We start from the raw sequence: 56,880 nt of genomic DNA, 5'->3' as shown, positions 1-56,880 counted from the left end.
CCTGTTCTGCCACCTGCTGCGTGAGCTGCAACGGTGTCGTCGGGGGCAGTTTCTCCAGTTTCTTGCTGAGGTCTTTGAGAGAACGTTGCTGACGCGCCAGTTCCGCGGCCAGCACGGCCTTGCGCTCGGCGGCGGGCAGGGCCGGATACAGCCTGCCATTGCCAGCCTCGACACTGCCATCGGCCGTCATCGACAGCGACGCGTGCGGGGCGCGAAATTCCAGCGCCAGCTTGCCATCGGCTTGCACGATGACCAGCAGTTCCTCGGTGGCAGTGCCGGCCGGCAGCGGCAAGGTGCCCGTTTCCGGCTTGCCGGCCGGCAGCCAGCGGTACTCGATGTTGAGCTGTACCGGCTTCTGTGGGGCGGCTGGCAGGTAGAAACAGCAATTGGCGGCGCTGCTCATGTAAGGGTTCAGGGGATCGGTATCGACGGCGTTGGCAGGATTGCCGGCATCGCTGACGCCGACCTGGATGGAGCGGGCGCTGTAGTTCAAGGTGCTGACTGCTATCTTTGCCTCATCGGCCCCGGGCCGGTAGTCATGCTGGCCGCGCTCGCCCCGTTCGGCATGGTCTGCCAGCAGCGGACGGCGCTGCATGGACTTGATGCCGATGGCAAAGATATGGCTAAGGTAGCCGGTATCCGAGCGGCCGTCGCGCGAATAACTTCCGCCGGGCGTGTAGTAGAGGTAGCCGATGTCCTCTATCGCCAGGGCGCGCACCTTGCCGTCCTGAGGGAATAATGCTTCCGCCAGGTAGTCGTCCCTGGCGCCCATGACCTTGGCGGAGAGCACGCCGGCCCATGCCCGTTCGCCCGCGAAACGGGGAAAGACGTTGAATTCGCCATCGATGAAGGGTTTGATCTTCAGCACATCCTGTGTCATGCCCGTGACGGGATCGATGACGGAGTAAATCCCTGGGAAGGGGCCGTCGGCGGCGTGCGCAAGCGCGGGCATGGCGAAAATGAGACAGGCTGCCATCACGGCGGGTTTGTTGCTCATGCTGGATCCAATCGCATGGAGGGTGGCTGACGCTGGAATGCCACCAGGTCGGCGGGATAGAATGCGGCATCGCGATAGCTGCTGTCGTCGATATCGAGCAGGCAGGTGATGGCTGCCGCTTCCCATGACCAGTAGCCTGAAAATGACGTGTCGCGCGCGTGGCTGTCATGGTAGGGTTCGCGGCGGCTGGCGTCATACCATTTTGCCAGGTAGTCCCGCATCAATGCCGGACGCTCTTGTTTTTCTGCCGCAAATATCTTGAGCGTCTTGAAATAGGGTTGGCGGCGCGTGCATGTTGGCCATGCGGTGTCCCTGCCATCGACGGAAGAGGCCAGCAGGCGTTCGACCAGCCAAAAAAGTGTGTTCGTCCAGAGTCTGCATCCTTACTCCCGAAAATCCGTGTCATGGCAGGGCTGTTTGCCTTCGACATGTCCGACATCGCCCGCCGCATTCATATCTCTGCTGGTATAACGGTTTTCCTCGCGCAGTGCACGCCCATACGCAACGAGATCTGTCGGGTAGGCGAAATGATCGATACCGCTGTCATCGAGGTCAAACACAAAGGCCATTGCACCCGCTTCAAATGCCCAGTAACCGTAATAGGGAGCGTAGCCTTCGTCGCTAATGCGCAGATGGCCGTTGTACCAGCGTGGATGATCCTTCATGGCAGGGTACCACTGCTTCAAATATTTTTTGATGAGAGTTTTTGCCGCACCTTCATCGCTTTCATATACCGTCTGCAGCAACGTCTCGTAGGGCTGGCCCAGTATGCAGGTATCGAGGGGCATCTCATCGTCCACATACGCGCCAATCAGCTGTTCAAACAGGCCGTCCTGTCCTCGGTGACTGCGAAATATGCGAATGATGCGCATGACCGAGCGCTGATCGCGCAATAATATGGCGACACTTAGTAATTGCAGCGTATCTTCATAATCGGAAAGGTCGCCGAAATTTGGCGCTGCCCTGTATTTGTATGGGCCATACTCGGGGTATTGCGACAACATTTTCTTTTGTTGATGTTGATCGGCTTCGTTCCATTCCGAAAACCTGTCCACGATATCGGACAGCCGTGGCGCAAGTTCCTCGATTGGCACGCCAGCGGTGTAATCCAGCATCCAGATCCAGAAATTTTCCAGATATAGGAAATGGCAAGCCAAACTGGTGTCTCCAGCGCATTCAGCTGATTCCTTGTTTCTTAGCTGAACTTGTAGCAGCGCACGTGAATTCTCCAGGGTTTTTTCATATAACTGCCGACAAAGAAATTGTTGGCGGCGGCGATCATCGAATGGTGGATTTTTCATTTTATTCGCCGCGTTCTCGTTTTGCAGATGGTTTCATCTCCACGCTGCTGTGGCGGCTCTCTTTCCGTAGCTGGCGCGCATAATCGACCAGGTCTTTGGGGTAGACCAGATGGTCGATCTGGCTGTCGTCCAGGTCAAGTAAAAAAACCGTCGCACCCGCTTCAAATGCCCAGTAACCGTAATAGGGAGCGTATCCCTCGTCCCTGATTCTCAGATGCCCGTCGTACCAGCGGGGATGACCTTTCATGGCTGGATACCACTGTTTCAGGTATTTCTGGACCAGTTTGAGTGTCTCTCTCTCATTATTTTCATAGAAAACCTGAAGCAAAGTATCATAGGGCTTTTCGAGAATGCACGAATCGAGATCTTGCTTATCCTCGACATATGCGCCTATCAATTGCTCAAATAAGCCATCCTGGCCACGGTGACTGCGTAGCACATGGATGATGCGTAAGACCGAATGTTGATCGCGCAATAATATCGCAATGCTGAGTAGTTGTAGCGTGTTCTCGTAATTTGCAAGGGTGGAAAAGTCCGGCGCTCCGTTGTATTCGTACGGTCCATAATCCGGAAACTCAAGCGCCGCTTCCTGTTGACAGAATTGATCGATCTCATTCCATTCTTCAAACCTGTCCACGATGCCGGCGATACGCGGCGCCAGTGCATCGATCGGTTCACCCGCTGTGTAGTCCAGCATCCAGATCCAGAACGCTTCCAAATACAGAAACTGATGCGCCACAGAGTTTTCCAGCGTTGATTCCACTATCTTTTTATTTGCAAGTCGGACTTCAATTAATGCGAGCAGATTTCCCCGTGTTTTATGGTAAAGATCTTCGTAGAGAAATTTCTGCCGGCGCCGCACGTCGAACGGGGCGGTGATCATTGTTTCCCCGTCGTTTTTGCTGCTCGCTGGCGCAGTTCGGCGCTGGGCCAGTCGCTGTCGGCGTCGAAGCGCCGCATCCAGCGCAGCGAGTCGGCGTCGTTGAAGCGTTCGTTGGGGTCGCCATTCCATTGGGCGCCACTTAGCAGGCCCATATGATCATGACGTATCGGCTTGAGCAATTTGTTGAGTAATACCGGCAGTGCCGGGACAACCGGGTAAAGCGACGGCTCTTCGCCCAATTCAATCCATAGCCCCACGCTGAGTTCTTCTATTTTGATGCTTGGATGATGGAGGCTGAGCTTGACCTGCTCGCGGCTGATATCCAGTTTCTCGCGCCAGGTGTCCGACAGCAGAAAGCCCCACGTGGGGGGACGGATACCTACCGCCAATTCACCGTGCATGCCGAGATAATCATCGATATCAAGTCCGTAAAAATGGGTTGTCAGAGAACGTTCCCAGACTGAGACTTCCGATCGGGAGCCATACGCCAATGGCGTCGCCATGGCAAAGCCGCTGTATACCTGCGCAGCATCAAGGATTCCAGCCGTTTGAAGGACAAATTGTCTCCAGGCGTCTTTATTTTCGAGCCACTATGACCAACGATAGTAAAATTGAATCGACGAATAGGTTCTGTTTGATGGGACCGCGTCGTCGTTCATATAATCCCGAACTTTCCAAAAATATCCTGCCGTGGCAGGAGAGGAAATATGATTTTTCTGATCGGTAAAATTGAAGGCGAAATAGTCTTCTTTTTTTGTTTTTCGAGCAAATTCACGCAAATCTGGCAAACGCTTTGAGCCGTAAGGGTGAGTACGTTCCGAATCAGGGTGCGTGCCAATAAGATAGGGGTTTCCCGTCAGACGCTCAAATTGCTCATGTATATCCACCATTAGCAGTGACGTATCAAGATAATGCTTGCTGTCGTAGAGAAAATAAAAGCTGACGAAAGGGCTGACATTATGTGTGATATGGTCATTTCCATAAGATGAATTCGGCCACTCCTTGAGATCGGAAACAAATCCTTCGATATCGTCATTGCCAAGAAAACTGTCCCTTGTACTCACTATTGTTCTTCACTCCAGTACCAGATGGATTCGCCATGTACCGCATCGTCAAAAACAGGCATGATTTTGCCTTGCTCAAAATGGCTACGGCTGTGCAACTTTGCTGGGTTTTCCCAGAAGCCTGTTTGCGGGCAGGGCAGGCCGCCCTCGACGCGCCCCTTGCGTATCAGTGGCTCTGTTTCCTGACTGGTGTAGCGGCCTTCTTCCCATAATGTTCGCGCATAGTCGACCAGGTCTTTGGGATAGACCAGATGGTTGATCTGGCTGTCGTCCAGGTCGAGTATAAAGACGGTCGCCCCCGCTTCAAAGGCCCAGTAACCGTAATACGCGGCATAGCCTTCCTCGTTGATGTTGAGATGCTCATCGTACCAGCGCGGATGATTTTTCATGGCCGGATACCACTGTTTCAAATACTTCTGGAGCAGGGCTAAGGCAGCGTTGTCGTCTTCTTCATAGAATACTTGCAGCAGAGTGTTGTAGGGCTTGCTGATAATGCAGGTGTCCAGGTCTTGACTGTCCTCGACATATGCACCAATCAATTGCTCGAACAGCCCATCGTGGCCACGGTGGCTGCGCAGCACGTGGATGATGCGTCGCACCGACCGCTGATCGCGTAGCAGAATGGCGATGCTGAGCAGTTGAAGCATGTCTTCATAATCGGAAAGGATGGAAAACTGCGGCGCACCCTCGTATTCATATGGCCCATCTTCTGGAAAATCGAGCGCCAATTCTTGCTGATAGAGTTGATCCACCTCGTTCCATTCTTCAAATTTATCCACGATGTCTGCAATGCGCGGCGCCAGTGCATCAAGCGGTTCACCTGCCGTATAGTCGAGTATCCATATCCAGAACGCTTCCAAATACAAAAACTGGTAAATGACAGTTTGACTTTGTGTCGACTCAGCGATATTTTTGTTGAGAAGTTGTCCTTCAAATAATTCGAGTTGGTTTTTTCGCGTGTTATGGTAAATGTCTTCATGGAGAAATTTTTGCCGGCGCCGCGCATTGAATGAACTGGTACTCATTGTTTCCCTGTAAGCTAAACACCGTGGAACGTTAATATATATATCAGCGCTGACGAATTTCGAGGGAAGCATCTCCCATGCTGTCATGGAGGTTACTGTTCCGTACTCCAATACAAAATGGTTTCTCCATATCTAGAGTCATCGAAAACTGGCATTCTGTCACCTTGCTCAAAATGGCTACGGCTGTGTAACTTTGCTTGGGTTTCCCAGAAGCCGGTTTGCGGGCAGGGTTGGCCTCCCTCGACACGACCGGCCTTATTTATTAAGTCAGTATCCATACTGGTGTAACGGTGTTCCGCGCGTAACTTGCGGCCATAATTGACCAGGTCTTTGGGGTAGACAAGATGATCAATAGCGCTGTCGTCCAGGTCGAGAATAAAGACCGCCGCTCCGGCTTCAAATGCCCAATAGCCATAATAGCCGGCATAGCCCCCTTCGCTGATTCTAAGATGCTCGTCATGCCAGCGTGGATGATCCTTCATTACCGGATACCACTGTTGCAGATATTTCTTGAGCAAGGTGAGTGTGGCCGTTTCATCTTCTTCATAAAACACACGTAGCAAGGTGTCATAAGGGGCGCCAAGTACGCAGGTATCGCGCTCGACGTTGTCGACATAAGCACTGATCAATTGCTCGAACAGGCCATCTTGACCGCGATGGCTACGTAGTACGTGGATGATGCGTTGGACCGAACGCTGATCGCGCACCAAAATGGCAATGCTCAGCAGTTGCAGCGTGTCTTCGTAGTCGGAAAGTATCGAGAAATCGGGCGCCCCCGAATATGTATACTGACCATATTCAGGCAGCTTCTGCGTACACTCCTGCTGATACTTTTGATCCACTTCGTTCCACTCTTCAAATTTGTCCACAATATCGGCGATTCGAGGCGCCAGTTGATCGAGGGCTATGCCTGCCGTGTAGTCAAGCATCCATATCCAGAGCAATTCCAGATACAGAAAATGATGAACGGAGGAACTTTCGCCTATCGAATATGCATCCTTTCTGTTTTCCTCTCCTCCCCGGATCAAGGAAAGTTGATTTGTCCGTGTTTTTTGATAAAGTTCTTCATGGAGAAAATGCTGTCTACGTCGTTGATGAAAGGGTAAATCTTCCATGGTCACGTGCTTTTCTCTTGGGTAAATTGTATTCGTGTCAAAGAAGGTATGCGTATGCTCGAACCGCAATGCATGATTGCCTTTTCCAATCGAGCATCAGGTCGATGGTCTCGAACATCAGTACCGTCGCTGTTTCTTCATGCGTTCAGGAAGCGCCACACTGTCAAGCCGTAGGCGGAATCCAGATTGCTCATGATCTCGCCCTGTTCAAATCGCCGGGTTGCGGCGGAATGTCCAGCGCTTGCCATTGTCCGGCCTGCGGGCAGGCCTCGCTGGCGTAGGCGCGCAATTCCAAAGGCTCCTGTGCTGGCGCGGCGTCATCCGGGCCGCCGTCATCGCGGCGCTGACGCAGCTCGGCGCTGGGCCAGTCGCTGTCGGCATCGAAGCGCCGCATCCAGCGCAGCGAGTCGGCGTCGTTGAAGCGTTCGTTGGGATCGCCGTCCCATTGGCCAAAGCCCAGCAGGGCCATGTGGTCGTTGCGGATCGGCTTGAGCAGCTTGTTGAGCAGCGCCGGCAATTCCGGCACGCCGTCCTCTACCGGGTAGAGCGCCGGCTCCTCGCCTAGTTCGATCCATAGGCCGGAATCGAGCTCGTCGATCCGGATTTGCGGATGCTGCAGGCTGAGTTTTATCTGGTCGCGGCTCAGGTCCAATTTTTCACGCCACGTATCCGATAGCAAAAAGCCCCAGGTTGGCGGGCGGATGCCGTCTGCCAGCGAGCCGTTCATGGAAAAAGGATAATCAATGTCCAAACCAAAAAATCGCGGCGCCAGAGAGCGTTCCCACACGGTCACTTCTGAGCGGGTACCGAAGGCAAGCGGATTGGCCATCGAAAAGCCGCTGTAAACCTGATCAGGTTTTAGTTTTTCCATGGTTTTCAGAACAAACTGCCGCCACGCATTCTTGTTGTCCTTCCACCATGACCAGCGATAGTAGAATTGAATGGATGAGTAAACCTTGTTTGATGGTTCGGGATTGTCATTCATATAGTCCCGCATTTTCCAGAAATATCCAGCAGTAGAAGGAGACGAGTTATGTTTTTTCTGATCGGTAAAATTGAAGGCGAAATAGTCTGTTTTTCTTGTTTTTCGAGCAAATTCACGCAGATCTGGCAATCGCTTTGAGCCTTAAGGGTGAGGACGTTCCGAATCGGGATGTGTGCCGATAAGATAGGGATTCCCTGTCAGTCGTTCAAATTCCTCATGAATACCCACCATCAGCAGTGACGTATCAAGGTGGTGCTTAGTGTTGTAGAGGAAATAGAAAGTAGTAAATGGAGACACACCTAGATCTTGATTTCCATCGTCACAGGACATGTTTGGCCATTCCTTGAGGTCCGCAACCATTCCCTCTACATCTTCGGCAGTAAAAAAACGTTCCGTTGTGCTCATCTTTTCTCCTCTCACGTCGTTGTTTTTTATACCTTCAGAAAATGCCATACCGTCAAGCCACAGGCAGCATCCAGATTGCTCATGATCTCGCCCTGTTCCAATCTGCGGGTTGGCAGCCGAATGTCCAGTGCTTGCCGCTGACCGGCCTGCGTAGGCGCGCCATTCCAAAGGCTCATGCGCTGAGGCAGCCCGGCGCTGGGCCAGTCGCTGGCTGTGCCAGATGGAAAATGGGCTATTGTTCTTCACTCCAATGCCAGATGGTTTCACCGTATGCCGCATCATCAAAAACAGGCATGATTTGGCCCTGCTCAAAATGACTGCGGCTGTGTAATTTTGCTGGGGTTTCCCAGAAGCCTGTTTGAGGGCAGGACTGGCCGCCCTCGACGCGTCCCTTGCGTATTAGTGGTTCTGTTTCCTGACTGGTGTAGCGGCCTTCTTCCCATAACTGTCGTGCATAATCGACCAGGTCTTTGGGGGAGACGAGATGCTCGATCTGGCTGTCGTCCAGGTCGAGCATAAAGACGGTCGCAGCCGCTTCGAAGGTCACGTAGCCGTAAAAGGCGGCATAGCCTTCCTCGCTGATTTTGAGATGCTCATCGTACCAGCGCGGATGATTTTCATGGCCGGATACCGTTCCGTACTCCAATACCAAATTGTTTCCCCATAGTTGGAGTCATCGAAAACCGGCATCTTGCCGCCTCGGGATGTTTTTGAGCGCCTGGCGCCCCGCGGGCATATTCAATTTTCCAGATATCGCCAGACAGTCAATCCATATCCTGACTCGAGGTCGAGCATGGGCTGTTCCCGCTCATACGACATGGCACGCGGAGGAATATCGAGCGATTCCCACGTTCCCGCCTTGGGGCAGGGGTCGCCAGCCTTGGCGCGCAACTCGTTTGCCGGCACAGGACCGCCGCCGTCCGGTTCATAGTCCACGCGTGCCTGCCGGAAAAAGGCCGTCAGGTCTGCCGGATAGAATGTGGCATCGCGATAGCTGCTGTCGTCGATATCGAGCAGGCAGGTGATGGCTGCCGCTTCCCATGACCAGTAGCCTAAAAATGACGTATCGCGCTCGTGACTGTCATAGTAGGGTTCACGGCGGCTGGCGTAATACCATTCTTCCAGGTAGTCCTGCATCAACGCCGGACGATCTTTTTCTTCTGCCGCGAATATCTTGAGTGTCTTGAAATAGGGCAGGTGGCGCGTGCATTCCGGCCAGTCGGTATCCCTGCCATCGATGGAAAATGCCAGCAGGCGTTCAACCAGCCCATCTTTTTCATGGTTGTTGAAATCGATGACAGGCGCCAAGCGGGGCAGCAAATTACCCCAACCCAGGAGAATGCCAAGGCAGATCATCCGGTTGACTTGTTCGTATGCGACATCGGGCAGGGCGAAGTGGGGAAAGCCCCGTTCCGCGGCGCTGGCCTGCAGGTCAAAAGCCGTGTCATATCTGGCAAACTCTTCCCAATATTCCAGTATCGTGGGATATAGCGCGCGCAGATCGGCTGTCGTATGGCCGGCGCTGTAGGCCAGGGTGAGCTGGTCGATACCTTCCCAGGCCCGCTGGCGCGTCGCCGTCATGAAGTTTTCTGGCGGGATATTCTGCAGTACTTCCGCGGGCTGTTGCAAGCCTGCCTCCACCATGTCGAAGCACTCGTCCTGGCTGTCTTTGCTTTCAACATAGATGGCGTATGACAACAGCAACTCCCTACGGGATGCGAGAAAAGTCTTTTCATCCAGTGTCTGCATGCTTATTTCCTTAATATATTTTCTGGAATATCCAGCATCAACTGGATTTCATGATTGCGCCCCTTTGACTGCCGATGCTTGGTCAATTGACGACCGGTGACCAGTGAAATCCAGCGTAGATAGGGGGGGCTGGCTTTGGGATTGAGCAGCTGGCCTGCCGCGTATTTTTTCATCAAGGGCTTGATGGTGACTCCGGTAGCCGTCAGTTTCTCCGATTTTATCGAGCGGGCGATCCATTCGTGGCTCATTTGCGTCGGCAGCTTCGTTTCTTTATTTTCCTTGTTCAAGCCTTTTCTCAGTTCTTTTTCATCCGCTTCCTGGTTCCCTATTTTTACGTCTTGATTTGCATGGGCATCGCGGTCCGCATTTTCGAAAATATTCGGTTTGTTATTGTTTTTCGTGGGATTCGCCGCTTCGTCCGCCCTCAGGGAACTGAATTTTTCCTGCAGATCGGCCGGTAGCGCCGCCATCAGGCGGAAGGAATCGAACAGGCTCGACTTGGTTTCGCCGACAACGAAAGGCTGGCTAAGTGCAGCGCCTTTGAACCACAGATGATCGAGTCCTGCGTGCGGCAGGCTATGCTCTTCGGTCAGCTTGCCGGCATTGTTCGCCTTCTTGAACAGCGCATGTCTTTTCTTCACGAAGTAATCCGTGATGTGCTCGGCCGGTACGCCGGTGTGCCAGCCCTGCTTTTTCTTTTCGCCTTTTTTCTTGGTATTGACCTTGCTGGAATTGGGCTTGGCCTGATTGCCGGTGACGTCCTTGTTCTTTTTCGCTGCAAGTCTCTTTTCGGCCTTGCTGGCGGCTTTTGCTTCCTTGCCGGCAATGTCCTTTCCCGCCTCCTGTGCTGCATGCTGCACGCCTTTTCCTGTCGCGTTGCCGACCGCAGCCGTGTTGTGCGGCAGGTCATGGCCCATCATCTTGCCATGCAGTTTTTTCAGTTCGGCGAAGGCGTCCTCGATCATTTTGGGTCCGCGCTTCTGGATTGCCTGCATTTCCTGGATCAACAGCTTGACTTCCGACTTTCCCGCCACGGCTTTGACGATCCAGCTATCGATGCCGTCAATAAACGTATCGATTACACCCTTGAACAAGCTCTTGCTTTCACGGGCCAGTACGTTCCAGTCGATCTTGCGCATGAATTTTTCGACGTTGCCGCGCAGCTTGGGCGAGACGGCTTCCAGCACACGGCCAAAATTGTGCCCCTTGTTCATCAGCTTGAAGCCGACCTTGAGCGTATCGCCCACGGCGGGTACGCAACCGACCAGGGTGATGGCCAGTTCCACCCAGGCGCCGATGGCGGACGGCGATTTGCTGATGACAATGATGCCAAGGATCAAGTCGCGCGCATCCATGGCCTGTCCCACACCAGGGACGACACCGAGAATACCGGTGATGATGATGTGCGCGGGAGATGAGCCCGAACCAGTGACGAGGTCACTCAGCCAAGTACCGATGCCGTCATCGGCCTGCCTGAGCGCCCGGCTGGCAGGCGAGGCGCCACGGATCGCGCTGGCCGGGACGGTAGGGGTGAGGCCGCTCATGACTCGTCGCCTTCCTGATCGTGCAAGTCCCGGTAGCTTTTGCTTGCGGCTTTGTCAGCAATGCTGTCCTCGTCCTTGTAGCGATAATCGTCGTAGTGAAAATTATATTCAAGTGTGCTGACGGTGGCGCCTGCAGGAAAGTCCTCAGCCATTTCAGCGAGCTCATCCGGAAAGAAATTGTCTTTGTAGTAAGCGGCCTCTTGCGCCAGATAGCGTTCGAGGACCGATTGCGCCTCGTCGTCGCTTTTCGGCTTGCTGCCAGCCAGCTGGTTCGGTTTCTGCTTGTGGCGGGGAACCGCTTCCCTTTCGTCTTCGCCGTAGATCACGACGGCATTGCGATCAGGCAGGTTTTCCAGACGGGCAAAGCCGTTTGCATCGAGCTTGCCTTCCAGGCGGGTGCCATTGTCGAACAGCAAGGCGTATGGCGCCCCCACCATGGGCTGTAAATCATCCCAGCGATAATTCAATTCCATGAAATTGCTTACGTCCCCAGCCTGTGGCAACAAAGGTAATTTTGGGGTGCTGCTTGCCGGTCCCGTCAATTCCTTCATGCTGGCGTTGAAATCGATTTTTCCGGGGCCGTGCAGCATGATGTTGCCGCCTTCGAGGCGGATGTACGCGCCCTGGGCCGTCATCAGGATGTGCTGCTTGGCCGCCGCCGTGACGCTCTTGGCGGTGCTGCTGACGGTGATGGCCTTGTCTGCCGTCAGCCGTGTCGCATCGGACTGGCTTTGGCTGCTGACCTTGCCGCTGGCCGCATGCAGGCGGATGCCGGTTTCCTGGTTCGGCTTGTCCTTGCTGCTGGCCTTGCCGTAGGTGAACAGGCTGATGCCCTTGCCCAGCGCGTACAGGCTGTTGCCCTGCGCCGCGAAGTTGAGATCGGCGCCCGCCGCCAGACTGCCGTTGCCGCCGGCGACCAGCACGGCGCTGGCCGGCGTGGTGGCGGCGATGCCGGACGGGCTGGATAATTGCAGTTGCGGGTCGCCATACGCGCTGGCCTGGCCTTCGCCGCCCGCCGCCTGCTGGCCCTGGCCCTGGCCCGTCGTGGCGGCGCCCTCGGCCGTCGCGCCCAGGACCTCGATGCTGTGCTGCATCTGGGCGAGGGCGGGGAGCTGCGCGGCTGGCGAAGGCGTCTCCGTCTGGTCCGGCGTGGCAGCGGAAGCTGGCGCGGCCGCACCGGCTGTGGCCGGGCTGGGCATTTCGAGCGCGAAATGTTTCTGCGCCTGCTCAGTCAGCGAGGTCTGCAGTTGCAAGCTTTGCCTGAGCTGTTCCAGCGCTTCCTGCGCATTCATCTGGCTGCCGCCAGCATCGCGGCCATGCGCCGACAGCAGCATGCCCGCTCCCGCGCGCAGGGCGGCGCTGTGTTCCGTTTTCAGCTCGGCGCCAAAGCCGGCCGGCGCCAGCCGCTGGTTGTCGCTCTGGTGCCGCAAATGGCCCAGGTTCAGTTCGGCCGTTCCCTGATGGGGGCCGGCGTGGCGCTGCAGGGCGACGCGGCCCTGGCCCGGGCTGTCGTCGAACACCAGCTGGCTGTAGGCGCCACCGCCGCCCTGGCTCGTTGGCAATGCCTGCGTCTTGATGCCCGACAAGGCCGCCGGGTGGGCATGGGCGCCGGCCTGGCCGGGAAACCACGCCGGCGCGTTGCCCGTCGCCGCGCCCGTGCCCTGGCTGACCTGATTGTTTTGCGCGTCGGCCTGACCGCGGCCGTTGTACAGCGTGCCGATGACGACGGGGCGGTCGATATTGCCTTCCAGGAAATCGACGAGCACTTCCTGGCCCACGCGGGGCAGGGCATTGCTGCCCCAGTTGGCGCCGGCGACGGGGGCCAGCGGCGTGGCCACCCGCACCCAGGTGCCGGCGCTGTCGTCGCCGGGCGCACCCGTGTGGCCGTCGGCGGCCGGATGCGCCAGCCGGCTATGGCTTTGCGCGCCCCGCTGCCAGTGGAATTGCACCTTGATGCGGTGGTCGCGGTCCGTATGCAGCTGGGCGCCGGCCGGGCCGACGACGATGGCGGTCTGCTGGCCCATGATGACGGGGCGTGGATGCAGCAGCTGGCCGTGGTCGTTGGCATAGGTGCTGCGGTAGGGGACCTTGCTGCGGATGGCGTCGATGCGGTTGCGGTAAGGCGGGCGTTCGCTGATGGTGTCGCCGACGGCATGCAGGCTGCCGGCCGCCTCTTCGCCGATCAGCGCGTCGAGCAAGCCCTGGCCGAAGCGCTGCAGCAGGCCGCCGCCGAGTTCCGCATCGAGGTTGTTATGCATCAGGTGCACCGTGCGGGTGACGAGGAAGCTTGCAGCGTCGCCACCGCCCGCCGCATCCGTTTGCGCCTGGCCGCTCAGGGTAAACGTGGTGCCGGGCGCCAGGGTGCGCACGGTGCCGGCGCCCGTAAACACTTCCCTGGCCGCCGTCAGCGCCTGTAACTGGCGCTCGGCAAGGCGTTGTCCGTGTTCGCGCGACGGGTAGGCATAGGCGCCGGGCGCGTCGCGGCTGACCAGCGCCATCGTCCCGTCATGGGCGCCAGCGGCGCTGATGGGACGCTGGCCCAGCGCGCGGTAATCCCAGCTGGACAGTTCGATGCCGTTGGTTTGCTGGCGCAGCTGCATGCGCCAGCGGTCCATCGTGTCTTGCGGCATGACGGCGCCTGGCTGGCTGTAGGCAATGCTGGCCTGGGTGTTGGGCTTGAAGCTGCCGTTGTGGTCGGCGATGACGAGGGTGTGGCTGCCCAGGCTGGCGCTGCCCGCGTCGCCAGTGTGTTCGGCATAATAAAACAGGCCTTCCTCGCTCATCAGCCGCTCGGCAAAGGCCCAGTCGCTTTCCTGGTATTGGCTGCAGATGCTGCGTTTCGGATAGATTGCGCGGTCGAGCAGGTCAAAGCGCCAGGCCGGCGCCAGCATGCCCTGGCCCTGGTAGCGGGCAAAGACGACTTCGAGGATGTCGGGTACCGCCAGGTCCTGGAAGACGCGGCTGTCGCGGCCGTGCGCCAGGAAGGCCGTCCACGGCTGCATGGTCAGGTTGTAGCGGGCAAAGCCGCCGTTCGCGCCCGCCAGTTCGACGGCGGTGACGTGGCCGTGGAACGGGCGCCAGCCGCCATCGGCCAAGAGCAATTCCAGCAGGATGGGCTGGCCGATCAGTGACTTGAGGGGAATGGCCGCGTCGAGCGACAGGGCGGCGATGTGGAAGGCATAGCCCAGTCCCAGGCCTTCCTCGCCGCGCACGCATTCGGCCAGCAGCTTGTCCGGGCCCAGGGGCGTGCTCAGCTTCAGCAGGCGCGTGGCCTGGCTGAAACCGTTGGCAACGGGTGACGTACCGGGTGACGGCGACGCGCTTGCTTGGACCAATTCGGACATTGACTGGAACTCCGTGTGGCGAAATGAGGGTACTTGCATTTAATTCAATGATTTGCTTATAAGATTACACCTTAGAAATAGTGATTTAACAAGCGCGATTCAATTGAATCGTGCGCCGGGGCCTGTCATGCGCGGGCCGTGCGGGGCGTTTTTTCCCCTTCTGCTAGAGTGTGGATCTTGCCAATTCCACCATTGAAAAAAATTGTGCAATCACCGGAGCAAGAATGAATACGATGCAATGCGTGGCTGCCGCCATGTTGTGTGCCAGCCTGTCGCCCGCCATGGCGGCGACATCCCCCGTCGAGCCGCCGTTTCTCGATGTGCTCGTCCATCAATACGCCAATTGCGTCAAACCTTCCTACCATCAGGCTGACCTGCGGGTACAGGACGGGGTGGGGCGCTATCAGATCGATGTCAAGGGCGAGGCCTACACGGTCGAACTGCAGGAACGCCTGGGCTTTTCGCTGCAGGCGGGGATAGACGGGCCCGTGGCGGCCATCGTCAAGCTGGACCGGCCGCCCAAGGGGCAGTTCGGCGAGCAGGCGCGCTGGCGTGAACGCTGGCTGCGCGATGTGGCCGAGCGCAGCGGCGTGGCGCTGGACGAGCGGGCGCTTGCCGGTGGTGCGCGCCTGCTGACCGTGAACAAGGGCGAGATCAAGGGGAACTATGTGGGCCAGTCCCTGCTGATCGATCCGGCGCGCCTGTTGTTCATCGATATGGCGTGGCCGAACACGCTGGGGATCTATCGTGGCCCCGATGGCCTGCGGCATGTGCGGGAGGTGCAGGAAGACGTATGGAAGCGTCTGCTGTCTTGTCCGCCAGCTGCGTGACGCTGGCGGCCACCGCATACCCCTACTGCGCGCACGCGCATGGACAAATAATAATGATTCTCATTTATAATGCGGATCCATGGGGTAGCGATGGGCTGGCGCCATGGCGCCACGGTCGGTGAAGGAGGGCATGATGGGCAGTATGTATGGCAACGAGGACATAATCGCGCGCGAGCATCGCGTGTTGATGGCGGAGTATGGCCGCGCGCAGGTGCGCTGCAGTGCGCAGCTGGCTGCGCAGGCGGCCCGCATCGCGCAGCTGGAGTCGGACTTGATGCGCGCGCGGGCGCAGGTCGTGATCCGCGATACAAAACTGGCGCTGGCGCGCGATGAACTGGCCGAACTGGCGGCCAGCGTGCCGGGCCTGCCGACGCGTGCAAGGCTGGCGCGCCGGGTCGAGTGGCTCGGTGAGCGGGTGCAGGACCTGATGCGCGAGCTGCTGCGCCTGCAGTGGCTGCCCGCGCCAGCCTTGCAGGCCGACCTGCGCGAAAAAGCCGTGCTGTATGTGGGCAGCTATCTGGAGCAGAATGCGGGCCAACAGGCCGCCGGCGCCAACGTGGCGCAGCAAGCCATCGAGCAGGCCGGCGGGCGCTTCCTGCACCATGCTGGCGGCGACGATGGCGCCGACGACGTGGCGGCGCTGGAAGCGGGCCTGGTGGCGGCCGACCTGGTGATTTGCCAGACGGGCTGCGTCAGCCACGACGCCTACTGGCGCGTGCACGACCACTGCAAGCGCACGGGCAAGCAGTGCGTGCTGGTGGACCAGCCGCAAGCCATGCATTTCGTGCGCAAGGAAGCGCTGCTCACCTGACCTTCGCAGCGCTTAACGCCTGCTTAATCCGCATGGGCCACAATGGCGATCCATTCGACGTTATAGAGAGCGCCCATGCTGTCCCTGCAAATCGGCCCCCTGGCCCTGCCTACGGGTCTGGTCCTGCTGTTCGTTTCCCTGTGCGTCGCCTATGGCGTGGCGTGGTCGCTAAGGCGGTATCGCCAACTGCCGGATGCCGGTCCTCTCGTTTCCGACATGCTGATCGCCGGCCTGCTGGCGGCGCGCCTGGCGTTCGTTCTACGCTGGCACGAACAATATCTGGTGGCGCCCTGGTCCATCATCAATATCCGCGATGGCGGCTTCCTGGCGCCAGCCGGCATCGCGGCCGCGCTGGCCATTGCCGCGTGGCGCTGCCGGCGTCCCGCCATGGCGGCCATGCGCCGTCCGCTGGCCGTCAGCGTCGCGTCCGGCGCGCTGGCCTGGGGCGTGCTGAGCGCAGGGATCTCGCTGGCCTACGACAAGCCGGCGGCCTTGCCGGCCGTGGCGTTGCAGGCGCTCGATGGCGCGCCAGTGACCCTGGCGGCGCTGGCCGGCGGCAAGCCCATGGTGGTCAACCTGTGGGCCAGCTGGTGCCCGCCATGCCGGCGCGAGATGCCCGTGCTGGCCGCCGCGCAGCAGGCGCGCGCCGATATCGTCTTCGTGTATGCGAACCAGCGCGAGGATGCGGCGGCGGCCAGCGCTTTCCTGGACCGGAGCGGCGTCACCCTGCGCAATGTGCTGCTCGACAGCGTAGCGGCGCTGGGCAAGGCGGCCGGGTCCTCGGCCCTGCCCACCACCCTGTTTTATGACGCACAAGGTCACCTGGTCGATACGCACCTGGGCGAATTGTCCGACGCCTCGCTGGCCAGCAAGCTGCAAAAGATCGCGCCGGCGCCCTGACGCGGCCGCAGCCGTTTCTGATAGTATACCCCCCTATAGTATTTATGGAGACGGGATCATGGGACACACGGCGCACCACAAGACCAAGCTGCTCAATCGCGTGAAGCGTATCCGGGGACAGGTGGAAAGCCTGGAGCGGGGCCTGGAAGAGGGGCGCGACTGCGGCGAGGTGCTGCAGCTGATCGCCGCCGTGCGCGGCGCCGTCAATGGCCTGATGGCCGAAGTCATCGAAGAACACTTGCGCGAGCACGTGGCCAGTCCCGATATCTCGGGCGACGAGCGGGCCAGGGGCGCCGACGACATCGCGGGCATCCTGCGCACCTACCTCAAATAAGGAGACCGTCATGCAAACGCCATTTATCAAGGAAGACCTCTCCGCCTGGCAGCACGAACACGTCTTTGGCGCAGCCAGCGACAAGGCCGAGCGCCGCGCGCGCATCGTCATGTGGATCACCCTGGCCACCATGGTGCTGGAAATTGTCGCTGGCTGGTGGTATAACTCCATGGCCCTGCTGGCTGATGGCTGGCATATGAGTTCGCACGCGCTGGCCATCGGCCTGGCCGCGTTTGCGTATGCGGCCGCGCGCCGCTATGCGCGCGATCCCCGCTTTGCCTTCGGCACGTGGAAGATCGAGGTGCTGGCCGGCTATACCAGCGCCATCCTGCTGCTGGGCGTTGCCGTGCTGATGGTCGTGGCCTCCGTCGAGCGCCTGTTGTCGCCGCAGCCCATCCACTATCCGCAGGCGATGGCGGTGGCGGCTTTCGGCCTGGCTGTCAATCTCGTATGCGCGCTGATCCTCGGCGGACACCACGATCACCACCATGGTCACGGCCATGAGCATCACGACCATCACGACCACCACCATGGCGAAGACCTGAACATGAAGGCCGCGTACATTCACGTGCTGGCCGACGCCGCCACGTCCGTGCTGGCCATCATCGCGCTGGGCGGCGCTTGGGCTTACGGCTGGCAATGGCTCGATCCCGTGATGGGCATCGCGGGCGCCGTGCTGGTGGCCCTGTGGGCGAAAAAGCTGATGCAGGAAACGGGCAAGGTCTTGCTGGATCGCGAGATGGACCACCCCGTGGTGGAGGAAATCCGCGAAGCCGTGGAAGTGGCAAGCGCCGGCGACACGCCGCGCATCGTCGACCTGCACGTGTGGCGAGTCGGCAAGCAGCTGTACTCGTGCGCCTTGTCCGTCGTCAGCCGCGATGCCGCATTGACGGCCGCCGAGCTGCGCGCGCGCATCGGCATCCACGAGGAAATCGTCCACAGCACCATCGAGATTATTCGCCGGCCTTGACAATGATGGCGAAAAAGCATGCTGATGCGGGGCGTAGGCAGTATAATGTCGGCTTTTACAGCACGCGCTGTTCACCAGACAGAGAATAAAATGAGCACATTACCACCATGCCCGCAATGCAAATCCGAATTCACGTACGAAGACGGCAGCCAGTTGATCTGCCCTGAATGCGCGCATGAATGGTCGGCCACGGCCGGCGAAGCGGTGGAAGAGGGCGCCAAGGTGTACCGCGATTCGGCCGGCAATATCCTGCAGGACGGCGACACGGTCAGCGTCATCAAGGACTTGAAATTGAAGGGCGGCGGCGGTGTCGTCAAGATGGGCACCAAGGTCAAGAACATCCGCCTGGTCGACAGCGACCACGATATCGACTGCAAGATCGACGGCTTCGGTTCCATGAGCCTGAAGACGGAATTCGTCAAGAAAGTCTAACGCTATTCCCTGTCATACGGCGCGCCTGGCTTGATACCAGCGCGCCGTTTTTTTATTCAGACGCCATGCAAATCGACCATCTCCGCCAGCGCCTGCGCGCCTTGGGCGCCAAGCCCCTGCACGAACAGCGCGTGCTGCGCGACTGGATCCAGGGCCAGCCGCACGACCAGGGCCGGCGCCGCGCCGCAGACTTTTTGCCGCTGCCCGTGCGCGAGGCCTTGCCCGCGCTCGACCTCGAATTGCAAGGCATGCTGAAATTGCTCAGCACACACCCGGGCGCGGACGGTTCCGCGCGCCTGCTGGTGGGCCTGCACGACGGCCAGACGGTGGAAAGTGTGCTGCTGCCGCGCGACGGCTTGTGCGTATCGAGCCAGGTCGGTTGCGCCGTGGGATGCCAGTTCTGCATGACGGGCCGTGACGGCTTGATCCGGCAAGTCACCAGCGGAGAAATTGTCGCCCAGGTGGTACTGGCGCGCACCATGCGTCCCGTGAAAAAAGTCGTCTTCATGGGCATGGGCGAGCCGGCGCATAACCTGAACAATGTGATGGAAGCGATCGAGCTGCTGGGTACCGAGGGCAATATCGGCCACAAGAACCTCGTGTTTTCCACGGTGGGCGACCCGCGCGCCTTCGAGCGCTTGCCGCAGGGGCGGGTCAAGCCGGCGCTGGCCTTGTCGCTGCACACCACCAAGCCGGAGTTGCGCGAACAGCTGCTGCCGCGCGCGCCCAGGCTGTCGCCGCGCGAACTGGTGGACTTCGGCGAAGCATATGCGCGCCTGACCGGCTATCCGGTGCAGTATCAGTGGACCCTGATGGAAGGCGTCAACGACGGTGACGATGAGATGGACGGCATCGTCGCGCTCTTGCAGGGCAAGTACGCCGTGCTCAACATGATCCCGTATAACACCATAGCCGACTTGCCGTTCAAGCGCCCCAGCTGGGAAAAGGCGCGCGCCATTGCCGCCGCCCTGCACGCGCGCGGCGTGCTGACCAAATTGCGCGATTCGGCCGGGCAGGACGTGGAAGGCGGCTGCGGGCAGTTGCGTGCGCGTGAGGCCAAGGGCAAGGTCATTCCCATTCGTGCCAGCGTCTAAACTCCTCCCAGCAAATCGTTTTCATTCAATATCGCAAACGCGATCTCGGGGTGCGCGGCCAGGCAGCGGCGCACGGCGGCCGGAATGGCGGCGCGCGTCTTGCGGCACAGGCCGGGCCGTTCCATCAGGCGGATCTGGAAGCCGCGCACAGTGCGCACTTCGCCGCTGCCCGGTGTAATCTGCAATTCCACGCCCAGGTTTTTCTGCAACAGCAGTTGCAGCTTTTGCAGTTGCGCATGGGTGGCGATGGCCTCGATGTGCGCCAGCAAACGCTTTTCTTCCGTCAGGTTCAGGCGCAGGATGGACAGATCGGCCTGCGCATCGTCGAGCAGGCGCTCGCGCCCGCAGTCGCACAACTGCGGCGGACACTCCTTGCGGACTTCAAAGTCGACGATACGCATGTGCGGCTTCCAATGGCGATCCCGGATAAATCAAGTATCGTCCGCCGCCTGGCGCCTGTCAATCAGCGCGGGCTGACGATCAGACACCATAGGATCGGCCCTTGCTCGTTGCTGTGCTGGTGATGGTCTTGCGGCGGCATGACGCGGCCTTGACCGCGTGTCTTGGCGCGCACCGCGCCCTGTGTTGTAATGTTGCCCATCCCATTTGAATACGCAAGGCCATGAGAACCCGCATCAAGATTTGCTGCATCGCTTCCATCGACGAAGCGCAACTGGCCATTGCCGCCGGCGCCGATGCGCTGGGCCTGGTGGCTGCCATGCCGTCCGGGCCCGGACCGATTCCCGACGCGCGCATCGCGCAGATCGCCGCCTGGACGCCGCCCCCGGTAGCCACGTTCTTGCTGACGTCCGAGACGACGGCGCAAGCCATCGCCGAACACGTGCGCGCCACGCAGCCGTCCACCGTGCAGATCGTCGGCCATATCGACCCGCGTGAAGTCGAGGAACTGGCGCGCCTGCTGCCCCATGTGCGGCGCGTGCAGGTGATCCATGTGGAGGGGCCGCAGGCTTTGGACCTGATCCCCGCCTACGCGCCCCATGTGCACGCTTTCCTGCTCGATTCGGGCCGCCCTGGCGCGCTGGTCCCGGAACTGGGCGGCACGGGCCGCACGCACGACTGGTCCGTCAGTGCGCGCTTCGTGCGCGCCAGTCCCCGTCCCGTTTTCCTCGCCGGTGGGCTGAACGACACCAACGTTGCCGATGCACTGCGCCAGGTGCGCCCCTACGGCATCGACCTGTGCTCGCGCGTGCGCACGGACGGCAAGCTCGATGTCATGAAGCTGGCCCTGCTGATGGCGGCCGTGCGCGACGTGGACGCGGCGCTGTATGCGGAGGGCTAATCAGCCGCCGGCAGCACATTCATCTCGCGCACGAACGCTTCCGTAAACGCGGCCACCATGCCGCTGGCCGCGCGCGGCGAAATCAGGCCGACGATGGAATGCGATTCCTCGTCCGGCAGTGCAATAAAACGCACGCCTGGCGGCGCCACCAGGCGCATGCTGTCGGGGACGATGGCGATGCCCATGTTGGCCTCGATCAGGTTCAGCTGCGACGTCTTGCGCGACAGGGCGCGCGCCGCCTTCGGAAAGAAGCCCTGCGCCAGGCACAGGCCCGCCACCAGGTAGCTGAGGCCTCCCCGGTCCTTGTGCGGGATCGAGACGAACGCTTCGTCGCGCAGCGCGGCTATCGTCGTGCGTTCCAGCGCGGCCAGCGGCGAGGCAGATGACACGGCCACCACCAGTTTTTCCGCAAACAGTTCGCGCACGACGATATTGGCATGCTTGCGCAGGGTGGGCAGGCGCACGAGGCCCAGGTCGGCGCGGCCTTCCTCGATATCGGCAGCCTGGTTTTCCGACGAGCCCTTCGACACATCGAGCGAGACGCCGGGAAACTGCGCCAGTAGCCGGTTCAGCACGGCGCCGATGGCGGGCGTGAGGGTGACGGAACTCGAATGCAGCAGGCGGATGATGCCTTGCGCCCCTTGTCCCACGTGGCGCGCCTGCCGCACGGTTTCGTCGATGTCTTCGAGGATGCGCTTTGCCCGTTCATAAAAGACCTGTCCCGCGGGCGTGAGTTCGATATGGCGCGCGTCGCGCGTCAGCAACTGGGCTTGCACCTCGCCCTCGAGCTCCTTGATCTGCCGGCTCAGGGCCGACTGCGCGATAAATAACTTTTCCGCCGCGCGCGAATAGCTGCCCGCATCGACGACTTCGACAAAATAGCGGAACTGTCTGATGGAAATCAATCGTATGCCTTTTCGAGATCGGAGACTGCCTGATTTGATATTAGCCTGGCCCCGGCATTCGCGTTACAGTGGCCTGGTCTGCTGTCACTGCAAAGGAATGGCCATGCTGGAATTGATCGGGGTGCTGGGATTGCTCGTCAGTATTATCGTAAAACTGATTTTCGTCCAGATCGGCGGAGCTGGCAAAGGCAAGGAAGATTAATATGCCAGAGTCGCGACATACGGTGCCGGCAAAGCCAGCGCTTGCAAGCGGCAAGCCGGTGCTACCCCGTTCCACTCCGCCAGAGGCAGCCCTGCGCACTTGAGCACCGCCTCGCGCGCCGTCCATGCCTGCGCCAGGGCCAAGGGGCGCTGTGCATCGGGGCAGGCGGCCAGTTCCTCGGCCACCTGCGGCCCCAGATAGTCGCGCGCCAGATTGAACCAGCCGGCAATGTCCTGCACCCGCATCACGTCGATGCCGACAGGGCCATGCAGGCCGATGGCGGCCAGCGAGATGCCTTCGTCATGGGTAAATGACAAACCCGCCACGCGGCCGGCCAGTAGCAAACGTGGAGGGGCGCCCGGCGTTGACTTCACCGAGATCGCCTCGATATCCATCTTCAGCCATGTCGCCATCGCCTCGCGCACGGCGGCGCGGAGGCGCAACCGGGCCTCCAAGCGCGGCAGCACGGCGGCAATGCCGATCACCAGCACGCCATCCGTCGACCAGAACACCGTGGCATCCATCAGCTGCGATCAGCTACGCAAAGGCGCGGCCGGGCAGCCCGCCCAGTTGCTGCCGGCGGGGATGTGCTCGCCCTTCATCACCAGGGTCAACGGTCCCAGGCGCGCATTGTCTCCCACCTTGGCGCTGTACAGCACGGAGCTGCGCGGGCCCATGTAGACGCGCTGGCCGATCTCCACATGGTCGATCTTCATCACACGGTCCTCGAACAGATGCGTTTGCGGACAGGTGAGGGCGTTCAATTCGCTGTAGTCGCCGATGTGCACGCAGTCGAATTCCGTGATGTCGGTCGTGTCCATGTAGACGCCGCGGCCGATCTTGCAGCCGAACAGGCGGAAGGCCAGCGGCAGCCACGGCGTGCCGCGCAGGTAGCGCATGAAGTTGGGCACGGCGATGCCTTCGTACAGATTGGTCACGCCTTCGGAAATCCACACGAACGGCGTCCACATGGGGGCCGCGTGCTTGCGGTAGCGCCCCAGCAGCAGCCACTTGAACAGCACCACCACCAAAAAATTGCCGATGCCGTAGGCCAGGCCGGCAATGGCCAGGTCGCCCACCACTTCGCCCCAGCGCCCGGCGCCCGCGATCGGCATCACGTCCAGCACCAGCGTGTAGCCGACGGCGATCACCACCGCGTGCGGCGCGACGATGCGGAACGCTTCGATCAGGCTGCGGCCCAGGCGGCGCAACAGCGATGGCTTGAACGTCAGGTGTTCGGCAAAGCCGCTGACCTGTTCGCGCGCGGGTAAATGCATGGGAGGGGAGCCCAGCCACGTGTCGCCGCTGTGCATCTGCTCATTGCGCGGCGCATGCGTGTGCACGCCGATCAGTACGTGTTCGGGCAGCGTGGTGCCGTCCGGGATATAGCTGCCGTTGCCGACAAAGCTGCGGTGCGAGATGACAGTGGGACGCATGGTCATCCAGCCGCCGTCGATCTGTTCGTCGCCCAGCATGACGGCGTCGGCGATGAAGGTATCGTCGCCCAGGGTCAGCATGTCAGGCACCACGCCCAGCGCCGTGGAAATCTCGGCACCCTTGCCGACCTTGGCGCCCAGCAGGCGGTACCAGTACGGCGCGTACACGGTGGCGTAAATGCCGTGCAGGACGTTCAGGCTCGATTCCTGGATATGGCTGACCAGCCACTTGGCGCAATAGATATTGCTGTGCACGGGCGAGCTGCCCGGCTTCAATCGCGGCAGCGCGCCCCAGCGGATGGCGGCCGACAGCAGGGCCGTGAGCACGATCAGCACGGCGCTGGCGGGGAAGGCCAGCAGGAAGTAGCGGGCCAGCTGGGTCGTCACGTCGCGTCCCTGCAGCCACGGCATCATTTCGCGCTCGTCGAACCAGTCGATCAGCACGAAGCTGGGGAAGACGGGCATGAAGAACAGCACGGCGATGAGTACCATGCCGAAGCAGAAGAACACGGTTTCGCCCGTCAGGCGCAGGCGCGAAACGGCGGGGCGGGGCGGCTGGCTGGCAGGGTCAAACGCGCCAATGTCGCGCGCGGGAGAACCTGTGTACACGCGTCCGGCCGGCACCGCCGCGCCATCGGCCAGGGCCGATTGTCCTTCCAGGTGGCCGAAGGCGCCCACTTGCGTGTTGCCTTCCAGGATGGCGTAAGAACTGATGCAGGCGTCGTCGCCGATGCTGATCCGGCCCAGCAGCAAACGGCCCCGCTCGACCCGGGCGTTTTCAAAGTTGACGGCATTGCCCACGCTGACGTTGTCGCCGATGGACAGCAGGTCGGGCGCGCGCAGGGTCATCGAGCCGATGACGACTTCCTTGCCGACTTTCGCGCCGAGCGCGCGCAACCACCAGCTGTTCAGGGACGAGCCGCTGAGCAGGTAGGCGGGCGCCGATTCGACCAGGCGGTCGGCCAGCCACCAGCGGTAGTAGGTGACGCCCCACAGCGGATAGCTGCCCGGTTTCAAACGTCCGGCGATCAGCCACTTGCCGGCGATTGCAATGGCAAATTCGGCCAGGGTCGCCAGCAGGAACACGCCGATGGAGGCGGCGATGGCGCGCGGCACGGTATCGCCCGTGTCGCCCGTGAAGAAGTGGTAAGTGAAGAACGGCGCCATCCACTGCGCCATGCGCAGGGTGACGAGGCCAGGCACGGCCGCCGCCTGTGCCGCGCCGCAAATCCAGCGCTTCAGGGTCGATGGTGGCGTCCATTCCGCTTCCGGCGTGGCCAGCGCCGGCGCTTCATTGAGCACGGCGGCGATCTTGCCGATTTGCCGGTTCTGGTAAATGTCGCGCACCGTCATGTGGGCGTAGGCCGGATCGGCGCGCAGTGCGGACGCCAGGCGCGCGGCCAGGAAGGAATGGCCGCCGAGGTCGCTGAAGAAGTCCAGCTGGCGCAAGATCGCCTGGCCCGGGAACAGCTTGGCCAGCGCCGCGAACAGGGCCGCTTCGGCCGGCGTTTCCGGCACGTCCGATTCACCCGCTTCGCCAGCCGGCGGTGCGGACAGGGGCATGGCTTTCAAGGCCTTCCTGTCGATCTTGCCCGAGGTCAGGCGCGGCATCAGCGGCAGCAATTCAAAACGGCCCGGCACCATATACGGCGGCAAATGCAGGTTCAATGCCGCACGCAGGGTTTTCGCGGCCAAGGCATCGTCGGGCGCCTCGTCGCTGCCGACGATATACGCCACCAGCTGGTCGATACCGTCATCCTTGCGCAACAATACAGCCACCGTACCCACGCCCGCCTGCTGCGCCAGCACGGCTTCGATCTCGCCCAGTTCCACGCGGAAGCCGCGAATTTTCACCTGGTCGTCGGCGCGGCCCAGGCACAGCACCTGGCCATCAAGATCGATGCGCGCCAGGTCGCCCGTGCGGTACAGGCGCGCATCGTCAGGACCCGTGCTCCAGGGATTGGGCAGGAATTTTTCCAGCGTCAGGTCGGGCCGGCCCAGGTAACCCTCGGCCAGGCCGGGGCCGATGATGCACAGTTCCCCCGTCTCGCCGCGCGGCAGCAGGACGAGCGGACGGTTTTCTCCCGGCTCGGCCACCTGCAGCACCAGCAAGCCATAGTTGGGCAGCGGCGTGCCGATGGTCACCGGCTCGCCGGGCCGCAAACGCGCCAGGCTGCACGAGACGGTCGCTTCCGTCGGGCCATAGGTGTTGAACATGGCGCGGCCCGGGCGCGACCAGCGCTCGACCAAGGACTCCGGGCACATCTCGCCGCCCAGGTTGATCAGGCGCAGGCTCGGCACTTCCTCGGCAAACAGGGCCAGCAAGGTCGGCACGGCGTGGAGAACGGTGACCTTGTTGTCGGCCAGCGCGCGCGGCAAGGCTTCCGGGTCGCCCGAAATCTCCTTGGGACCCAGCCACAGGGTGGCGCCCACCAGGTAGGCGATCCAGATTTCCTCGAACGACATGTCGAAGGCGACGGAAAAACCCTGGTAGACGGTGTCGGATTGCGTCACCTCCAGCACGGCGTTTTCGCTGCGCAGGAAGTGGCAGATGCTGCGCTGGTTGATCAATATGCCCTTGGGTTTACCCGTGGAGCCGGACGTATAGATCACGTAGGCCGGGTGTTCGGGCAGCACGGCTCCGCGCGTCGGCAGCACTTCGCCCGGCGCGGCGGGGGCCAGCAGGCTTTCCGCCGTCCACACGGGACGCCCAAGTCCGGCATCGGCCAGGCGCGGCGCGAACTGCGCGCAGCTGACCACACCAAAGCCATTGGCGTCATCAAGGCACACTTGCAGGCGCTCGACGGGCGTGTCTTCATCGACGGGCAGCCAGGCGGCGCCCGCCTTGGCAATCGCTGCCTGCATCAGCAGCAGATGGGCGCCGCGCGGCAGCCACAGGCCCACGATGTTGCCGGGCTTGACTCCTGCCGCCACCAGGCGCGCCGCGGCCAGGCCCGCCTGCGCATCGAGTTGCGCATATGTGATGCGGCGCTCGCCATCGATCAGGGCGATTTGCTGCGGGCAGCGGCGGGCCGTCGCTTCCAGCAGATCGGCCAGCACTTCCTCGCGCAGCAGATCCGGTCGCGGCGGGCCGTACAGGATGTCGGCGTGGGTGGAAGGGATGCCTGGGCTGACTGCGGTGAAATCGTTCATGGATGACGCTTATCTGTAATGCGGTGTGAAAAATCTGCCATGCCGGGCATGGTGCGCGGCACAGTTGATACATTACAGCACGCAAGACATTTCAGCGTTGCAGAACGGGGAATTTTGCGGGGCTTTGCGAAATTATGTGGTCATCGGCTCAACTGCCATGATTACGGAATGTAAAACGCGGAAACATGGCGCCGATTTGCGCCACGGTGCGCGGCGCCGGATAGCCGTGCAGGGGGCGGCCGGCCAGCGCCGCATCCGCGCAGCCTTCGGCACGGAACTGCTGCAGCACGTAATTATCGACGCCTTTGGCGGCCAGGGTGGTGGCCAGGGCCAGCAACTGCTCGTCCGGCAGCAGGTCCGGATGGGTGGTGGTGCGGCACTCGTAGGCGACGCCGCTGGCGAGGATGGCGTCCAGACAGGCGCGCGCCGGGTCGCCGCTGGCGGCCACGCGGGTCACATGACGATAGTCGGCAAACGGCGCCTTGATGTCGAAACCGACCCAGTCGACCAGTGGCAGCACTTCCTGCAGGCGTTGCGGATAGATGCAGGCCGTGTGCAGGCCGATGCCGAAACCCAGTTCCCTGACGTCCTGCATGGCGCGCGCCAGCGCCGGGTCCATGCATGCTTCGCCGCCGCTGAAGACGACGGCGTCGACCAGGCCCGCGCGGCGGCGCAGCCAGGTCAGGACGTCCTGCCAGGGCATGGCGCCTTCCGGCGTGCGGGGCTGCAAGTGCGGATTGTGGCAATAGCCGCAACGCCAGGGACAGCCCTGCACGAACACCACGGCCGCCAGCTTGCCCGGATAGTCGGTGGCGGAAAAGGGCGTCAGGCCGCCCACTTTCAACTCAGCCATGGCAGGCGGGCTGGCCCACGCGGGCGCTCGCTTCCGTAAAATACTGGCGCTCGTGGAATTCTCCCTGCTTGCCGATGTTGAACGAGGCGACGGGGCGGTGGTAGCCCATCACGCGCGTCCAGATTTCGCAGCGCTGGCGTTCGGTGTCGAGCAGGGTGATGGCGGGAGTGAAGTCGGGACGTGCGTTCATGGCGTTTCCTTGAGTGGGTGAGCGAAATCGGACTGCTTGCGGGCGATCAGTTCCGCGTCGCAGGTGGGACAGAATTCATGTTTGCCGGCCAGGTAGCCGTGGCGCGGGCAGATGGAAAACGTGGGCGTGACGGTAATGTAGGGCAGCGAAAAGCGGCTCAGGGCGCGTTTTACCAGCTCGCGGCACGCGCTCGCATCCGACAGCGCTTCCGTCATGTACAGGTGCAGCACCGTGCCGCCCGTATACTTGCGCTGCAGCGCGTCCTGTAATTCCAGCGCCTCGAACGGGTCGTCCGTGTGGCCGACGGGCAGCTGCGACGAATTCGTGTAGTACGGGTTGTCGCTTGTTCCCGCCTGCAGGATGGCGGGATAGCGCTTGCGGTCTTCGCGGGCGAAGCGGTACGTCGTGCCTTCGGCCGGCGTCGCTTCCAGGTTGTACATATGGCCCGTCTCTTCCTGGAAGGCCACCATGCGGGCGCGCACGTGGTCGAGCAGACGTATCGCCAGCGCATGGCCTTCGGCGGACGTGATGTCGTAAGCGTCGCCGCTGAAATTGCGGATCATCTCGTTGATGCCGTTCACGCCCAGGGTGGAAAAGTGATTGCGCAGGGTGCCCAGGTAGCGTTTCGTGTACGGGAACAGGCCTTGCTGCATCAGTTCCTCGATGGTGCGGCGCTTGATTTCCAGGCTGGTCTTGCCCAGTTCCAGCAGGCGGTCCAGGTCGGCCAGCAACGCTGGCTCGTCGCCGCGCCACAAGTGGCCCAGGCGCGCGCAGTTGATCGTCACCACGCCCAGGGAACCGGTCTGCTCGGCGGAACCGAACAGGCCATTGCCCCTTTTGAGCAGTTCGCGCAAGTCCAGCTGCAAGCGGCAGCACATGGAGCGGATCATGTTCGGCTTGAGTTCCGAATTGATGAAGTTCTGGAAGTAGGGCAGGCCGTAGCGGGCCGTCATCTCGAACAGGCGTTCCGCGTTTTCGCTATGCCAGTCGAAATCCTCGGTGATGTTATAGGTGGGGATGGGGAAGGTAAACACGCGTCCCTTGGCGTCGCCCGCCATCATGATCTCGATGTAGGCGCGGTTGATCATGTCCATCTCCGCCTGCAGCTCGCCATAGCTGAAGTCCATCTCCTGGCCGGCGATGACGGGAATCTGTTCGCGCAGGTCGTCCGGGCAGACCCAGTCGAACGTGAGGTTGGTGAATGGCGTTTGCGTGCCCCAGCGCGATGGCACGTTGAGGTTGAAGATCAGCTCCTGCATGTACTGGCGCACGTCTTCGTAGCGCAGGCTGTCCTTGCGGATGTAGGGCGCCATGTAGGTGTCGAAGGAGCTGAACGCCTGCGCGCCGGCCCACTCGTTTTGCAGGGTGCCGAGGAAATTGACGATCTGGCCGATGGCGCTCGACATGTGTTTCGGCGGGCCCGATTCGATCTTGCCCGGCACGCCATTCAAGCCTTCGTGCAGCAGGGTGCGCAGCGACCAGCCGGCGCAATAGCCGGCCAGCATGTCGAGGTCGTGGATGTGCAGCGCCGCTTCGCGGTGCGCCGCGCCCACTTCCGGCGGATACACCTGGTCCAGCCAGTAGTTGGCGATGACCTTGCCCGACACGTTGAGTATCAGGCCACCCAGCGAGTAGCCCTGGTTGGCATTGGCGTTGACACGCCAGTCGCGCCGGTCCAGGTATTCATTGATGGACGCGGCGACATCGACCTGGCCGCGTGTGGGGGAAACTGCATTTGTCGTCATGAAACCTCCAATAAACACAACATGCGGTGTTTTTATGGAGATTAATCACTAAATATAGTGGCGTCAAAGGGTGCGTGCAGTTGCGTGACGAATCCTTGATGCAGGTGAAAAAACCACCTCAACCGGTTTTGTTCCAGCGCGTTTCGCGCAGGATCAGCCAGCTCGCGCAAAAGAACGCGACGCCGCAGGCGGCGATGCTGGCGACGGAGGCGGGCAGCACGTGCGCCCAGATTTCCAGCGGCGAGTAGGTGCTCCAGCTGGCCACGCGTGCGTCGAACGTCACGTAGTTCGCCAGCAGCCAGTAGACGGCCAGCAGGCCCGTGCAGATGGCGGCCTGACGCAGCAGCGGCAGTTGGCGGCGCGCGAACACGGCCAGCAGGAACAGCAGCAGCACGCCCGGATACGCGCCCAGTACTTCCGGCGACAGGACGGAGATGGTCTCTGCGTCATAGCCATCGGCCGGGCCGGCCCACTGCACTTGCAGCGCGGTGAGGAACAGGGTGAGCAGGAAAATCAGCAGCGGTTTGCGGGTCATGGCGGGCAATCGAAGAGGGAGAAAAGTGGGGCATTTTACAGCCAGGTCAAGCAAGTTGAACGCGCGCCAGCCATGCATGCATTCCTTCACCTGCGTCAAGGACTGGGCGGCATGGGCGGGGCTATAGTCTGCACCCTGAGCCGATACAGGACTGTGAATATCATGATGCTTGATTCAACCACCGCCACCCGCGTGGCCGGACCGCTGGAACTGGTCTGCCCCGCCGGCAGCCTGCCTGCCTTGAAAGCGGCCGTCGACAATGGCGCCGACACCGTCTACCTGGGCTTTCGCGATGCCACCAATGCGCGCAATTTCGCCGGCCTCAATTTCGACGAGAAGGCCATCGCCGAGGGCGTGCGCTACGCCCATCAATATGGACGCAAGGTGCTGCTGGCGCTGAACACCTATCCGCAGCCGCACAACTGGGCCGTGTGGCGCAGCGCCATCGACCGCGCCGCGCAAGCCGGCATCGACGCCATGATCGTGGCCGATCCTGGCCTGATGGCGTATGCGGCCCAGCACCACCCGCAGCTGCGCCTGCACCTGTCCGTGCAGGGCTCGGCCACCAACTACGAAGCCATCAATTTTTACCATGAACACTTCGGCATCGCCCGCGCCGTGCTGCCGCGCGTGCTGTCGATGGCGCAGGTCGAGCAATTGATCGCCAAGACGGAAGTCGAGATCGAGGTTTTCGGCTTCGGCAGCCTGTGCGTGATGGTCGAAGGGCGCTGCGCGCTGTCGTCGTATGCGACGGGCGAGGCGCCGAACACGCACGGCGTGTGCTCGCCGGCGAAATCCGTGCGCTGGCTGGAAACGCCGAAGGGCCTGGAATCGCGCCTGAACGGCGTGTTGATCGACCGCTATGCGCCCGGTGAAAACGCCAGCTATCCCACCCTGTGCAAGGGGCGTTTCGAAGTCAATGACGAAGAGTATTACGCCATCGAGGAACCGGCCAGCCTGAACACGCTGGCGCTGCTGCCGCAGCTGATCGCCATGGGCGTGCGCGCCGTGAAAATCGAAGGACGCCAGCGCAGTCCCGCCTATGTGGCGCAGGTGACGCGCGTGTGGCGCGAAGCGATCGACGCCTGCCGCGAAGGTAATGCGCGCTACGCTGTCAAGCCGGGCTGGATGGCGGCCATGGACAAGCTGGCCGAGGGTCAGCAGCACACCTTGGGTGCCTACCACCGCTCTTGGAAATAGCAAAACCTACTGCGCGTTCCGGGGCGTGGCCTGCGATGCTCGCTGTGCTCTAGCACAGCTGCGCTTCTCGGCCTCGCCGCGAACCGCTCGCTACGGTTTTGTAAACTAAAAAAATGGAAAAGACATGTTAAAACTCTCTTTGGGCCCCTTGCTGTACTACTGGCCGCGCGCCACCGTTTTCGAGTTTTACCAGCAGATCGCCGGCACCGCCGTCGATATCGTGTACCTGGGCGAAACCGTCTGCTCGCGCCGGCATGAGGTACGCCTGGCCGACTGGCTCGATATCGCCGACATGCTGGCCGACGCCGGCAAGGAAGTGGTGCTGTCGACGCAGGCGCTGATCGAGGCGGGCGCGGAACTGGCGACCCTGCGCCGCATCACGGGCAATGGCCGCTACGGCGTCGAGGCCAACGACATGGGCGCCGTGCACTGCATGGAAAAGGGCGCGTCCTTCGTCGCCGGTCCCCATTTGAACCTGTTCAACGGCCCCAGCCTGCAATTGCTGGCGCGCCTGGGCGCGCGGCGCTGGGTGATGCCGTTGGAAATGGGGCAGACGGCGCTGGCCGAGATGCAGCGCCAGAAACCGGAAGGGCTGGAGACGGAAGTGTTCGCCTACGGCCGCATGCCGCTGGCGTTTTCCGCGCGCTGCTTCACGGCGCGCAACCGCAATCTGCCGAAGGACGATTGTGGCTACAGCTGCCTGGAAGAGCCGGACGGCCTGCTGCTGCGCACGCGCGATGAAGTGCCGTTCCTCGTGTTGAACGGCACGCAGACGCAGTCGGCGCTGGTCTACAACCTGGTGCGCGAACTCGACGCCATGCGCGACATGGGCGTGGCGGTGGCGCGCATCAGCCCGCAGGCCATGCATACGGAACAGGTGATCGCCATCTTTGACCGCGCCCGCCGCGGCCAGGTCAGCGGGATCGGCGCCCAGGCCCAGCTGGCGGCCTGCCAGCCGGCCGGCGCCTGTGACGGCTACTGGCACGGCCAGCCCGGCATGGAACAGCACGCCGCCCATTGAACGCCTCGAAAGGAAGCACCATGCAAGATCAACTGGAAAGATTGCCCGTCCCGGCCAAGCCGAGTATGAGCAAGCCCGCCGTGTCGTACCGGCTGCCCGAACCGCTGGCCGAATTGCTGTCCAAGCTGCCGCCGTATCCCGCCTCCTGGCTGTTCGTGCAAGGCTTGAACCGTCTGCTGGCGCCGCAATTGCCCGACGACGTGCGGCGTAGCCTGGAAGGGCGCAGCCTGCGCTTGCGGCTGCTGGACGCGGGCATCGCCTTCGATTTCGAGTGGCAGGGCACGGTGTTCGTGGCCGAGCGCTATGTCGACGTGCCGGACCTGTGCATCGCCGCCAGCGTGCATGATCTGATGCTGCTGGCGCGGCGCCAGGAAGATCCGGACACCCTGTTCTTCAGCCGCCGCCTGAGCCTGGAAGGCGACACGGAACTGGGTCTGCTGTTCAAGAATACGCTCGACGCCATCGAGTTGCCGCCGTTCGACTTGCAGGCGCTGGGACCGCGCCGCGTGCTGGCGCATCTGCGCGACCGGGGCGCGCGGGAAGGCTGAGCGGGGAGTTGGCGGCAGCGTTCAGTGGCGGCAGTGGCCGCAGGCGCCGCTGCACGAGGCCAGCTGTTCTTCATCCGTCGCTTCACCCATGAAGCCGGCGTCATTGACGGCCGCCAGCAGGCGTTCCTGCGTGGCCAGCCGTTCGTCGAACTGCACCGTGGCACCGTGGCGCGCCAGCGAGACGCACACGGTGGCCACGCCCGTGACGGCTTCGAGCGCGCCCGTCAGCCTGTCGGCGCAGCCTTCGTGATCCATCCCGATAATATTCAAGCGTGCTGTCTGCATGGGGTCCTCTTGTTTTTCAAATAAAAAAACAGCGTAGGCGAGCGGTGCGCATGCCGTCCAGAGCAGCACGCAAGATTTATTTTCTATTTGGGGTTTTATTGATCTGGATTAATACTCACCCCTCCTGGTCAGCTTGAAAGTGCTGTTGTTTTATACACAGTTGCCGTATTCCAGTCGACAAGCGTGCTCTGCTGCGCGATACTGTCATTCTGATAAGAACGCTATGAAAGCGCTGGAAAGGAGGGGCCATGCAGCGCCGCCCCCTGCTCAAGCTTGCTGCCCTGTGGCCATTGGGCGCGGCCATCGGCGCGGTGCCGCCGCCGCTGCCGCTCGTGTATCCGCGTCACCAGGCGCTCGATGATCCGCAGCAAGGTTATGTGACGGCCTTGCTGCAACAGGCGCTGGCCCGTTCGGGCCAGGCCTATGCCTTGCGCCGCTCCGAATTGCGCATGGTGCAGACACGCGCGATGCAGGAAATCGCCACGGCCTCGGGCGGCGTCGACGTCGTCTGGGCCATGACGAGCCGCGCGCGCGAAACGCAATTGTTGCCAGTGCGCATCCCCATCGACCGCGGTTTGATCGGCTGGCGCGTGGCCCTGATCCAGGCCCGCCAGCCGCAGCTGCTGCGCGGCGTGCGCAGCATTGGCGCCCTGGCGCGGCTATCGGCCGGTCAGATGCGCGACTGGCCCGATTCCGCCATCCTGCAGGCGAATGGCTTGCGCCTCGATACCTCGAGTACCTATGAGGGCCTGTTCCAGCAACTGGCGGCGGGGCGCATCGATTACTTTCCCCGTTCCGTGATCGAGGCGCAAAGCGAGCTGGCCAGCCATGCGCACTTGCCGCTGGCGCTCGACACGCACCTGGTCATCCGCTACCCGGCCGCGCTGTACTTTTTTGTCGGCCGGCACCGGCCGGAACTGGCGCGCCACATTGAAAGGGGACTGGAAACCATGCTCGCCGATGGCAGTTTTGCACAACTGTTCCATCGCCATTTCGGTCGCCTTGCGGAGGCTTTGCAACTGTCCTACCGGTACGTGCTGGAACTGGCCAATCCCGACTTGCCGGAGGAGACGCCTTTGGTGCGCAAGGCCCTTTGGTATCGTCCAAAACATCACTAGTAGTTTTATTGATCAGTGTCAAACAACCGCTTCAATCGTGCGCAGGATGTTTGATGAAACGCAAGGTGAGTTCAACAGAACACCTGTTGACACTTGTAAATTTTTCACCGAACATGATTCCTCGTAACAACATTTCTCCGGCGCAAGCGTTTACCGCAGGTGCCGTGCAGGATCCGTGCGCCCGTTCAACAGCCAGCTGCCGTCAGCCGCCGAACGCTCTGTTCTCTTGTAACCATCCGTTATCTTTTCGAAGGTTTGTCCATGCTCGATTCGATCACGTCCGTATTGCACCAGGTGCCGGAACTGGCCCTGTTCCTGGCGCTGGCGCTGGGCTATGCGGTAGGGCAGATACGTTTCGGCCCGATCCAGCTGGGCGGCGTGTGCGGCACCCTGATCGCCGCGCTGCTGATCGGCCAGCTGGGCATCACCCTGGACGCCAGCGTCAAGAACGTCTTTTTCATGCTGTTCATCTTTGCCCTCGGTTATGCGGGCGGTCCCCAGTTCTTTGCCAACCTGAATGCCAAGGGCTTGCGCCTGGGCCTGCTGTGCCTGATCGAGGTGGTGGTGGTGCTGGGACTGGTGCTGCTGGCCACGCGTTTCCTTGGCCTGGATCAGGGCACGGCAGCCGGCATGATGGCGGGCGCGGCGACGGAATCGGCCGTCGTCGGCACGGCCACGGACGCCATCTCGAAGCTGGCGCTGCCGGCCGCCCGCATCGCCGAGCTGCAGGCCAACGTGGTGACCGCGTATTCCATCACATATATTTTCGGCCTGATCGCCATCGTCATCGCCACCAGCCAGATTTTTCCGCTGTTGTTGCGCGTCAACCTGCGCGAGGAAGCCGATAAATTGTGGGAAAAGATGGGCGGCGCGCAGACTGATGGCGATGGCGTGCAGGCCACGCCGGAAATGGTGGGCCGCGCCTACCGCATCAGCCGTGGCGCGGGACGCCGTCTCGACGCCTTGCAGCATATTTTTGCGGGCCGCGCCAGCATCACGCGCGTGCGCCGGCATGGCAAGGTATTGCCTTTGGAACCGGAATTGCGCCTGCGTAATAACGACGAAGTGCTGGTGATCGGCCACCGTCCCGCGCTGGTGGCGGCCGAAGCCATCCTGGGCGAGGAATTTGCCGACACGACGGGCTTGAACATGGCCGTCTCCGCCGTCGAAGTGGTGCTGCAGCAAGCCGCACTGGTGGGCCAGTCCCTGCGCCAGCTGGCCTTGCCAACCGGCGTGCACGTGGCTGCCGTCGTCCGTGGCGAGCACAGCATGCCGCCCTTGCCCGATCTGGCCCTGCAGCGCGATGACGTGCTGCGCCTGTACGGCACGACGGAAGGGCGCGAGCTGAACACGGCGCTGGCCGCCATCGGCAAGCGCGTGCCCACGGGCGACCGCAGCAATATCGTCTACGCCAGCATCGGCATCGTGCTGGGCGTGGTCATCGGCGGCTTCAGCGCCAAGCTGGGCGGCATCCCGTTTTCGCTGGGCACGGGTGGTGGCGCCTTGCTGACGGGCCTCGTGTTCGGCTGGTACCAGGCGCGAAAGCCTGGCATGCCGGGCATCCATCCCAGCGCGCTCGACATGATGAAGGATATCGGCCTGGCCACCTTCATCGCCTGCGTGGGCCTGGCGTCGGGGCCGCAGGCGATCGACCTGATCCGCCAGTACGGGTTGTCGCTGCCGCTGATGGGCGTGTTGATCGCCGTCATCCCCGCCTCGCTGTCCTTGCTGGTGGGGCACTTTTTCCTCAAGCTGGAAGCGCCCGTGCTGTTGGGCGCCATCGCCGGCCAGCAGTGCAGCACGCCAGCCCTGTCCGCCGTGCAAAACGCGGCCGGCAATTCCACGCCCTTGCTGGGCTACACGATTACGTATGCCATCTCGAACGTGGTGCTGCCGCTGCTGGGGCCGCTCATCGTGGCACTGGCGGGGTCGGTGCACGCATAAGTAATCAGCAAGGGCACACGCAGTAAAGAATTCCTTCAACACGAAAGGCGGTCCGCATGGAATGGTTGCATGAGTTATTCAAGAAGTCGCCTGAAATTGCCTTGTTCCTCTCCCTGGCAGCGGGTTATTACATCGGCAAGATCAAGTTCGGCTCGTTTCAGCTGGGCGGGGTCGCCGGTTCACTGCTGGTGGCGGTACTCGTCAGCCAGGTAGGCGTCGCCATCGATCCTGGCGTCAAGTCGGTGCTGTTTGCCCTGTTCATTTATGCCGTCGGCTATGAAAGCGGGCCGCAGTTCTTCAACTCGCTGGGGCGCCAGTCCGTGCGCGAAATCATCCTGGCCGTCGTGCTGGCCGTGACGGCGTTGCTGACGGTGGTCATCCTGGCCAGGGTCTTTGGCCTGGACAAGGGCCTGGCGGCCGGCGTGGCGGCGGGCGGCTTGACGCAGTCGGCCATCATCGGCACGGCTGGCGACGCGATCACCAAGCTGGGCCTGGCGGCCGACGAGGTGGCGCGCCTGCAGGGCAACGTGGCCGTCGGCTATGCCGTCACGTATGTGTTCGGCTCGTTTGGCGCCATCATCGTCTGCGTCAATATCTTGCCAAAGCTCATGGGCCGCACCATCCGCGAAGATGCGATCAAGGCGGAAACGGCGCTGCAGGCGGGCGTGCAGGTGCTGGGGCCAGGCCAGACGCCGGCCGCGCCTGATTTGATCGGCCGCATCTACGACGTGGGCCCCGGTGCCGGCCGCTCCGTGGCGGACATCGAAAGCGCCAATCCGAACACGGCCATCACTATCGAGCGCGTGAAACGCAATGGCCAGATCATCGACGTCAGCCCTGACCTGGTGCTGGCGGCCGACGATATCGTGCTGCTGGTGGGCCGTCGCGAAGCCATGCTCAGCGTCTCTTCCCAGCTGGGCAAGGAATTGCTGGCCGTCGAAGGCATGGAACTGGTGATGCAGCGCCGCGACATGGTGCTGACCAACAAGGTTTACCACAACAAGACGGTGGGCGAGATCCGCAGCGCGACGGCGCCGGGCGTGCGCCACGGCATCTTTGTCGTGCAGCTGAGCCGTATGGGCAAGATCCTGCCCATGCAAGCGGAAACCGTCGTGCAGACGGGCGACGTGGTGACCATTTATGGCGCCGAGCAGGACGTCAAGCGTGTGGCGGCCGAAGTGGGCTACATGATCGTGCCGAGTGCCAAGACGGACTTCGTCTACATGGGCGCCGGCCTCGTCGTCGGGCTGCTCGTGGGCTTGCTGGTGGCGCGCATCGGTTCGATTCCGCTGACCCTGGGCAGCGGTGGCGGCGTGCTGCTGTCGGGCCTGGTATTTGGCTGGTTCCGCGCCAAGCGCCAGACGTTCGGCTATATGCCCAGCGGCGCCGTGCAAATCCTCAAGGACCTGGGCCTGGCCGGCTTTGTTGCCGTCGTCGGCCTCACGTCGGGACTGCAAGCCGTGCAAACCGTGCGCGAACACGGCCTGACCCTGTTTGGCGTGGGCGTGGTGGTCACCATCCTGCCGATGATTTTGACCATGCTGATCGGCCGCTACATCTTGCGTTATGACAACGTGGCCGTGTTTGCTGGGGCCTTGTCCGGCTCGCGCAGCGCCAATCCCGCGTTCGGCGAAGTGCTGAACGCGGCGCAAAACTCGATTCCCACCGTACCGTTTGCCATCACGTATGCCTTGGCCAACGTTTTCTTGACCTTGCTGGGGCCGCTGATTGTGGCCTTCGTCTGAGTCTGCATGTGTTGGCAAGAACCTTCAAAATTATCAGTCTGATAAGGAGTAGTAAAAATGGATTTCAGTAACCCAAGCAAACTCGCCCTGTTGAGCCCCTTCGAACTGAAGGATGCGCTGATCCAGACGGCCAAGCAAAGCAACCGCCTGATGCTCAATGCGGGCCGCGGCAACCCGAATTTCCTGGCGACCACGCCGCGCCACGGTTTCTTCCAATTCGGCCAGTTCGCCATGACGGAAGCGGAACGTTCCTATGTCTATATGGGCGACGTGGGCGGCTTCCCCACGCGCGACGGTATCGAGGCGCGCTTTGAAATCTTCGTGCGCAAACACGAGGGCAATCCGGGCGTGCATTTCATCGAGGCGGCAGTGTCGTATGTGCGCGACCAGCTGGGCTTGAGCGCAGGCGATTTCCTGTATGAGATGTGCGAAGCGATTCTGGGCTGCAACTATCCGGTGCCGGACCGCATGCTGCGCCTGTCCGAGAAAATCGTCGGCCAGTATATCCACCGTGAAATGATCGGCGACCATCCGTTTGTCGGCAACTTCGACATGTACGCCGTCGAAGGCGGCACGGCCGCCATGACGTATCTGTTCGCCAGCCTGAAATCGAACCACATCATCCAGGAAGGCGACACGATCGCCCTGGGCATGCCGATCTTCACGCCGTACATCGAAATTCCCCAGCTCAATGATTACAAGCTGAACACCGTGCACATCGATGCGCCGCAATCGAACAACTGGCAATTCACCAAGAAGGAACTGGACAAGCTGCTTGACCCGAAAGTAAAAGCCTTCTTCCTCGTCAATCCCAGCAATCCGCCCTCCGTCAAGATCGATGACGAAACCCTGGAATACATCGCCAAGATCATCAAGAAGCGTCCGGACCTGATCATCCTGACCGATGACGTGTACGGCACCTTTGCCGACAATTTCGTCTCGCTGTTCGCCATTTGCCCGTTCAACACCATCCTCGTGTATTCGTTCTCGAAATACTTCGGCGCGACGGGCTGGCGCATGGGCGTGGTGGCCACGCATGAGAACAATGTGCTCGACGCCAAGATTGCCAAGTTGCCGGAAACCATCAAGAAGCAGCTCGACGCGCGCTATCACTCCATCACCACGGAGCCGCGCGAACTGAAATTCATCGACCGCCTGGTCGCCGATAGCCGCACGGTGGCGCTGAACCACACGGCCGGCCTGTCCACGCCCGTGCAGGCGCAGATGACCTTGTTCTCCCTGTTCTCGCTGATGGATGAAGAGCAAAAGTACAAGCAGTCGATGAAACGCATCGTGCTGCGCCGCAAGGAAGCGCTGTACCGCGAGCTGGGCTTGCCGATGGTGCACGACGCCAATTCCGTGCGTTACTACCATCTGCTGGACATGGAATCGCTGGCCGCGCAGATGCATGGCGTGGAGTTTTCGCAGTGGCTGCTGAAAAAACTCAAACCCAACGAAGCGCTGTTCCGCCTGGCCGAGGAAACGGGCGTCATCCTGCTGCCGGGCCGCGGCTTCGGCACCACGCACCCGTCCGGCCGCGTGTCGCTGGCCAACCTGAACGAATACGATTACGCCAACATCGGCCGCGCCATCCGCAACATGGCGTCCGAGTTCTTTGCCGTGTTTGAAAAGGAAAAAGAGAAGGGGAGTAAAAAGGCCAAGAAGTAAGCCAAAAGCAGATAAGCTGCTGGATGCTTGAGCTCAACGGGCGCCCCGCAAGAGGCGCCCGTTTTTATATGCCAGTCTGGTAACCAATAGTGCAGGCTGGAATAGACATCCGTGGATATAATTGCTATTGTGAAAGTATAAACATGGCAACCCCGTGCTTTCCCCTCATTCATTGACTGGACGCTACATGGGCAGATTGCAAGGACACTTATCATTATTGCTGGCGAGCGCGCTGGGCGTGGCAGTGCCCGCCCTGGCGGAGCCGCTGACATTCAACGAGGCGCTGCAGCAAGCGGCCAAGGCTTCGGGCGCCGTGCAGGGCGCCGCGCTCGACGTGCGCGCAAAAACATTGAAGGCGGAAGCCTTGTCGAATATCGATGGTCCTTCCGTGGACTTGACGGCGTTTCGCGGCCGTTTGTCGACGGACTTGAATATCGATACGAGCGGCTTGTCCGGCGTGGTGGGCGGCATCGAATCCGTGCTGCCGCCGATTCCCGGCTTGCCTACGCCGCATATTCCCAATTCCCTGAACCGCGAAGTGGTGACGGACCTGACCTCGTTCGGCTTGCTGGGCATGTGGCCCATCTACACGGGCGGGCGCCTGGACGCCGTCAAGGGACTCGCATCGAGCCTGACCCTGGCCGCGCAGGCCGAGCGCACGGAGGCGGAAGAGCAGCTGGCCACCCTGGTGGCGCAGCGCTATTTCCAGTTGCTGCTGGCCAAAAGAGTGGTAGCCGTGCGGGCCGAAGTGACGGCTGGCGTGACGCAGCACCAGCGCGACGCGGCCAGGCTGGAAAAGGGCGGCCTGATTTCGCGCGCGGAACGCCTGCGCGCCGACGTGGCCCTGGACAGCGCCCGCAGCGACGAAGCGCAGGCGCGCAGCGACGAGGAAATCGCCCAGGTGGCGCTTGACCGTTTGCTTGCCGTCAGCACGCAAGTGCTGCCCAGCACGCCGCTGTTCGTCAACAGCTTGCCGGTCGGCACCTTGCAATCGTTCATCAGCACGGGCATGCGGGAAAACGCGAACTGGAAAAAGATCGACAGCAAGCGCGTGCAGGCCGAGCAAGCCTTGAAGCTGCATGGCAAGGAATACGCGCCCACCGTCTTTGCCATCGGTAATTACAATTTAAATCGCGGCAATGAAAAACTCGTGCGCTCGAACTGGGCCATCGGCCTGGTCGTGTCCGTACCGCTCGTGCACCGCATCAATACGGGCAAGATGATCGCCGCCGCCAAGCTGGACCAGGAGCGGGTGGAAGTGGTGGCGCGCCAGGCCGAGCGCGACATTCCCACCCTGATCGAAAAGAACTGGCGCGCGCTGGAAAACGCCCGCATTCAGTACCTGTCCACGGCCTCGTCGGTGGAACTGGCGCGCGAAAATATCCGCTTGCAAAAAGTTGCCTTCCAGCAAGGACAAGTGACGTCGCTGGAAGTGGTCGACGCGCGCCTGAACCTGGCCAAGGTCGAGACCCAGCGCGCGCAGACGGCCTATAACTATGTGATGGGCCTGGCGCAATTGCTGGAAGCGACGGGCGAGACGCAGCGCCTGGGCAGCCTGGCCGCCGCGGCCGATATCCAATTACCTGTGGACAAATAATAATGAGTACCTCCAAAAAACCATTGGCCATAGTCGCCGGCATCGTTATCCTGGGGTTCGTCGGCTGGGGCCTGTATCAGGCGTTCCAGCCGCAGCGTCTGCCTTTGCAGGGGCAGATGGATGCGCAGGAAGTCAATGTGTCGTCGAAAGTGCCGGGCAGGGTGGGCGAGCTGTACGTCAAGCTGGGCCAGACGGTGCCGAAAGGTGAGCTGCTGTTCCAGCTGACGAGTCCGGAAGTGGACGCGAAGATCGCCCAGGCCACGGCCGCCACGCAAGCGGCCGATGCCGTGGCGCAAAAGGCGCAAGCCGGTGCGCGTCCGGAAGAAGTCGCGGCCGCCAAAGCCAACTGGGAGCGGGCCCAGACGGGGGCGACCATTGCCAAGACCACGTATACCCGCGTCAACAATATGTACGAGCAAGGCGTGATCGCCCAGCAGAAACGCGACGAGGCGCAAGCGCAATGGCGCGCCGCCGACCAGCTGGCGCAAGCGGCCCGCGCCCAATATGACATGGCGCAAAAGGGCGCCCGTCCGGAAGACAAGACGGCCGCCGCCGCCCAGGCGCGGCAGGTGGGGGCCGTGCTGACGGAAGCGCAGATCGCTCTGGCCGAGACGAAGATCGCCGCGCCCGTGGCGGGCCAGGTCAGCAAGATCCAGATACAGCCCGGTGAACTGGCGCCGCAGGGCTTTCCTGTGATTACCCTGGTGAACCTCGATGACGCCTGGGCCGTGCTGCAGGTGCGCGAAGATGAAATGGCCGCGTTTGCCATGGACAGCACGCATACGGCGAATGTGCCGGCGCTGAAACAGCAACTGAGCTTCAAGGTCAGTTCGATCGCCGTGCTGCCGGACTTCGCCACGTGGCGCGCGGCCCGTCCGGGCGGCACGGATTTGCGCACGTTTGAAATCCGCTTGCGTCCCGCCATCAAGGTCGAGGGCTTGCGTCCGGGCATGTCGGTCGTGTTTCCACCGCTCTGATACTAGATGAGCGAGATTGACAAAGAGCAGCCGGCGGCGCTGGCACGCGAGTGGCGGCGCTTGCGCGGCGACTTCTGGGACTTTGGCATGCTCAGCTGGATTCCGGTTGTGCTGTGCGGCATGTTGTGGCTGGTGTTTTCCGCCGGCATTGCGCGCGACTTGCCCATCGTCGTCATCGATAACGATAACTCCACTTTGTCGCGCCAGCTCACGCGCTGGCTCGACGCCTCGCCTGGCATCGAGGTGGCGGCGAAAGTGGCGTCCAGCGACGAAGCCTTGCATCGCTTGCGCGAACGCACGGCGTTTGGCTATCTGGTCATCCCCAACGATTTCGAGCAGAAACTGCTGGGCGGACGCCAAGCCACCGTGCAATGGCTGTACAACGCGCAGTTTTCCTCGCACGCGGGCGCCTTGCTGCGCGACGTGCGCACGGTCAGCACGACCTTGTCGGCCGGCATCGAGATGACGGCAAGGGTGAAAAAGGGCATGTCGGGCGTGCAGGCTGCCGCCCAGTTCGAACCGATACGCACGACCTTGAACAGTTTATACAACGAGAACACCAGCTATGAAGCGTTCCTGACCCTGGCCCTGATGCCGGCCATGCTGCAGATTTTCATCGTCGTCGCCGTCGTCACTTCCATCGGACGCGAGTTGCGCGACGGCACAGTGCCGCAGTGGCTGGCCTCGGCGAAGGGCAGCTGGCTGCGCGCCATCGGCGCCAAGCTGCTGTTTCCCTTGCTTGCTTATTTTGCGCTGGCGCTGCTGTACCTGCTGTTCTTCAGCCTGGCGCGGGGCTGGGCCGTGGCGGGCAGCTTGCCGGCCTTGCTGTTGAGCATGCTGCTGCTGGTGCTCGCCTATTGTGGCCTGGCCACTTTGCTGATCGCCGCCACCGTGTCCCTGCGCCTGGCGCTGTCCGGCGCCGCCTTCATCACGGCGCCGGCCTTCGCGTTTGCGGGCCAGGCCTTTCCCTTGATGGCCATGCCGGCGCCAGCGCGCGCCTGGGCGGAAGCCTTGCCGCTCACGCATTATCTGCAGTTGCAAACGAAATATTGGCTGGCTGGCGCGCCGTGGCGTTATGGTGTGCAGGAAATGCTGATACTGGCCGGCTTTGCCATCGGCTGCGGCGCCGTGGGCGTGTTCCTGCTGGCGCGCCGCGCGAATGCGCCGGCCGCCTGGGGACGCACATGATGTGGCAATCCTTCCTCGCCACATGGCGCGCCATGCTGACAGACAAGGGCGCGCTGACCTTGTTGTTCATCGGCGGCATCATCTATTCCTTCTTTTATCCGCTGCCGTACTCGACGGAAATCGTCCAGCGCGTGCCTGTGGCGGTCGTCGACCAGGACCGAAGCGCCATGTCGCGCCAGCTGACGCGCTTTGCCATGGCCCATCCCTCGCTGCAGCTGATCGCCGTCACGCCGGACCTGCCCGTCGCGCAAGATTTATTGTGGCGCGACAAGGTCATGGGCGTGCTGATCATTCCCGACGGCTTGCAGACGGACGTGCTGGCTGGGCGCGCCGCCCATGCCCAGGTGGCGGGCAACGGCTTGTATTTGATGCTCAACAAGGTGGCCTTGAACGGGCTGGCCGAGGTGGTGGGCACGGTCTCGGCCGGTATTGAGCTCAAGCGTTTGGGTGCGGGTACGCCATCGACCATCCAGGCCAACCAGCAGCGCTCGCCCATTGCCTTTGACGCCGTGCCCCTGTTTAACGTCAAGGAAGGCTATGGCGCGTATGTCGTGCCCGGCGTGGCCACCCTGATCGTGCAGCAGACCTTGCTGATCGGCATGACCATGCTGTTCGGCACCTGGTACCAGCGCAAGAGTTTCCCCGTGGCCGGCAAGCGCACGACGGGTGGTTATATCGGCATGCTGCTGGCGTTTGCCTGCGTGGCTTTCCTTAACTGCTGCTATTTCTTCGGCTTCGTCTTCTGGTTCCAGGATTACCCCCGTGGCGGCAACTTCGGCGGCATGCTCTTGCTGCTGGTACTGTTTTCGCTGGCGGAAGCGGCCTTCGGCATGCTGCTGGGCATGCTGTTCCGCACGCGCGAACGGGGCACGCAGCTGATGATCGCCACCTCGATGCCGGTGCTGTTCCTCGCGGGCCTGACGTGGCCCGTGTCGTCCATGCCCGTCGTGCTGCAATGGCTGCGCTGGCTGCTGCCATCCACGGCCGGCATCCAGGGCTTTGTCGCGCTCAACCAGATGGGCGCCTCATTGTATGAAATCCGCCATGAGGTGGCGGGCTTGCTGGCCTTGTTGCTGGCCTGCGTGGTGCTGGGCTGGTGGCGTTGGCGCAGGATGGAGGAAACCGGTGTTGATTTGAACAAGGCGTAACTGGGCCGATATGCAATAATTTCGTTTCCACATTAAATAACAACGCCTGACAAAATCGTAGCGAGCGGAAGGGAGTTGCGGCCGAGAAGCGCAACTGTACGAATGTACAGTGAGCATCGCAGGCCGTGAATACCGACGCGCAGTAGGTTTTGACAGGCGTTAGCCAATCATGTCTGCTTTTAATTTGTTCCAGCGCCTGTCCCAAGCCCCTACCAAGCCCAAGGCGGCGCCTGCCGCGCGGCAGTTCGACGTGGCGGATTTGTACCAGGGGCCCATCGCGCTGGGAGCGGAAGGCGAGACGCAAGCGCGGCCTTTCGATGAAAAGCTGCGCCAGGCCTATTTTTGGATCGTCAACCACGCCATCATCAGTCCCCATTACGACATCGAGTACAACGACGGCCCATCGCAGACATATTCCGTGGGCGACAGCCGGCGCACCCTGAATTTGCCATCGGCGCAAAGCTATTCCAGTTTTATTTTGCTACCCCTGCTGACCTTCGCCACGCGCCGCAAATGCCTGTTCGTCGGCGGGCCGGGAAGGGGCAAGACGGCCAGCGCCTTGCTGATGGGCGTTCTGGCCGGTTCCACCGTCAAGGAAGTCAAGCGCGCCATGCAGCACGGCCATCCGCAGATGACGGTGGCCGACTTGCTCGGCAATCCGCTGCCGGCCGATTTGGTCAACGCGCAAAGCATGGACGATATCCGCATCGCCTGGCGCGCCTGGCTGGGCATGCGCGTGAAAATCGTCGATGAATACAACCGCATCCCCACGCGCACGCAAAGCGCGCTGCTCACCGTCATGGGCGACAATTACGCGGAAGTGCTGAACCACATTTACGAATGCCCGGAAGCGGCCTGGTATCTGACGGCCAACGATGACCAGGGCGGCGGCACCTACCAGGTGATCGAGGCGCTGCGCGACCGGGTCGATGTGACGGTGCAGGCGCTGGCTTTCAACCCGCGCTTTTTGAATGAACTGCTGCTGCGCGTGGAAGAAAACGTGCGGCCCGAAGAGTTGGTGCCGCCCGATATCATCTTCACGGAAAGCGAGGTCGATCAGATCGGCGCATCCATCCGCCAGGTGGTCATACCGGACGCCGTGCGCCGCCGTCTGGAATTCTTTGCCAGCCAGTTCGAGCTGTTCGAGACGGCCGGCGGCCAGTTCGAATACATGACCAAGGATACGGCCCGCCTGGCCGGCGCCGACCGTGGCGCCGCGCAGGCGGCCGACAATGGGCGCGACCGCCTGAAGGACCTGGGCTGCCAGACTCTCAATGGCATTTCCGTGCGCACCCTGATGGCACTGATGATCTACGCCAAGGCCATGGCGTATTTCCGCGGCAATGGCGAAGTGGAGCTGGAAGACTTGCGCCAGGTGCTGCCGTTTGTCCTGCATAACAAGCTGCAGCCGGACCCGGACGCGCCATTTTTCGCGCTGCCGGAAAACGCCGCCTACCGCAGCGACAGGCTGGGCTGGCTGCGCCGCCTGTTCGATTTGTCGAACGATGAATTCAACCGCCTGGATCTGGATCGCGATGATCCAGTGGGCGTGCTGTCCGCCGAATTCGACCTGGGCCTCGATGGCGTCAGCGAGCGCGAGACACTGGCGCGCCTGAACCGCATTGAAAAGCTGATCGGCGAACGCACCAAGGGGAGAAAGCTGTATGGTCCCCTGTACGACGACCTGTTGAAACTCAAGTATCTGCACCAGCGCTATACGAATTACCGCAGCTGGCTGCGTTCGCAATGAGCGTCCTTCGCTGTCAAGGCTTCCTGGAAGCGCTGGCTCTGCTCAATAGTGAAGCGAGCGACCTGTGCGCGAGCTACGAGTTGCAGCGCCTGCCCGCTGCGCCCGATTTGACAACGGCGCTGGGCTTGCGCGTGGAGGATTACGCCTTGAACGTCATCGTACCCGCACGCGACTTGCCGGCAGCCCTGTGGCACATCGCGGCGGTGCCGTGCGGGCGCGCGCACCTGGAGCAGGTATGCCAGCGCTGGTTTTTCTCGTCGGATCACATGCAGGCGGCGCCTGCCGGGCGTTTCCGCGCGCATCTGGTGGCCGCCTTCCTGGCATCGCTCGACGAGGTGCCCGGTGATTTTTCCCTGCACGCCGTGACGATGATGCCACCAATGTGGTACGCGATCCACTGGGACGAGATCGCGTTCGAACTGGGGGATGAACGCTATCTGCTGCACTTTTCGCACAGCGACTGAAAGGCTGCGATGATTTCTCCTGCCTTCGCATCGATACTTGCCAGCGGCCGTGCCCAGTTCAATGCGCGCGCTGTGGAAGCGCGCCGGCGCTTTCCCTCGCTCGATATGACCGCCTTTGGCGTCTTCTTGCACGACGGCGTCGATCCGCTGGTGCAGGCCGTGGTAGCCGCCGCGCCCGAGCGCGTGGGCGGGGTGACCCTGGCCGCCTATGACATGGCCCTGGAACTGGTGGGCCATGGCCTGGCCGGTCCGGCGGCGAAAAACCCGTTCCTGAATACCGTCTGGCGCGAGCTGGCGCCGCAGCTTTCTACGCTGCTGGCGACGGCGCCCATCGACGTGCTGGGCATGCTCAGCAACGCCGCCGTCCACATCGCCTCCGTGGCGGGGGCGCGTCCCGCGCAATGGCAGCGCGAGCTGGCCGCCCTGGCGCCGCAGATCGCCACGCTGGCGCAGCTGCGCGCCGTGGGCCAGGTGCTGGCGTGGCGCGCCGGCGTCGCGCATTTCCGCCTGGGGGCGCTGGCCGCCGCCGACACCTTGCCGCCCGCGCTGGCGCTGGCCGCCTTTGGCGAACCGGGCGCGCAGTGGCCGCAGGTGCATGCGCAGCTCATGGCGAATCCATGGCGCGGCAATGCCGAGGGCAGGGAATTCGGCAGCTTCAGCGGCCTCGGTGGCGCTTTCGGCACGCCGCCGCAAGTGCGCGCCACGGTGGACGGTTGCGGCTTTGCTGTGCGCAGCGCCGAGCGCCACTACTTGCTGGTGGCCGACGCCTATGGCGCCGTGCTGCACAGCGCCACGGCGCAGGAGTTCGAGCAAGCGCCAAGTGCCCCGCCAGCGTCCGTGCGGCTCGATGGGGCCACCGTGCATATCGGCGCGCGCAGCATCGCGCTCGACCTGCCGGCCGGCGACATCGCGCTTGCCGCGAATGCGCACACCTTGGCCATCACGTCGCCGTGGACGCACGCGATCCGCCTGCTGCCGCTCGCATGAAGACGTCCGCCGACACCGCGCTGATCGACAACTGGCGCGCCGCCTGGCCCGAGGCCCTGGCCGTGTGGAGCAAGTTCACGCGCTTGCGCGACCCCAGCCTGTGCGCCAGCCGCGTTGAGGCCAGCAAGCAGGGCTTGTCCGGCAGCTTTGCCATGATCCGTTTGCTGGACCAGAGCGTGGTGGTGGACTTGCCGCTGGTGACGGAGCTGGGCTTGCAAGACTATGCGCTGGAAGTGCTTGCCCATGAAATTGGCCACCACATCCTCGCGCCGGGCAGCGCCAGCGACCAGTTTCGCCTGCTGGCGCGCATGCGCCGCGCCTTGCCCACGCTGGAGCAGCACGCGCCCATGGTGGCCAACCTGTACACGGACCTGTTCATCAACGACCGCCTGCAGCGCCAGGCGAATCTGCGCATGGCCGATATCTATCGCAAGCTCGAGCAGGGGCGCTCTGTGGAGGCCAAGTCCAGCGGCGGCGTGTGGACCCTGTACATGCGCATCTATGAAAACCTGTGGCAGCTGGAAAAGGGCGAATTGGGAGGCGGCCAGGCCGACGAACGCCTCGACACGGACGCCTGGCTGGGCGCGCGCCTGATCCGCGTCTACGCGAACGACTGGATGCTGGCGGCGGGCCGCTTTGCCACCTTGCTGCTGCCTTACCTGGTGGAAGACACGGATGCGTTGAGCCCGAGCCGCTATCTGCTCGACACGCGCGATGCGGCCCGTGGCTGCCAGACGTATGGCGCACAGCAGATCGAGGATGACGAGGCGGACGGCGCCATCCACCCCGTGCACGACAAGCGCATCTCTGGCCTTGATGGCGAGGAACCTGTGACCGAGGCGCCCGCCAGGCCGGGCGGCGGCCAGTTGCGCGAACCGTTCGAACTGGGCGATATCTTAAAGGCGTCTGGCGTAAACCTGAGCGACCATGAAATCGCCATCCGCTACTACCGCGAGCGGGCCTTGCCGCACCTGGTGGCGTTTCCCAGCCGCCCCGCGCCCGAATCGCAGGAGCCGCAGATGGAAGGGCTGGAACCATGGGAAATCGGCGACCCTCTGGAAGACATCGACTGGCTGCAATCCGTGATGCAGTCGCCGCGCCCCGTGCCCGGTGTGACCACCGTGCGCCGCGTGTACGGCCGCGAACCGGCGCGCGCCATCGATGCCGTGCCCGTCGACCTGGACATGTACGTGGACAGTTCCGGCTCCATGCCGAACCCGCAGGCGCACACCTCGTTTTTGACACTGGCTGGCGCCGTCATCGCCTTGTCGGCTCTGCGCGCCGGCGCGAAAGTGCAGGTGACCCTGTGGAGCGGCAAGAACGAAGTGATGCAAACGCCCGGTTTCGTGCGCGATGAAGACCTGATCCTGGGCGTGCTGACAGAATTTTTCGGCGGCGGCACCTGCTTCCCCATCCACCGCCTGCGCCAGACCTATGCGGCAAAGCGCGAGCGGCCCGCGCACATTTTGATGATTTCCGACGATGGCATCACCACCATGTTCGACAAGGATGAATTGGGTAACAGCGGCTGGGATATTTCCGCCAAGGCGCTGGCGCAGGGCGGCGCGGGCGGCACCATGGCGCTGAACCTGGAGCGCGACTGGGAGGGCGCTGCCAGCCACACGTGGCTGCAGAAAACCTACGACGATTTGAAGCGCGCGCGCCGCGAACAGGGCTGGGATATCCACGCCGTCGAGCGCTACGAGGACTTGCTGGACTTTGCGCGGGCGTTCAGCCGGCGCCACTATATACAACAATGATATGCATACTCACGGTCCCCACCTCGAAACCCTGACCCACCGCCTGGCCGACACGCCCGTCGAATTCCTGGCCGAGCCGCGCATCGCTGGCGTCGCCAATGCGCAGGCCGTGGCCGTGGCCGCGCTGGTCAACGACATTTTGCTGCTGCATGGCGCCCGCGCGCCGGCCGCGTCACTGCAGGGTTTTATCGGCGCGCAAGTGAAGGCGGACCGCAACCGGCTGGCGCTGGCCATGATCCTGTGCTGGCTGCTGGCCGACGACTGGTTCACCGGCCAGCAGTTGCCGCAGCACGATTTGTTGCAGTTGCTGGGCGAGGCGGCGCGTGAACTGGCCGCTGCCACGCCGGCCCACCAGTTCACGCAAGACCCCGAGCGGCGCGAGGAACTGGCGCGCATCGTGCTGGCGCGCCTGGGCTTTCGACCTTGCGACGAAAGCGTGGCGCAGGCCACGGATCGATTGTCCGCCATTAGCGGTACGGAGCGCCGTCGCCTGCTCGAGGCGAGCCGGCTGGCCGAGCAGCGCGCGCGGGAAATCCGCGAAGCGCTGGCGAAAAAGGCGGCCGAGGAATCGGCCGACAAGTGGTCGCGCGAATGAGCGTGGATGTCAATCTGCCGGGCGGCGCCTGGAAATCGGACCACGACTACTGTCCCACCCTGACGCCAGCGGGTGCGCGCATGCTGGAAAAACTGCGCAGCCATCCCGCGGCGCCCGTCTACCGCAACCGCAGCGGCAACAAGCTTCTCGCTGCGGAGGTGGAAGCCTTGCGCGCCTACGAGCAGGAAGTCATGCAGGCTGTCGTCGCTTGGAACGATGCCGCGCCGCCGCCCTGGCTGGCGGATTTTCTCAGGACAGTCTATGTCACGGTGCCGCATTACCGCGCCTGCGGTTCGCCGCCTTCCCGCCTTGCGGACGTGGCGCCCATCAGCCGCGCCGAGCTGGCGCACGACATCGCCGCCTTCGTGCCCGATGATGCGGATCTTTCGCGCATGATCAATTTCCAGACGACGGGCACTACGGGCCATCCGCTGCTGATCGCTTCCCACCCGCTGGTGGCGGGCCGCTACCTGGCCTTCCACAAGCGCGCGCTGCACCGCTTCGGCGTGATTCTGCGCCATGGCGCGGGGCAGGTGGGCGTGATGCTGCTGGGGCACCAGCGCCGCTGCTTCACCTATGTCTCCGTCACGCCGACGATGAACGAATCTGGCTTGGCGAAGATCAACCTGCACCCGGATGACTGGCGCGACCCGGAGGACCGCGCGCGCTACCTGGACGCCATGGCGCCGGAGCTGATCGCGGGCGACCCCATCTCGTTTGCCGAGCTGCTGACTCTGTCCATGGCGCACAAGCCGGCTGCATTGATGTCCGTGTCGATGATGCTGTTGCCCGGCATGCGCGCGCGCCTGGAAGCGCGCTTCGGCTGTCCCGTGCTCGACATCTATTCGCTCAATGAAGTGGGACCGGTCGCCGTCTACGATGAACGGGCGGGTGGCCACGTGCTGCTGCAGCACCGGCTGTACGTGGAAATCCTCGATAGTGCGGGCCAGCCCGTGCCCGATGGCACGCGCGGCGAAATCACGGTGACAGGCGGCTTCAATTTCTGCCTGCCCCTGGTGCGCTACCGCACGGGCGATTATGCTTCGTTGGCGCATGGCCCGCACGGTCCCGTGCTGGTGGGGCTGGCCGGGCGCAGTCCCCTGCGCTACAGGACGGTCAAGGGCGAGTGGATCAACAATATCGACATCACGCACGCCCTGAAACCGCTGGCCATCGCCCTGTTTGGCGTGCACCAGCATGGCGATGGCGCCATCGCGCTGCGCCTGGCGCCGGGCGCCATGCCGCAGGCCGACCAGGCGCGCACCTTGCTCGCGCCTTTTTTCGGCACCATCACGGTCGAGACTTTGCTGGCGGAAGACAAGATCATTCAATACACCTCGGATTTGCAGGAAGCAGTGGCATGAACCTTTACAAGCGCGGCCTCGTGGTCGGCAAATTTTGCCCGCTGCACCAGGGCCACGAACTGTTGATCAACCGTGCGCAAGACGCCAGCGAAGAACTGCTGGTGGTCAGCTACACCAAGCCTGAATTTTCGGGCTACGAGCCGGCGCGCAGGGAACGCTGGCTGCGCGCGCAATTTCCGCAGGCGTACATCGTCGTGCTGGACGATGCGCGCCTGGCCGCCCTGTGCGCCGCACGCGGCGTGCCAGCGCGCGCGTTGCCGCACAACGATGACGATGGCGAGCTGCATCGCCACTTCATGGGCTGGCTATGCTGGACGGTGCTGGAATTGCCCGTCGACGCCGTCTTCACCAGCGAAGACTATGGTCCAGGCTTTGCGCAAGTGCTGCAGCAGCATTATGCGCGGGGCACGGTGGCGCACGTGAGCGTGGACGAGGCGAGAACCGCGGTGCCCGTATCGGGCACACTGGCGCGGCAAGACCCGCATGCGCACGGCGCCTTTCTGTCGCCCATCGTGCGCGCCGATTTTGTCACGCGCGTGTGCGTGCTCGGTGGCGAATCGAGCGGCAAGACAACCTTGGCGCAAGCGCTGGCGGTACATTTCGGGACGGCCTGGGTGGCTGAATATGGCCGCGAGCTATGGGAAAGCCAGGATGGCATATTGAACTATGACGATCTGCTCAAGATCGGCCGGGAACAGCTGCGCCGCGAAGCGCAGGCGCTATTGGCTGCGCGGCGCTGGCTGTTTTGCGATACCTCGCTCATGACGACGTATTTCTACTGCGTCGAGATGTTCGGCAAGGCCGAGCAGGAACTGGCGCAGCTGGCCGAACACCGCTATGACCTGGTGCTGCTGTGCGCCCCTGACTTCCCCTTCATCCAGGATGGCACGCGCCGCGACGAGGATTTCCGCGCGCGCCAGCATGCGTGGTACCGGGACGAGCTGGCGCGGCGGGGGATTGCCTATATCGATGTGTCAGGCACGGTGGCCGACAGGGTCAGGCAGGTGGCGCAAGTATTGCGCTGACCGCTGCCAGGATATCATCGGAAAACGCGGCGTCGTCGACGGCGCGCGCCAGCGCCACGGCGCCCACCATGGCTGACAGCATGACGATGGCGTCCTGCCGCGGGTCGCGCTTTTTCCGCCACGGGAAATGCGTGGCCAGCTTGCCGATGATGGCTTTCAGGTGGACGGTAAAGGCAGGGCGCACGGCCGGCTGCTTGCGCGCGTCGCCGGCCAGTGCAGCCAGCAGACAGCCATCGCCCGGCGCATCGCGGTGGGCCGTGCTCACGTAATCGCGCACGTACTGGCGCATCGCTTCCGGGCTTGCCGTTGCAGCATCGAGCGCCACGCGCGAATGTTCCGAGCCATGCAGGGTGCTTTCGGCCATCAGCGCTTCCTTCGAAGCGAAGTGGTTGTAGAAGGGGCCGTGGGTCAGCCCCGTCGCCTGCATGATCTGTCCCACGCTGACGCCGTCATAGCCCTTTTCACGGAACAGCCGCGCCGCTTGCGTCAGGATGCGCTGGTGCTTTTCGGCGGTTTCTTCGGCGGGATAACGCATGGCAGGCTCCTGATCGCGATGTAAAAATAATGGTTGACATCATACATGATGTTCGTCATGCTTCAACACATTAAACATGACGATCGTCATATTTAATGTGTTGAAGCATGATGGCTGTCATGTTTGATGGCGCCAACCCACCCCTATATTGAAGAAGGAATGATCATGAATGCAGTTACTACCCAAGGCACGGCCCTCATCACCGGTGCATCGTCGGGCCTGGGCGCCGTGTATGCGGACCGCCTGGCCGCGCGCGGCTTCGATTTGATCCTGGTGGCGCGCCGGGTCGAGCGCCTGGGCACCCTGGCCGCCTCGCTGGCAGAAAAATATGGCGTGGCCGTGCGCGCCATGGCGGCCGACCTAGCCGACGTGGACGACTTGCGGCGCGTGGCCAACGAGCTGTCGTCGAATGCCGCCATCACCATGCTGGTCAATAATGCAGGCGTCTCGACCCTGGCGCCCGTGCTGGACTCGGCCCCCGAGGGCATCTCCGCGATGGACCAGGTCAACGTGACGGCGCTGGCCGAGCTGACCTACGCCGTGCTGCCGCAATTCAAGCAACGCAATAGCGGCACCATCATCAACATCGGTTCCGTGCTGTCCTTCCACATCCTGCCTGTCAGCACGGTCTACAGTGCCACCAAGGGCTATGTGATGAATTTCACGCGGGGCTTGCAGCAGGAACTGGCTGGCACGGGCATCACGGTGCAGCTGGTGCTGCCCGCGTCGACGGCGACGGAAATCTGGGAGTTGAGCGGCGTGCCGCTGGCGCAGCTGGACCAGGCCACCATCATGCGCGCGGAAGACTGCGTCGATGCGGCGCTGGCGGGCCTGGACCAGGGCGAGCTGGTGACCCTGCCTTCCGTGGAAGAGCAGGCCTTGTGGGAGCAGTTTGATGCGGCCCGCCTGGCCCTGTTCGCGGGCGCGATGCGCGGCAAGCCGGCATCGCGCTATGGGGTCAAAGCCAGCGTTTAAGCGGCGTTCAGCGCCTGTTCCAGGTCTTCGCGCAAGTCGTCGATATGCTCGATGCCGACGGACAGGCGCAGCATGTCTTCTGACACGCCCGCCTTGGCCAGTTCCTCGGGATTGAGCTGGCGGTGCGTGGTGGACGCTGGATGCGTAGCCAGCGACTTGGCGTCGCCGATGTTGACGAGGCGCGTAAACAGCTGCAGCGCGTCGAGCACGCGGGCGCCGGCCGCGCGCGGGTCTTCGCCATCTGCCAGCTTCAAGCCGAAGGACAAGATGCCCGATGCGCGGCCGTGCATGTATTTTTTCACCAGCGCGTGGTCCGGGTGGTCTTCCAGGCCTGCGTAATTGACCCACGCAACTTTCGGATGCTGTTTCAGGTGCCTGGCCAGGGCCAGCGTGTTGTCGCAGATGCGGTCCATGCGCAGGGCCAAGGTCTCGATGCCCTGGATCAGCTGGAAGGCGGAGAGGGGCGAAATCGCCGCGCCCATGTTACGCAGCGGGACGACGCGCGCGCGGCCGATGAAGGCGGCGGGGCCGAACGCTTCCGTGTAGACGACGCCGTGATACGACACGTCCGGCTCGTTCAGGCGCTTGAAGCGTTCCTTGTGTTCGGCCCATGGAAACTTGCCGCTGTCGACGATGGCACCGCCCACGGTGGTGCCGTGGCCGCCCAGGTATTTGGTCAGCGAATGGACGACGATGTCGGCGCCGTGCTCGATGGGGCGGAACAGATAGGGGCTGGGCACCGTGTTATCGACGATCAGCGGGATGCCGTGCGCATGCGCGATCTCGGCCAGTTTGGCTACATCGGTGACATTGCCCAGCGGGTTGCCGATCGATTCGCAGAAGATGGCCTTGGTGCGCGCATCGATCAGGGCGGCGAAGGTTTCCGGCTGGCGCGCGTCGGCGAAGCGCACTTCGATGCCGATCTGGGGCAGGGTGTGGGCAAACAGGTTGTAGGTGCCGCCATACAGCTGGCTGGCGGAGATGAAATTGTCGCCCGCTTCGGCAATCGTCTGGATCGCATAGGTGATGGCCGCCATGCCCGAAGCGACGGCCAGCGCGGCCACGCCGCCTTCCAGCGCCGCGACGCGCTTTTCCAGCACGTCCTGCGTGGGGTTCATGATGCGCGTGTAGATATTGCCTGCCACCTTCAGGTCGAACAGGTCGGCGCCATGCTGGGCATTGTCGAAGGCGTAGGCCACCGTCTGGTAGATGGGGACGGCGGCGGCCTTGGTGGTCGGGTCGGGGGTGTAGCCGGCGTGCACGGCCAGGGTTTCGATTCTCATGTGGTCTCCGGTTTCAATAGTCTGTGTGGTGAAATCCGCAGCCATTGTGCCATGCGCACCTTAGCTCGATGCTACGCTTGATAGAATATTAAGTCATAAGCTAGTGTGGTCTTGATATAAGTCATTCAGCTCTGCCAGCCCGATGAAGCGTTCATGCGTGCCGTTTTGCGCGCAGGCAAACGCGCCGCCGATGGCGCCACGGCGCATGGCGGCGTCGATGCCCGCGCCATCCAGCCAGGCCTGCAAAAACGCCGCCACGAAGGAATCGCCGGCGCCATTCGTGTCCACCACGGGCAGGGTCAAGCCTGCCGTCGGAGTGTGGCGCACGGACGCGCCGCCCCGTTCCAGCAGGTAGGCGCCGTGCGCGCCCGCCATGGCGATGACTGCCTGCGCACGGCCTTGCGAGATGATGGCGCGCATGACGTCGTCCCGGCGCTCGCCCAGTGCCGCCGTGCTGAGAAACACCAGGTCGGCGCGCAGCGCAAAGACCTTGTGGTGCGGGTTGACGCCATCCCAGTCGTGCAAATCGGTCGACACCGTCGTGCCGCACACCAGCGCATCGTCGAACAGTTCGGCCACCCAGCCCATGATGGAAAAGTGCGCGTGGCGCGCCGGACCCAGGTAGGGTAGATAGAAGGCGGCCGGCATGCGCACGTCTTCCGGGTGACGGCCGTCGTACAGCGACAGCCGGCGCCCTTGCGGGTCGACCAGGTTGACGCTGCGCCGCGTGCCCGAGGGTTCGACGATGTGCGAAAAATCGAGCCTGGCTTCCTTGTAGCGCTGCAGGATGGCCGCGCCTTGCGCGTCGTCGCCGATGAAGTCGATGAACTTGCAGCGCAAGCCCAGCGCGTGGCAGCCCAGCGCCACGCCATTGCCCGTGTGCGCCACGTAGTCGCGGATGGGCGGCACGTGCAGCGAATCGGCGACGGGCAATTGCAGGTCGGGGACGCGCACGATCGTGTCGATGCCGGCGCCGCCGACCACTAAGATGTCATAGGTACTCATGGTGCAGCCTTTTCTAACAGGACGGTGCCGGCCGCGTTCACCGCGACGGCACCATCTTTGACGATACAGGTTTGATTGGTGTAGGCGTCGCGTAGCAGGGTGCCGTCGGCGAAAACACCGTGAACTTTCAGTTCGAGCGTGCCTTGCGCCTCGGGCACGGCGATGACGGCGTCGCCATCCATCACGCGGGCGAACGCATACGGCTTGTCGTTGATGAACCGGTGCTCGCCGCGCGCCAGGGCAGGGTGGCGCAGACGGAACTGACCCAGCTTGCGCGCATGCGCCAGGGTGGGCGCATCCAGCGCAGACCAGTTCATGCTTGACCGTGTCGCCTGCTGTTCGTCGCCGACGGGCGCCGCGCCAGGCTGGCGCGCGCTTTCATCGCCATAGAACAGCTGCACGCCGCCCGGCGCCAGCAGCAGGGCGGACAAGCCATGCTTCAGTTGCTCGCGCGGGAACAGGCTGGTGTCGTGCGACGAGATATACGACAGGATGTCGTAGCGGGGGCCCGGGCCCTTGCCCAGCAAGCCCGCGTACTGGCGGTACACGCCATCGATGCTTTTCCAGTCGCCGCCAGCGCGGCTTTGAAAGTCGAA

Annotated in this window: 53 protein-coding genes and 1 pseudogene (2 of these 54 only partly in view); 27 read left to right on the top strand and 27 right to left on the bottom strand. The window is 62.3% G+C overall.

Annotated elements, in window-relative coordinates; all coding sequences use genetic code 11:
• The 14 genes and pseudogenes from SJI03_RS22330 to SJI03_RS22265 form a co-directional block, all read right to left on the bottom strand.
• On the bottom strand, window positions 1-997 hold the 5' portion of the coding sequence (locus SJI03_RS22330) for a hypothetical protein (RefSeq protein ID WP_322428632.1). Its footprint begins 107 nt before the window's first position; the window shows 997 of its 1,104 coding nt (coding positions 1-997); its start codon is at window positions 995-997; its stop codon lies beyond the left edge, outside the window.
• The gene (locus SJI03_RS22325) at window positions 994-1,347 is read right to left on the bottom strand and encodes a PoNe immunity protein domain-containing protein (protein WP_322428663.1); all 354 of its coding nucleotides are present in this window, start codon (window positions 1,345-1,347) and stop codon (window positions 994-996) included. The genes SJI03_RS22330 and SJI03_RS22325 overlap by 4 nt, the downstream gene beginning before the upstream one ends.
• Before the next feature lie 33 nt (window positions 1,348-1,380).
• Complete coding sequence (locus SJI03_RS22320) at window positions 1,381-2,298, bottom strand: PoNe immunity protein domain-containing protein (protein WP_322428631.1); 918 nt, start codon at window positions 2,296-2,298, stop codon at window positions 1,381-1,383.
• Window position 2,299: 1 nt separating this feature from the next.
• Complete coding sequence (locus SJI03_RS22315) at window positions 2,300-3,181, bottom strand: PoNe immunity protein domain-containing protein (RefSeq protein ID WP_322428630.1); 882 nt, start codon at window positions 3,179-3,181, stop codon at window positions 2,300-2,302.
• Window positions 3,178-3,753 (bottom strand): annotated as a pseudogene (locus SJI03_RS22310) (type VI immunity family protein); the annotation flags it as partial. The pseudogene SJI03_RS22310 and the gene SJI03_RS22315, both read right to left, overlap by 4 nt.
• An 18-nt stretch (window positions 3,754-3,771) precedes the next feature.
• Complete coding sequence (locus SJI03_RS22305; protein ID WP_322428629.1) at window positions 3,772-4,245, bottom strand: hypothetical protein; 474 nt, start codon at window positions 4,243-4,245, stop codon at window positions 3,772-3,774.
• Window positions 4,245-5,270 carry a PoNe immunity protein domain-containing protein gene (locus SJI03_RS22300; RefSeq protein ID WP_322428628.1) on the bottom strand — a complete coding sequence of 342 codons (1,026 nt, stop codon included), beginning with the start codon at window positions 5,268-5,270 and terminating at the stop codon, window positions 4,245-4,247. The genes SJI03_RS22305 and SJI03_RS22300 overlap by 1 nt, the downstream gene beginning before the upstream one ends.
• 92 nt (window positions 5,271-5,362) lie before the next feature.
• Window positions 5,363-6,385 carry a PoNe immunity protein domain-containing protein gene (locus SJI03_RS22295; RefSeq protein ID WP_322428662.1) on the bottom strand — a complete coding sequence of 341 codons (1,023 nt, stop codon included), beginning with the start codon at window positions 6,383-6,385 and terminating at the stop codon, window positions 5,363-5,365.
• Between the two features lie 190 nt (window positions 6,386-6,575).
• Window positions 6,576-7,499, bottom strand: coding sequence for a type VI immunity family protein (locus SJI03_RS22290; protein WP_322428627.1), 924 nt, complete (start codon window positions 7,497-7,499; stop codon window positions 6,576-6,578).
• A 12-nt stretch (window positions 7,500-7,511) separates the two neighbouring features.
• Window positions 7,512-8,021, bottom strand: coding sequence for a hypothetical protein (locus tag SJI03_RS22285; RefSeq protein ID WP_322428626.1), 510 nt, complete (start codon window positions 8,019-8,021; stop codon window positions 7,512-7,514).
• Window positions 8,008-8,421: a PoNe immunity protein domain-containing protein gene (locus SJI03_RS22280; protein WP_322428625.1), complete on the bottom strand. Its 414-nt coding sequence runs from the start codon at window positions 8,419-8,421 to the stop codon at window positions 8,008-8,010. The genes SJI03_RS22285 and SJI03_RS22280 overlap by 14 nt, the downstream gene beginning before the upstream one ends.
• Before the next feature lie 92 nt (window positions 8,422-8,513).
• Window positions 8,514-9,524 (bottom strand): PoNe immunity protein domain-containing protein, encoded by a 1,011-nt coding sequence (locus tag SJI03_RS22275; protein WP_081922354.1) that lies wholly within the window; start codon window positions 9,522-9,524, stop codon window positions 8,514-8,516.
• Between the two features lie 2 nt (window positions 9,525-9,526).
• A complete protein-coding gene (locus SJI03_RS22270) occupies window positions 9,527-11,068 on the bottom strand; it encodes a hypothetical protein (RefSeq protein WP_035817485.1) in 1,542 nt (513 codons plus the stop codon).
• Window positions 11,065-14,412: a type VI secretion system Vgr family protein gene (locus SJI03_RS22265; RefSeq protein ID WP_322428624.1), complete on the bottom strand. Its 3,348-nt coding sequence runs from the start codon at window positions 14,410-14,412 to the stop codon at window positions 11,065-11,067. Before SJI03_RS22265 ends, SJI03_RS22270 begins: the two co-directional genes overlap by 4 nt.
• Window positions 14,413-14,636: 224 nt before the next feature.
• On the opposite strand from SJI03_RS22265, the gene SJI03_RS22260 reads away from it, so the two are divergent.
• The 7 genes from SJI03_RS22260 to SJI03_RS22230 all read left to right on the top strand — a co-directional run bounded on the left by SJI03_RS22260 (window position 14,637) and on the right by SJI03_RS22230 (window position 19,783).
• Window positions 14,637-15,242: a hypothetical protein gene (locus SJI03_RS22260; RefSeq protein ID WP_099380280.1), complete on the top strand. Its 606-nt coding sequence runs from the start codon at window positions 14,637-14,639 to the stop codon at window positions 15,240-15,242.
• A gap of 274 nt (window positions 15,243-15,516) precedes the next feature.
• Window positions 15,517-16,053 (top strand): DUF2325 domain-containing protein, encoded by a 537-nt coding sequence (locus SJI03_RS22255; protein ID WP_322428661.1) that lies wholly within the window; start codon window positions 15,517-15,519, stop codon window positions 16,051-16,053.
• 75 nt (window positions 16,054-16,128) lie between these two features.
• Window positions 16,129-16,953, top strand: a complete 825-nt coding sequence (locus SJI03_RS22250) for a TlpA disulfide reductase family protein (protein ID WP_322428623.1) — start codon at window positions 16,129-16,131, stop codon at window positions 16,951-16,953.
• 58 nt (window positions 16,954-17,011) lie between these two features.
• Window positions 17,012-17,287, top strand: coding sequence for a metal/formaldehyde-sensitive transcriptional repressor (locus SJI03_RS22245; RefSeq protein ID WP_322428622.1), 276 nt, complete (start codon window positions 17,012-17,014; stop codon window positions 17,285-17,287).
• Window positions 17,288-17,297: 10 nt separating this feature from the next.
• Complete coding sequence (gene dmeF / locus SJI03_RS22240; RefSeq protein WP_322428621.1) at window positions 17,298-18,257, top strand: CDF family Co(II)/Ni(II) efflux transporter DmeF; 960 nt, start codon at window positions 17,298-17,300, stop codon at window positions 18,255-18,257.
• Between the two features lie 90 nt (window positions 18,258-18,347).
• A complete protein-coding gene (locus tag SJI03_RS22235) occupies window positions 18,348-18,689 on the top strand; it encodes a zinc ribbon domain-containing protein YjdM (protein ID WP_034756972.1) in 342 nt (113 codons plus the stop codon).
• 65 nt (window positions 18,690-18,754) lie between these two features.
• On the top strand, window positions 18,755-19,783 hold the full coding sequence (locus SJI03_RS22230) for an RNA methyltransferase (protein ID WP_099380276.1): 1,029 nt from the start codon (window positions 18,755-18,757) through the stop codon (window positions 19,781-19,783).
• Here SJI03_RS22230 and SJI03_RS22225 read toward each other — a convergent pair.
• The gene (locus SJI03_RS22225) at window positions 19,780-20,184 is read right to left on the bottom strand and encodes a hypothetical protein (protein WP_099380275.1); all 405 of its coding nucleotides are present in this window, start codon (window positions 20,182-20,184) and stop codon (window positions 19,780-19,782) included. The two genes, SJI03_RS22230 and SJI03_RS22225, sit on opposite strands and share 4 nt — an antisense overlap.
• A gap of 221 nt (window positions 20,185-20,405) precedes the next feature.
• Here SJI03_RS22225 and SJI03_RS22220 point away from each other — a divergent pair, with 221 nt between their 5' ends.
• A complete protein-coding gene (locus SJI03_RS22220; protein WP_322428620.1) occupies window positions 20,406-21,083 on the top strand; it encodes a phosphoribosylanthranilate isomerase in 678 nt (225 codons plus the stop codon).
• Here SJI03_RS22220 and SJI03_RS22215 read toward each other — a convergent pair.
• From SJI03_RS22215 to SJI03_RS22185, 7 genes are all read right to left on the bottom strand, one after another.
• Complete coding sequence (locus SJI03_RS22215) at window positions 21,080-21,988, bottom strand: LysR family transcriptional regulator (protein ID WP_322428619.1); 909 nt, start codon at window positions 21,986-21,988, stop codon at window positions 21,080-21,082. The two genes, SJI03_RS22220 and SJI03_RS22215, sit on opposite strands and share 4 nt — an antisense overlap.
• 198 nt (window positions 21,989-22,186) lie before the next feature.
• Window positions 22,187-22,714, bottom strand: coding sequence for a 4'-phosphopantetheinyl transferase family protein (locus tag SJI03_RS22210; RefSeq protein ID WP_322428618.1), 528 nt, complete (start codon window positions 22,712-22,714; stop codon window positions 22,187-22,189).
• A gap of 9 nt (window positions 22,715-22,723) precedes the next feature.
• Window positions 22,724-26,779, bottom strand: coding sequence for a Pls/PosA family non-ribosomal peptide synthetase (locus SJI03_RS22205; RefSeq protein WP_322428617.1), 4,056 nt, complete (start codon window positions 26,777-26,779; stop codon window positions 22,724-22,726).
• Between the two features lie 148 nt (window positions 26,780-26,927).
• Entirely contained in the window at window positions 26,928-27,632 is a 705-nt protein-coding gene (locus SJI03_RS22200) for an anaerobic ribonucleoside-triphosphate reductase activating protein (protein ID WP_322428616.1), read from the bottom strand.
• Entirely contained in the window at window positions 27,625-27,822 is a 198-nt protein-coding gene (nrdD, locus tag SJI03_RS22195; RefSeq protein ID WP_086147637.1) for an anaerobic ribonucleoside-triphosphate reductase, read from the bottom strand. Before nrdD ends, SJI03_RS22200 begins: the two co-directional genes overlap by 8 nt.
• Entirely contained in the window at window positions 27,819-29,567 is a 1,749-nt protein-coding gene (locus SJI03_RS22190) for a ribonucleoside triphosphate reductase (protein WP_322428615.1), read from the bottom strand. Before SJI03_RS22190 ends, nrdD begins: the two co-directional genes overlap by 4 nt.
• Window positions 29,568-29,685: 118 nt before the next feature.
• Window positions 29,686-30,102 (bottom strand): hypothetical protein, encoded by a 417-nt coding sequence (locus SJI03_RS22185; RefSeq protein WP_099380268.1) that lies wholly within the window; start codon window positions 30,100-30,102, stop codon window positions 29,686-29,688.
• A gap of 162 nt (window positions 30,103-30,264) precedes the next feature.
• On the opposite strand from SJI03_RS22185, the gene ubiU reads away from it, so the two are divergent.
• The 3 genes from ubiU (at window position 30,265) to ubiT (ending at window position 32,871) form a co-directional block, all read left to right on the top strand.
• Entirely contained in the window at window positions 30,265-31,302 is a 1,038-nt protein-coding gene (gene ubiU, locus SJI03_RS22180) for a ubiquinone anaerobic biosynthesis protein UbiU (protein ID WP_416208778.1), read from the top strand.
• 124 nt (window positions 31,303-31,426) lie between these two features.
• Complete coding sequence (ubiV, locus tag SJI03_RS22175) at window positions 31,427-32,323, top strand: ubiquinone anaerobic biosynthesis protein UbiV (RefSeq protein WP_322428614.1); 897 nt, start codon at window positions 31,427-31,429, stop codon at window positions 32,321-32,323.
• A gap of 20 nt (window positions 32,324-32,343) precedes the next feature.
• Entirely contained in the window at window positions 32,344-32,871 is a 528-nt protein-coding gene (gene ubiT, locus SJI03_RS22170) for a ubiquinone anaerobic biosynthesis accessory factor UbiT (RefSeq protein ID WP_099380266.1), read from the top strand.
• A gap of 21 nt (window positions 32,872-32,892) precedes the next feature.
• Here the strand turns inward: ubiT and SJI03_RS22165 are convergent, their stop codons facing one another.
• Window positions 32,893-33,156: a heavy-metal-associated domain-containing protein gene (locus SJI03_RS22165; protein ID WP_077402408.1), complete on the bottom strand. Its 264-nt coding sequence runs from the start codon at window positions 33,154-33,156 to the stop codon at window positions 32,893-32,895.
• A 248-nt stretch (window positions 33,157-33,404) separates the two neighbouring features.
• Between SJI03_RS22165 and SJI03_RS22160 the strand changes: the two genes are divergently transcribed.
• The 15 genes from SJI03_RS22160 to SJI03_RS22090 all read left to right on the top strand — a co-directional run bounded on the left by SJI03_RS22160 (window position 33,405) and on the right by SJI03_RS22090 (window position 52,486).
• Window positions 33,405-34,274 carry a transporter substrate-binding domain-containing protein gene (locus SJI03_RS22160; RefSeq protein ID WP_322428613.1) on the top strand — a complete coding sequence of 290 codons (870 nt, stop codon included), beginning with the start codon at window positions 33,405-33,407 and terminating at the stop codon, window positions 34,272-34,274.
• 261 nt (window positions 34,275-34,535) lie between these two features.
• Complete coding sequence (gene aspT / locus SJI03_RS22155) at window positions 34,536-36,218, top strand: aspartate-alanine antiporter (protein ID WP_322428612.1); 1,683 nt, start codon at window positions 34,536-34,538, stop codon at window positions 36,216-36,218.
• Between the two features lie 56 nt (window positions 36,219-36,274).
• Complete coding sequence (aspT, locus tag SJI03_RS22150) at window positions 36,275-37,963, top strand: aspartate-alanine antiporter (protein WP_322428611.1); 1,689 nt, start codon at window positions 36,275-36,277, stop codon at window positions 37,961-37,963.
• A gap of 57 nt (window positions 37,964-38,020) precedes the next feature.
• Entirely contained in the window at window positions 38,021-39,631 is a 1,611-nt protein-coding gene (locus tag SJI03_RS22145; RefSeq protein WP_322428610.1) for a bifunctional aspartate transaminase/aspartate 4-decarboxylase, read from the top strand.
• Between the two features lie 187 nt (window positions 39,632-39,818).
• On the top strand, window positions 39,819-41,228 hold the full coding sequence (locus tag SJI03_RS22140) for a TolC family protein (protein ID WP_322428609.1): 1,410 nt from the start codon (window positions 39,819-39,821) through the stop codon (window positions 41,226-41,228).
• 2 nt (window positions 41,229-41,230) lie between these two features.
• Window positions 41,231-42,205 carry an HlyD family secretion protein gene (locus tag SJI03_RS22135; protein ID WP_322428608.1) on the top strand — a complete coding sequence of 325 codons (975 nt, stop codon included), beginning with the start codon at window positions 41,231-41,233 and terminating at the stop codon, window positions 42,203-42,205.
• Window positions 42,206-42,211: 6 nt separating this feature from the next.
• A complete protein-coding gene (locus tag SJI03_RS22130) occupies window positions 42,212-43,393 on the top strand; it encodes an ABC transporter permease (protein WP_322428607.1) in 1,182 nt (393 codons plus the stop codon).
• Window positions 43,390-44,541, top strand: coding sequence for an ABC transporter permease (locus SJI03_RS22125; protein WP_322428606.1), 1,152 nt, complete (start codon window positions 43,390-43,392; stop codon window positions 44,539-44,541). Before SJI03_RS22130 ends, SJI03_RS22125 begins: the two co-directional genes overlap by 4 nt.
• Before the next feature lie 169 nt (window positions 44,542-44,710).
• On the top strand, window positions 44,711-46,291 hold the full coding sequence (locus SJI03_RS22120) for an AAA family ATPase (protein ID WP_322428605.1): 1,581 nt from the start codon (window positions 44,711-44,713) through the stop codon (window positions 46,289-46,291).
• Window positions 46,288-46,755 carry a hypothetical protein gene (locus tag SJI03_RS22115; RefSeq protein WP_322428604.1) on the top strand — a complete coding sequence of 156 codons (468 nt, stop codon included), beginning with the start codon at window positions 46,288-46,290 and terminating at the stop codon, window positions 46,753-46,755. Before SJI03_RS22120 ends, SJI03_RS22115 begins: the two co-directional genes overlap by 4 nt.
• A gap of 9 nt (window positions 46,756-46,764) precedes the next feature.
• Window positions 46,765-47,742, top strand: a complete 978-nt coding sequence (locus SJI03_RS22110) for a hypothetical protein (protein ID WP_322428603.1) — start codon at window positions 46,765-46,767, stop codon at window positions 47,740-47,742.
• Window positions 47,739-49,502, top strand: a complete 1,764-nt coding sequence (locus tag SJI03_RS22105) for a VWA domain-containing protein (RefSeq protein WP_322428602.1) — start codon at window positions 47,739-47,741, stop codon at window positions 49,500-49,502. Before SJI03_RS22110 ends, SJI03_RS22105 begins: the two co-directional genes overlap by 4 nt.
• A gap of 1 nt (window position 49,503) precedes the next feature.
• Window positions 49,504-50,097, top strand: a complete 594-nt coding sequence (locus tag SJI03_RS22100; protein ID WP_322428601.1) for a hypothetical protein — start codon at window positions 49,504-49,506, stop codon at window positions 50,095-50,097.
• A 2-nt stretch (window positions 50,098-50,099) separates the two neighbouring features.
• A complete protein-coding gene (locus tag SJI03_RS22095; RefSeq protein WP_322428600.1) occupies window positions 50,100-51,461 on the top strand; it encodes a capsule biosynthesis protein CapK in 1,362 nt (453 codons plus the stop codon).
• A complete protein-coding gene (locus SJI03_RS22090; protein WP_322428599.1) occupies window positions 51,458-52,486 on the top strand; it encodes an AAA family ATPase in 1,029 nt (342 codons plus the stop codon). Before SJI03_RS22095 ends, SJI03_RS22090 begins: the two co-directional genes overlap by 4 nt.
• Here SJI03_RS22090 and SJI03_RS22085 read toward each other — a convergent pair.
• The gene (locus SJI03_RS22085) at window positions 52,458-53,021 is read right to left on the bottom strand and encodes a TetR/AcrR family transcriptional regulator (protein ID WP_322428598.1); all 564 of its coding nucleotides are present in this window, start codon (window positions 53,019-53,021) and stop codon (window positions 52,458-52,460) included. The two genes, SJI03_RS22090 and SJI03_RS22085, sit on opposite strands and share 29 nt — an antisense overlap.
• A 165-nt stretch (window positions 53,022-53,186) precedes the next feature.
• Here SJI03_RS22085 and SJI03_RS22080 point away from each other — a divergent pair, with 165 nt between their 5' ends.
• Complete coding sequence (locus SJI03_RS22080; protein ID WP_322428597.1) at window positions 53,187-53,996, top strand: SDR family oxidoreductase; 810 nt, start codon at window positions 53,187-53,189, stop codon at window positions 53,994-53,996.
• On the opposite strand, the gene SJI03_RS22075 is transcribed toward SJI03_RS22080, so the two are convergent.
• The 3 genes from SJI03_RS22075 to SJI03_RS22065 form a co-directional block, all read right to left on the bottom strand.
• On the bottom strand, window positions 53,993-55,279 hold the full coding sequence (locus tag SJI03_RS22075) for an O-acetylhomoserine aminocarboxypropyltransferase/cysteine synthase family protein (RefSeq protein ID WP_322428596.1): 1,287 nt from the start codon (window positions 55,277-55,279) through the stop codon (window positions 53,993-53,995). The genes SJI03_RS22080 and SJI03_RS22075 overlap by 4 nt on opposite strands.
• 93 nt (window positions 55,280-55,372) lie before the next feature.
• A complete protein-coding gene (locus SJI03_RS22070; protein ID WP_322428595.1) occupies window positions 55,373-56,284 on the bottom strand; it encodes a carbohydrate kinase family protein in 912 nt (303 codons plus the stop codon).
• On the bottom strand, window positions 56,281-56,880 hold the 3' portion of the coding sequence (locus SJI03_RS22065) for an alpha-amylase family glycosyl hydrolase (RefSeq protein WP_322428594.1). Its footprint extends 1,080 nt past the window's final position; 600 of the gene's 1,680 nt are visible here — the last part of the coding sequence; its start codon lies beyond the right edge, outside the window; its stop codon occupies window positions 56,281-56,283. Before SJI03_RS22065 ends, SJI03_RS22070 begins: the two co-directional genes overlap by 4 nt.

It is taken from the genome of Janthinobacterium sp. GMG1, assembly GCF_034427795.1.
In the GTDB taxonomy this organism is placed as follows: Bacteria; Pseudomonadota; Gammaproteobacteria; order Burkholderiales; family Burkholderiaceae_D; genus Janthinobacterium.
Note: the sequence above shows the minus strand (reverse complement) of the source record. Positions and strands in the feature narration are given on the sequence as shown.

Coding starts and splice junctions, on each gene's coding strand:
- SJI03_RS22070 (WP_322428595.1), bottom strand. CDS start 56,284: ATGAGTACCTATGACATCTTAGTGGTCGGCGGCGCCGGCATCGACACG.
- SJI03_RS22125 (WP_322428606.1), top strand. CDS start 43,390: ATGATGTGGCAATCCTTCCTCGCCACATGGCGCGCCATGCTGACAGAC.
- SJI03_RS22115 (WP_322428604.1), top strand. CDS start 46,288: ATGAGCGTCCTTCGCTGTCAAGGCTTCCTGGAAGCGCTGGCTCTGCTC.
- ubiU (WP_416208778.1), top strand. CDS start 30,265: ATGATGCTTGATTCAACCACCGCCACCCGCGTGGCCGGACCGCTGGAA.
- nrdD (WP_086147637.1), bottom strand. CDS start 27,822: ATGAACGCACGTCCCGACTTCACTCCCGCCATCACCCTGCTCGACACC.
- aspT (WP_322428611.1), top strand. CDS start 36,275: ATGGAATGGTTGCATGAGTTATTCAAGAAGTCGCCTGAAATTGCCTTG.
- SJI03_RS22250 (WP_322428623.1), top strand. CDS start 16,129: ATGCTGTCCCTGCAAATCGGCCCCCTGGCCCTGCCTACGGGTCTGGTC.
- ubiT (WP_099380266.1), top strand. CDS start 32,344: ATGCAAGATCAACTGGAAAGATTGCCCGTCCCGGCCAAGCCGAGTATG.
- SJI03_RS22210 (WP_322428618.1), bottom strand. CDS start 22,714: ATGGATGCCACGGTGTTCTGGTCGACGGATGGCGTGCTGGTGATCGGC.
- SJI03_RS22140 (WP_322428609.1), top strand. CDS start 39,819: ATGGGCAGATTGCAAGGACACTTATCATTATTGCTGGCGAGCGCGCTG.
- SJI03_RS22185 (WP_099380268.1), bottom strand. CDS start 30,102: ATGACCCGCAAACCGCTGCTGATTTTCCTGCTCACCCTGTTCCTCACC.
- ubiV (WP_322428614.1), top strand. CDS start 31,427: ATGTTAAAACTCTCTTTGGGCCCCTTGCTGTACTACTGGCCGCGCGCC.
- SJI03_RS22085 (WP_322428598.1), bottom strand. CDS start 53,021: ATGCGTTATCCCGCCGAAGAAACCGCCGAAAAGCACCAGCGCATCCTG.
- SJI03_RS22105 (WP_322428602.1), top strand. CDS start 47,739: ATGAAGACGTCCGCCGACACCGCGCTGATCGACAACTGGCGCGCCGCC.
- SJI03_RS22295 (WP_322428662.1), bottom strand. CDS start 6,385: ATGGAAGATTTACCCTTTCATCAACGACGTAGACAGCATTTTCTCCAT.
- SJI03_RS22190 (WP_322428615.1), bottom strand. CDS start 29,567: ATGACGACAAATGCAGTTTCCCCCACACGCGGCCAGGTCGATGTCGCC.
- SJI03_RS22135 (WP_322428608.1), top strand. CDS start 41,231: ATGAGTACCTCCAAAAAACCATTGGCCATAGTCGCCGGCATCGTTATC.
- SJI03_RS22320 (WP_322428631.1), bottom strand. CDS start 2,298: ATGAAAAATCCACCATTCGATGATCGCCGCCGCCAACAATTTCTTTGT.
- SJI03_RS22245 (WP_322428622.1), top strand. CDS start 17,012: ATGGGACACACGGCGCACCACAAGACCAAGCTGCTCAATCGCGTGAAG.
- aspT (WP_322428612.1), top strand. CDS start 34,536: ATGCTCGATTCGATCACGTCCGTATTGCACCAGGTGCCGGAACTGGCC.
- SJI03_RS22145 (WP_322428610.1), top strand. CDS start 38,021: ATGGATTTCAGTAACCCAAGCAAACTCGCCCTGTTGAGCCCCTTCGAA.
- SJI03_RS22260 (WP_099380280.1), top strand. CDS start 14,637: ATGAATACGATGCAATGCGTGGCTGCCGCCATGTTGTGTGCCAGCCTG.
- SJI03_RS22315 (WP_322428630.1), bottom strand. CDS start 3,181: ATGATCACCGCCCCGTTCGACGTGCGGCGCCGGCAGAAATTTCTCTAC.
- dmeF (WP_322428621.1), top strand. CDS start 17,298: ATGCAAACGCCATTTATCAAGGAAGACCTCTCCGCCTGGCAGCACGAA.
- SJI03_RS22165 (WP_077402408.1), bottom strand. CDS start 33,156: ATGCAGACAGCACGCTTGAATATTATCGGGATGGATCACGAAGGCTGC.
- SJI03_RS22130 (WP_322428607.1), top strand. CDS start 42,212: ATGAGCGAGATTGACAAAGAGCAGCCGGCGGCGCTGGCACGCGAGTGG.
- SJI03_RS22275 (WP_081922354.1), bottom strand. CDS start 9,524: ATGCAGACACTGGATGAAAAGACTTTTCTCGCATCCCGTAGGGAGTTG.
- SJI03_RS22265 (WP_322428624.1), bottom strand. CDS start 14,412: ATGTCCGAATTGGTCCAAGCAAGCGCGTCGCCGTCACCCGGTACGTCA.
- SJI03_RS22090 (WP_322428599.1), top strand. CDS start 51,458: ATGAACCTTTACAAGCGCGGCCTCGTGGTCGGCAAATTTTGCCCGCTG.
- SJI03_RS22120 (WP_322428605.1), top strand. CDS start 44,711: ATGTCTGCTTTTAATTTGTTCCAGCGCCTGTCCCAAGCCCCTACCAAG.
- SJI03_RS22220 (WP_322428620.1), top strand. CDS start 20,406: ATGAGAACCCGCATCAAGATTTGCTGCATCGCTTCCATCGACGAAGCG.
- SJI03_RS22300 (WP_322428628.1), bottom strand. CDS start 5,270: ATGAGTACCAGTTCATTCAATGCGCGGCGCCGGCAAAAATTTCTCCAT.
- SJI03_RS22160 (WP_322428613.1), top strand. CDS start 33,405: ATGCAGCGCCGCCCCCTGCTCAAGCTTGCTGCCCTGTGGCCATTGGGC.
- SJI03_RS22230 (WP_099380276.1), top strand. CDS start 18,755: ATGCAAATCGACCATCTCCGCCAGCGCCTGCGCGCCTTGGGCGCCAAG.
- SJI03_RS22200 (WP_322428616.1), bottom strand. CDS start 27,632: ATGGCTGAGTTGAAAGTGGGCGGCCTGACGCCCTTTTCCGCCACCGAC.
- SJI03_RS22075 (WP_322428596.1), bottom strand. CDS start 55,279: ATGAGAATCGAAACCCTGGCCGTGCACGCCGGCTACACCCCCGACCCG.
- SJI03_RS22205 (WP_322428617.1), bottom strand. CDS start 26,779: ATGAACGATTTCACCGCAGTCAGCCCAGGCATCCCTTCCACCCACGCC.
- SJI03_RS22100 (WP_322428601.1), top strand. CDS start 49,504: ATGCATACTCACGGTCCCCACCTCGAAACCCTGACCCACCGCCTGGCC.
- SJI03_RS22270 (WP_035817485.1), bottom strand. CDS start 11,068: ATGAGCGGCCTCACCCCTACCGTCCCGGCCAGCGCGATCCGTGGCGCC.
- SJI03_RS22225 (WP_099380275.1), bottom strand. CDS start 20,184: ATGCGTATCGTCGACTTTGAAGTCCGCAAGGAGTGTCCGCCGCAGTTG.
- SJI03_RS22235 (WP_034756972.1), top strand. CDS start 18,348: ATGAGCACATTACCACCATGCCCGCAATGCAAATCCGAATTCACGTAC.
- SJI03_RS22110 (WP_322428603.1), top strand. CDS start 46,765: ATGATTTCTCCTGCCTTCGCATCGATACTTGCCAGCGGCCGTGCCCAG.
- SJI03_RS22080 (WP_322428597.1), top strand. CDS start 53,187: ATGAATGCAGTTACTACCCAAGGCACGGCCCTCATCACCGGTGCATCG.
- SJI03_RS22255 (WP_322428661.1), top strand. CDS start 15,517: ATGCGCGCGCGGGCGCAGGTCGTGATCCGCGATACAAAACTGGCGCTG.